The organism is Wenxinia marina DSM 24838 (assembly GCF_000379485.1).
In the GTDB taxonomy this organism is placed as follows: domain Bacteria; phylum Pseudomonadota; class Alphaproteobacteria; order Rhodobacterales; family Rhodobacteraceae; genus Wenxinia; species Wenxinia marina.
Map to the genome: position 1 here is coordinate 56,444 of NZ_KB902316.1, position 53,237 is coordinate 109,680.

Below are 53,237 nucleotides of genomic sequence, written 5' to 3' on the forward strand. Positions count from 1 at the left end.
CCAACCTTCAATCTACTCAATTCTCCGGCTCCAGCGTCTGACCTAATTCGTCCAGCGAGGATACAAATTTCGGCGAAGCGCTTTGGCGTTAGAGAGGGCCGCTTGCCCCTTCGTGATCTCGGAGCAATTGATCGAGTGCTGGAAAACAACAGTGCATTTACTCTCTCTCCTGTTTCACGCTCAAGAATGCTCTGGATTTCTGCAATCGCCTTCGGAGAAATGCGATCTCGAAAAGAGTCGAGCATAGCCAGCAGCGGAGGGCAAGAAGAGTCACGACCCGAATGCAATCGGTGAGAATCTGAGAACTCAGCTAGCTTCCGAAGTTCATGAGCATCTTCACCTGAGCAGCTAAGTACTCTGATGTAGGCACCTACTATGTCATCGTTTATCGATGTTCGCCCGCACTCGAGATTACACACGCGGGATGGAGAAACTGAGATGGAGTCAGCGAACTCACTCAGGCTCAGCGCGCGCCTCGCCCTCAACTCTTGAGCAAATCGGCCAAACCCGGTGCGCATGAGCTACCTCCTGGCGTCTCTTTACCACATTTCGGTAAAACGTCAAGATCGTGGGGCGGCAGATCGAGCTTGCACAAAACCTAGGGCAGGATCTCTCCCAGCGTCTGCTGCGTCGCGCCAACCCCGCATTCGTCCGCCACGGCCTCGTCCGCGCCGTCCAGGCTGAACGTCGCCGTGCGGCCGTCATCGAACGTCACCGTCACCGTCACCGCGTCGCCGTCCCGCAGGCGCTGGGCGATCTCGATCAGGTAGCCGGCCTCCACCGCCGTGTCGCTGCCCAGGAAGCCGCCGAGGTCGAGGGGGACCGCGACGGGCTGCGCGTCGTTGAAGGCGAAGATGACGGGGCCGGCGGCGTTCGGCGGGGCGCCGGCCAGCTCGACGAAGAGCGTGGAGCCGAAGGCGGCGCCGAGCGAGCAGCCCCAGACCATGCGGTTCCCCTCCCCGGCCGAGACCGAGCTTTCGAGGAAGCCCTGCCCGAATCCGTCGTCGGTCCAGAGCCCCTCGCCCGCCGCGGCGGCACTGCCGGTGGCGGCGAGGAGGGCGGCTGCCCGGGCGCCTCTCAGGACGGTTGTCATCCGGCGTTGCATCGGTCCACCCTTCCCCTGCCTGTCCGCGCGAAAGGAAACGCCATGCGCCCCCTCCCGTTCCTCGTCCTCGCCGCCCCGCTCGTCGCCGCCTGCGCGGCCGAGCCCGAGGGCCTGCCCTTCTTCGGCGACGGCTACCGCGCGCCCGGCGATCCCTGCCTGCGGGTCGGCGAGAACGAGTTCACCAACCAGTTCCTCGACGATTCGTCCGACCTCGTCGGCTGTCCCCGGGACATGGAGAATCTCGGCGTCTTCGTGACCGAGACCGGCGCGGTGCTGGTCGCCCAGACCGAGGACGCGAACCTCTATTCCGTGCCGCTGCGCTGACTTGCCCCCTGCCCCGTTGCGGGGCAAACCGCCGCCATGGCCAAGCTCTACTTCAACTACTCGACGATGAACGCCGGCAAGTCGACGCTGCTGCTGCAGGCGTCGCACAACTACCTCGAGCGGGGGATGGCGACGTACCTCCTGACGGCGCGCTTCGACGACCGCGCGGGCCCCGGCCGGATTGCCAGCCGGATCGGCATCGCCCAGCCGGCGGACACCTACGGGCCCGGCGACGACCTCTTCGAGATGCTGCAGACGCGGCTGCGGTCCGGGCCGTGTCATTGCGTCTTCCTCGACGAGGCGCAGTTCCTGACCGAGGCGCAGGTCTGGCAGCTCGCCCGTGCGGTGGACGACCTGCGCGTGCCGGTCATGTGCTACGGCCTGCGGACGGATTTCCGGGGCGCGCTGTTCCCCGGCTCCGCCGCGCTGCTGGCGCTGGCCGACGAGATGCGGGAGGTGCGGACGATCTGCCATTGCGGCCGCAAGGCGACGATGGTGATCCGCCGCGCCGCCGACGGCACGGTCGTCACCGCCGGCGCCCAGGTCGAGATCGGCGGCAACGACCGCTACGTCGCGCTCTGCCGCGTGCACTGGCGGGAGGCGGTGGGGGATCGGTAGACGGACGGCCAGAGATCGCCCCGCCCCGGCCCCGAGCCGGGGCCCCGACGAACCCTGGCACCTTCCCCAGCGAGGTCCCGGGTCAAGCCCGGGACGGATCGGTTCTGAGGGCGACGGAGGGCGGCGTCTGGCCGCGGTCAGACGCTCCGACGCTCCGGTAGAGGAGATTTATGGCGCGGCCCCGCACGACCCTCAGCGTCTCGCTGGTGGCGAGGAAGCGTCTGGCCGGGGGGCGGCCAGACGCTGCCCGGGCCGCTTACGCGGCTGAGTCCGGGCGGGCTGCTCCCACGTGAGCCTCCGCGGGACAATCGCAGTCGGTTGCACCCGCCCTACACGCCCTCTTTCAGCACATCCGCGCGCCGTCCGGCACCGCGCCGTCCGGGCCGATCAGTACCACCGCCCCGTCCTCATCGTGGACGCCGAGCACCAGCACCTCCGACCGCACCGGGCCGATCTGGCGCGGCGGGAAGTTCGTGACCGCCAGCACACGGCGCCCGACCAGCGCCTCGGGCGTGTAATGAACCGTGATCTGGGCCGAGCTCTTCTTCTCGCCGATCTCCGGCCCGAAATCGATCCACAGCCGGTAGGCGGGCTTGCGCGCCTCCGGGAACGGCTCGGCCCGCACCACGGTCCCGACCCGGATGTCGACCCTGTCGAAGTCGTCCCAGGTGATCTCAGCCATTCGCCAGCTCCCGCCCTCGCCGCGCCGCCGCCGCGACCGCACGCCGCATCAGCGGCGGCAGGCCGGCCTCGTCGTCCATCAGCACCTCCAGCGCCGCCTGCGTCGTGCCGTTCGGCGAGGTCACGTTGACCCGCAGCTGCCCCGGCGCCTCGTCCGACGCCTCGGCCAGGGCGCCCGCGCCCGCCACCGTCGCCTTCGCCAGCGCCAGCGCGAGATCCGGGGCCAGCCCCTCGGCCTCGCCCGCTGCGGCCATCGTCTCGATCAGGTGGAACACGTAGGCGGGGCCCGAGCCGGATACCGCGGTCACCGCGTCCATCTGCGCCTCGTCCTCCAGCCGCACCACCTGGCCCACGGCCGAAAGCAGCGCCTCGGCCAGATCCAGATGCGCCGCCGTCGCCGCCGCGTTGCCGACGATCGCCGTGATCCCGCGGCCGACCGCCGCCGGCGTGTTCGGCATCGCCCGGACGATCGGCGCCGCGTCCCCGAAGGCCCGTCCGAACGTCGCCAGCGTGGTCCCCGCCGCCACCGAGATGTAGAGCGTCCCGCCCCCGCCCAGCGCCTGCAGCGCCGGCAGCGCCTCGCCCATCATCTGGGGCTTCACGGCGATCAGCGCGACCGCCGGGTCGTCCGGCAGCGCCTCGTTCAGCCGCACGCCGCGGGAGGACAGCCAGTCCGACGGCCCCGGGTCGATCACCGTGACGGAGGACGGAGGCAGCCCCCGCTCCAGCCAGCCGGCCAGCATCGCCGAGCCCATCCTGCCGCAGCCGAGCAGCACCAGCCCGCGCCGCGCCACCTCGTCCATGCCCATTGTCGCCTCCTGTCCCCGGATCGGGCGCGACCCTAGGGGGCGCGTTCCGCCCCCGCAAGCGGCCGGACGCGGCACGTGCCATGCGAAACGGCCGGGGAGGTCCCCGGCCGTCCTTCGGTCACCCATGTCGGTCGTGCGGAGGCGTTCGCCGGCGGACCGGCAGGCTCCCCCGCCACCCTGCCCGACTCGTCAGGCCGTCCCGTAGGTGTGGCCGATCGCCACCTGCACGGCGTCGGAGGGCGCGCGGTTGCCCCAGGTGACCAGCTGGAACGCCGGGTAGTACCTCTCGCAGGACATCACCGCCGCGCCGATCATCGTGTCGATCTGCTCGGGCCCCGCCATCTGCTCGCCCGCCAGGACGAGGCCGTAGCGGTAGACCATCATCTTCTGCTGCCCCCACCAGGTGAAGCCGCCGGCCCAGCACTGGTCGTTCACCTCGTTCAGCGCCTCGAAGAGTTCCGGCATCCGCTCCTCCGGCGGCTCCATCTCGAAGGTGCAGATGAGGCGCAGCGTCTCGTCATAGGCCGACCAGGCGAGCGTGATGGAGTAGGTGCGCCACTGGCCCTCGACCGCCATCGCGATCTGGTCGTCCGCGATGCGGTCGAACTCCCACGCATGGTGCTCGGCGATGTGCTCCACCACGTCGATCGGGTGGATGTCGCCATGGTCGTCGAACTGTTCGGACAATGCCATCTGCTCGGCCTCTTCTGCTCTGCGCCGAGACGTTGGACCGCCCCTAGCGCTGGGTGCCTGCTCAAGGGACGGTGGGGTTTTCCATCCGCCCCTACGAGATATGGTGAGGGCCGTATGGGGGTCTGTAAAGCACTTTCTTGGGGATAAGGCGGGCCGCCGGGCACAAATGCCGCCCCTTGCCTCCACGGCGGGCGGGCCTAGGCTCGCGCCGACCCGAACGGAGCCAACGCCATGAACATCGACCTCCTCCAGCGCCTGTGCGAGACCCCCGGCGTGCCCGGCCGCGAAGAGCGCGTGCGCGCCCTGATCGAGGCAGAGGTGGCGGACCTCTTCGACCATGTCGAGACGGACGCGATGGGCACGCTGCTGTGCCGCCGCGACGGCAAGGACAAGCACGCGCCGAAGGTCATGCTTCTGTGCCACATGGACGAGATCGGCTTTCTCGTCAGCCACGTCAGCGACAAGGGCTGGCTGTACCTGCAGCCGGTCGGCGGGTTCGATCCGCGCAACCTGTTCTCGCGCCGGGTGCTCGTCTGCACCGAGGACGGCGACCTCAAGGGCGTGATGAACCCCGGCGGCAAGCCGGTCCACATCTCGTCCCCCGAAGACCGCAAGAAGGTGCCGGAGGTGGGCGAGTTCTACGTCGATACCGGCCTCGGCGAGGCGGTGAAGGAGCGGGTGCGCGTCGGCGACTACGTGGTGATGGACGAGCCGTTCCTCGAGATGGGCGACAAGGTGGTGTCCAAGGCGCTCGACAACCGCATCGCCTGCTGGCTGGGGATCGAGGCGATCCGCGGCCTGAAGAAGAAGGAAGGCCGAGGGGCCGAGATCCACGTCGCCTTCACCGTGCAGGAGGAGGTCGGCCTGCGCGGCGCCAGGACCGCCGCCTACAAGGTGCGCCCGGACATCGGCCTCGGCATCGACGTCACGCTCGCCTGCGACACGCCCGGCGTGCCGGACCAGCTGCGCACGACCGAGCAGGGCAAGGGCTTCGGCCTGCATGTGCGGGATTCGTCCTTCATCGCCGACAAGCGGCTGGTGGCCGAGATCGAGGCGCTCTCGAAGGACAGGGGCATCCCCTACCAGCGCACCATGCTCGCCGCCGGCGGGCAGGACGGCGCGGCGGCGCAGCAGGCCGCGGCCGGGGCGCGGGCCGTGGGGATCGTGGTCGGCACGCGGTACATCCACACGGTGACCGAGATGGCCGACAAGACCGACCTCAAGGCCGCCCGCGACATCCTGACGGCGTACCTGGCGTCGATGTAGGGTGGGTGAAACCCACCTGGTGCGGGGCTAAAAGGACCCGCGGCGTCAAAGCCCGATGGGGTTCCCCTTCGCGGAACCACAGCGAAGTGCCCCGCCCGGACTCAGCCGCGCAAGCGGCCCGGGCAGCGTCTGGCCGCCCCCCGGCCAGACGCTTCCTGGCCACCTGCGAGACGACAGGTCATGCGGGAGCGGCGAGATAAAGCGCCTGTACCGGAATGTCGGAGCGTCTGCCCGCGGCCGGACACTGCCCTCACGTAGCTCAATCTCCGTTCTCACGCTGCCCACGCCTCCCGCCGCTCGCGCACCGCCCCGCCCTCGACCGGCAGGACGAACCGGAAGCCCCGGCCCCGCTCGGTCGCCAGCCAGTCTCGGCTGCCTCCCGCCGCCGCGAGCTTGGTGCGGATGTGGTAGGTATAGACGTCGATCGCCCGCCGCGCCGGCGCGTCGCCGAAGCCGTAGACCCGGTCCATCAGCTCGTCCCGGCCCACCACGTCGCCGCGGCGCAGGACCAGCGATTCGAGGATCTCGTATTCCAGCCGCGCGAAGGGGATCCGCAGCCCCTCCACCCGCACCGACCGCGCCACCGGGTCCAGCGTCACCGGCCCGGCGACGACGGCGGGCGGCGCAAGTCCGGCGCCGCGCAGACCCAGCGCCACCAGCCGCGACGTCAGAGCGCCCTCCCCGCCGAGCAGGAGATCGGCCCCCGCCTCCCATAGCGCCCCCCGCTCCGCCGGCCCCGCGTCGAGGACGGCGACCGGCAGCCGCGGCGCCGCCGCCCGGACGCGCCGGAGCGCCTCGCCCGCGGCCGCGTCGGGCAGGTCGGCGTCCATGAGCGCCGCGTCCGCGCGCCCGTGCCGGGCCGCGTAGACAAGCTCCTCCGCGTCAGCGACGCGGGTCAGCGGGAAGCCGCGCCGCTCCAGATGGTTGGCGAGCGACTCGGCGCCCCAGGTGCAATCGGTGATCAGAAAGTGCATGTCGTCCGACCCTCGGCCAGGGAAAGGCGTCGGCCCCGCTTCGGGGGCGGCGGGCCGCGCCACCCAGGGGCGCCGGTTCCCGGCGTCGCGCTTCCGGCGACGGAGACAGACTAGCCTGCGGGATCGGGGTCCCGTCAAAGCCGGTCAAGGTTAACGCGCGGGGCCATTTCAGGGCAGCCGCCACGGTTTCGCCGTGATTCATGGGAGCGGAGATGGCGAGGTCAGCGCGATGCGGGGCCGGTCCTCATCGATGCGCTCGCCCCGGCCCGAGCCGGGGCCCTGACGAGATGGAGCACCTCGTCGTGCGAGGCCCCGGCTCGAGGCCGGGGCGGGCAGTCGCGGGGGCTCTCGACAACTCGATGGAGCCGCAAGACCGCGCGCTCCCTGGCGGGCGGCCTACCGCTGGATGGGTCTTCGACCCATCCCCGCCACGTCAATTCGCGTGCTTCGCCTCGAGCACCGCGATGCGCGCCTTCAGCGCCTCGTTCTCCTCGCGGGCCTTCTGGGCCATGCCGCGCACCGCCTCGAACTCCTCGCGGGTGACGAGGTCGCGGTCGGCGAGCCAGCGGTCCATCATGCCCTTGAAGGCGTTGTTCGCCTCGTCGCGGGCGCCCTGCGCCACGCCCATGGCGTTGGTCATCAGCTGCGACAGGTCGTCGAAGATGCGGTTGCGGCTCTGCATCGGTTCCTCCGGGGTCAGGTCGACACTGGATATGGGTCGCAGGGCCCGTTGCCGCAAGCCGGATCGACCGCCGGCAGCGCCCGCAGGCCGGACGCGGCGCCCCCCGAGCCGCGTTGACACTCCGCCCCGCCCCCGCGATGGAGGAGGCGCGATGCAGACCGGCCTGCCCTTCCCCGACATCTCGCCCGAGGTGTTCAGCGTCACCCTCTGGGGCATGACCTTCGCCCTGCGCTGGTACGCGCTGGCCTACATCGCCGGCATCCTGATCGGCTGGCGCTTCGCGGTCGCCGCCCTCCGCCGGCCGCGGCTCTGGCGGAACGAGACGCCGCCGATGAGCACCGAGGCGTTCGAGAGCCTGCTGACCTGGATCATCGTCGGCATCATCGCCGGCGGCCGCCTCGGCTACGTGCTGTTCTACCAGCCCGGCTACTACCTCACCCACCCGGTCGAGATCCTGTATCTCTGGCAGGGCGGCATGTCGTTCCACGGCGGCTTCCTCGGCGTGCTGGCGGCCTTCACCATCTGGACCCGCGCGAACGGCGTGGCGTGGGGGCCGACAGCGGATCTCTGCGCCCTCGGCACGCCACCGGGTCTGCTGCTCGGGCGGCTCGCCAACTTCGTGAACGGCGAATTGTGGGGGCGGCCGACCGATCTGCCCTGGGGCGTGATCTTTCCCGGCGAGGCCGCGCAATCCTGCGCCACGCTGACGACCCTGTGCGCCCGGCACCCCAGCCAGCTGTACGAGAGCCTGCTGGAGGGCCTGATCCTCGGCGGCATCCTGCTCTACCTCGCCTTCCGCACCAGCGCCTTCAAGCGGCCCTGGCTGATCAGCGGCACCTTCCTCCTCGGCTACGGCCTCGCCCGCTTCGCGGTAGAGTTCGCCCGCCAGCCCGACGCGCAGTTCGTCTCGCTCGGCAACCCGCTCGGCCTCGCCCTGCAGGTGGGGGGCTGGGGGCTGACGATGGGACAGCTGCTGTCGCTGCCGATGATCGCGTTCGGCGTCTGGATGATCGTCAGGGCGCGCCGGCGGGCGGCATGACGGCGCTCGGCGAGAGGATCGCCGCGCGGATCGCGGCCGGGGGGCCGATCCCGCTGGCCGACTACATGACGGCCTGCCTGCACGACCCTCGGGACGGCTACTACGCGACGCGCGATCCGCTCGGCGCCGCGGGCGATTTCGTGACCGCGCCCGAGATCAGCCAGATGTTCGGCGAACTTCTCGGCCTCGCCCTCGCGCAGGCCTGGCTGGATCAGGGCGCGCCGGGGCGCATCCTGCTGGCCGAGCTGGGGCCGGGCCGGGGCACGATGATGCAGGACGTGCTGCGGGCGACGAGGGGCGTGCCCGGCTTCGCGGACGCTGCCGCCCTCAACCTCGTCGAGACCTCGCCCGCGCTCCGCCGCCAGCAGGCGGAACGACTGCCCGGCGCGACCTTCCACGACCGGATCGACACCCTGCCCGAGGCGCCGCTGTTCCTGCTGGCGAACGAGTTCTTCGACGCCCTGCCCGTCCGCCAGTTCGTCCGCGACGGCGCCGGCTGGCGCGAGCGGATGGTGGGGCTGGAGGAGGGCCGCCTCGCCTTCGGCCTCGGCCCCGCCGCGCCGCTGGAGGCGCTGGCGTACCGGCTGGACGACACCGCCGACGGCGACCTCGTCGAGGTGGCGCAGGGCCTCCCCGCGATTGCGGGCGAGATCGGCAGGCGGCTCGACGCCCATGGCGGCGCGGCGCTGATCGTCGATTACGGCGACTGGCGCAGCCTCGGCGACACGTTGCAGGCGCTGGCGGGCCACCAGCGCACCGACCCGCTCGCCGCCCCCGGTGCGGCCGACCTCACCGCGCATGTCGACTTCGAGGCTATCGCCCGCGCCGCCGCGCCGGCGGTCCCCACCCGCCTCGTCCCGCAGGGCACGTTTTTGCGCCGCCTCGGCATCGCGCAGAGGGCGGAGGCGCTGGGCGCCCGTCTGGACGGTGCCGCGAGGGAGGCGCACGAGGCGGCCCATCGGCGCTTGACCCTCCCCGGGGAGATGGGTCTCCTCTTCAAGGCGATGGGACTCACACGGCACGATGCACCACCTCCGCCGGGGTTCACGCGATGAGCCTCGACGTCATCACCTCGGACGTCCTGTCCGGCGTCCGGCACGGTTTCTTCGGCCGCGCCGGCGGCGCGTCGTCGGGCGTCTTCGCGGGGCTCAACTGCGGCTACGGCAGCTCGGACCAGTCCGAGGCGGTCACGATCAACCGCGCCCGCGTCGCCGGGGCGATGGGCGTCCCGCCCGAGGGGCTGGTCGGCGTGCACCAGGTCCATTCCGCCGACGTCGTGACGGTCGCCGCGCCCGGCGACGGCGGCACGAAGGCCGACGCGCTGGTCACCGACCGCACCGGCGTCGCGCTGTCGGTTCTCAGCGCGGACTGCGCGCCGGTCCTGTTCGCCGATCCCGAGGCGCAGGTGATCGGCGCCGCCCATGCCGGCTGGAAGGGCGCGCTCGGCGGGGTGCTGGAGGCGACGCTCGAGGCGATGGTCCTGCTGGGGGCCGAGCGGTCGCGGGTCCGTGCCGTCGTCGGCCCGACGATCAGCCAGCGCGCCTACGAGGTCGGCCCCGAGTTCCGCGAGACCTTCGGCGCCGAGGATTCCGACTCCGCGCGCTTCTTCGCCGCAGGAGAGGGCGACCGGCTGCACTTCGACCTGCCGGGCTACGCGCTGGCGCGGCTTCGCGCGGCGGGCGTGGCCGAGGCGGCCTGGACGCAGCACTGCACCTACGCGGACCCGGCGCGATTCTTCTCCTACCGCCGTTCGGTCCATGCCCGCGAGGCCGATTACGGCCGCCTGATCGCCGCTATCGCGCTCTGACCCTCACACCGGTTTCGCGCGCTACGGGAAGTTCACCATATCGCGTGAAGCTCCTCCGGAGGACGGCCCCACCCCCTGTCCCGATCTTTCCCCGGCCCGGCCCCCGCGGCGCCCAACTTCCGCCCCGCCGCGGCGGAAGGCTGACGGGGAGGATGCGGCCGGGGAGGGCCGCCGAGACGAGGGAGACGCCCATGTCCCGCAGGGAAAAACGCTGGATCGCGCCCGCCGCGCACTGTGCCGCGACGCTTCGGACCCGCCTGCCGTGGCAGCGCGGCCTGCGGCGCGAGGCGTTCGTCGTGCGCCGCCGCGCCGCCGAGATCGCCGCCCGCCGGCTGGCCCTGCGCGCCATCCCCGCCGCCTGAGCGGCGGGGCGGCGCCGGCGATCAGTCCGCGACGACCTCCTGCCGCTGGCTGCCGAGGCCCTCGATCCCCAGCTCCATCACGTCGCCGGCCTTCAGGAAGCGCTGCGGCTTCATCCCGCTGCCGACGCCCGGCGGCGTGCCGGTGGAGATGACGTCCCCCGGCTGCAGCGACATGAACTGGCTGAGATAGCTCACGAGGTAGCGCACGCCGTAGACCATCGTCTGCGTCGAGCCGTCCTGCATCGTGTCGCCGTTCACCTTGAGCCACATGCCCAGCGCCTGCGGATCCGCGACCTCGTCCCGCGTCACCAGCCACGGCCCGAGCGGGCCGAAGCCGTCCGCGCTCTTGCCCTTGGTCCACTGGCCCGACCGCTCCTGCTGGAAGGCCCGCTCCGACACGTCGTTCGCCACGCAGTAGCCGGCGACGTGGTCCATCGCCTCGTCCTCGGAGACATACTTGGCGCGCTTGCCGATCACGACGGCCAGCTCGACCTCCCAGTCGGTCTTCTGCGAGCCGCGCGGGATCGGCACCGGGTCGTTCGGGCCGCAGACCGCGCTCGTCGCCTTCATGAAGATGATCGGCTCCGGCGGGACCTGCATCCCGCTCTCGGCGGCGTGGTCGGCGAAGTTGAGGCCGATGCAGATGACCTTGCCGATGCCGCCGACGCAGGGGCCGAGGCGCGTGCCCTCGGGCACCTGCGGCAGCACGGACGGATCGACCGCCCGCAGCATGGCGAGGCCGTGGTCCGACAGGACCGCGCCGCCGATGTCGGGCACCAGCCCCGTGAGATCCCGGATCGTCCCGTCCGGCGCCACCATCCCGGGCCGCTCGCGCCCCGTCTCTCCGTGCCGCACCAGTTTCATCGCCGCCCTCCTTCGCGTCCGCTGCCCGAGGGGTAGACCGCGACAAGCCGGCTTTGGCAAGCACCGGCGGCCGCCCGAATCAGACGCGGGCCGTCTGTCGTCGGACCCGGGACAATCCCGGCGGCGCACCCCCTGATTGCATCCGCGCTGCCGAACGATCGACGCCGTTCTTTGACAGATCGCATCGCCGCATGTACTTTGTCCTCTCGCGAAATCCATCTCCGGTTCTTCGGTGGGGGCCGAGCCGGAGCGCAACCGAAAGGTGCGCTGCCATGCCGTTGCCCCCGTCCGCCGCGTCCCCCGCGGCGCCCCCGGTCAATTCCGCGACCGGCCAGAGACATCGTCACGTCCCAGCCATGCGCCGGGTGGAGATTCTCTCCCTCGCCCAGAACGGCGACGTGAACGAGGCGATGCGCCTCGTCCCCGCCCTACCCGCCTTCGACGACGCCTTCGCGGCGCTCGCCCGCGGCACGATCCTGCCGACCGAGCGGGGGCACGTGGCGGTCGAGGATCTGCTTCCGGGCGACCGCGTCCGCTGTGGCCGCGACGGGTTCGAGACGCTGGTCTGGCGCGGCTCAACGATGGTCGTCCCCGGCGCCGCCGGCCAGGACCCGGCGATGGGCCGGCTGACCCGGATCGCCGCCGACTCGATGGGGATCGCCCGGCCGATGCCGGATCTCGTCCTCGGGCCGAAGGCGCGGCTCGTCCACCGGGCGCCGGGCATCCGCGTGCTGACGGGGCAGGAGGCGGCGCTGATCCCCGCCGCGGACTTCATCGACGGGATCCAGGTGGTCGCGCTGACGCCGGCGACCCCCGTCCAGGTCTTTCAACTCGGATTCCGCCAGCATGTCCGTCTCACCGCCAACGGCGTCGAGATCGAGAGTCATCATCCCGGGCCGGCCCACCTCACGGGGCTCAGGGCCGAGATGCTGCAGCTCTACCTGTCGTGCTTTCCCCACGTCGAGCGGCTGGAGGATTTCGGCGCGCCGATGCTGCCGCGCCTGCGGCGTGCGGATCTGGACCTGTTCGACGTCGCCTGAGCGGCCTCAGGCCTGCCGGGCGAGGCGCTCTTCGAGCACGTCGAACGGCACGCCCGGCGCGTCCTTGGCCTGCCGGATCACCAGCGACGTCTTGACCGAGGCGACGTTGGGCGCCGCCGTCAGCTGTTCGGTCAGGAAGGTCTGGAAGGTGCGCAGGTCGGGCGAGACGCACTTGAGGATGAAGTCCACCTCGCCGTTCAGCATGTGGCACTCGCGGACCAGCGACCAGTCGCGGCAGCGCGCCTCGAACGCCGAAAGGTCCGCCTCGGACTGCTTGGCGAGGCCGACCATCGCGAACACCTGCACCTCGAAGCCGAGGGTCCGGGGGTCGACGTCGGCGTGGTAGCCGCGGATGTAGCCCTGCTCCTCCAGCGCGCGGACCCGGCGCAGGCAGGGCGGGGCCGAGATGCCGACCCGGCTGGCGAGTTCGACGTTCGTCATGCGCCCGTCGTCTTGCAGTTCGGACAGGATCTTGCGGTCGATGTCGTCCAGACGCTGTCCCGGCATACGAGAGGTTCCTTGCTCAGATTCAGATGAATTTCTTACGCCGCCGCGGCGGATTGCGCAATAAAGTTTCCCTGTTGCGCAACATTGTTCCAGCGATTTCGCCCCGCCGGGCGGCGCCGGCCGCCCCTTTCGCGTCCGCCGCCGCCGGCCTATATCAATCGCCCTGACGCCAGCCGCAAGATGCCGAGAAGGAATCCCATGAGCCGCAAGCACACGAAGGTCCTCATCATCGGCTCCGGCCCCGCCGGCTACACCGCGGCCGTCTACGCCAGCCGGGCGATGCTGGAGCCGCTGCTGATCCAGGGGATCGAGCCGGGCGGCCAGCTGACCACCACGACCGAGGTCGAGAACTGGCCCGGCGACACCGAGGTGCAGGGCCCCGACCTGATGGTCCGGATGGAAAGCCACGCCCGCGCCATGGGCGCCGAGATCGTGATGGACATCGTCTCAAGCCTCGACCTGTCGAAGCGGCCCTTCACCGCGACCTGCGACAGCGGCGCGGTGGTCACGGCCGACGCCGTGATCCTCGCCACCGGCGCCCGCGCCAAGTGGCTCGGCCTTCCGTCCGAGGAGAAGTTCAAGGGCTTCGGCGTGTCGGCCTGCGCGACCTGCGACGGTTTCTTCTACCGCGGGCAGGAGATCGTCGTGATCGGCGGCGGCAACACCGCCGTGGAAGAGGCGCTGTTTCTCACCAACTTCGCGTCCAAGGTCACGCTGGTCCACCGCCGCGACGAGCTGCGGGCCGAGAAGATCCTGCAGGACCGGCTGTTCAAGCACCCCAAGATCGAGACGCTCTGGCACCACACGCTGGACGAGGTGATCGGCGCGGACAGCCCTCTCGGCGTCGAAGGCGTGAAGCTGCGGCACGTGGACACCGGCGAGATCACTGAACTGCCGGCCAAGGGCGTCTTCATCGCCATCGGCCACGCCCCGGCGTCCGAACTGGTGAAGGACCAGCTGGAGCTGCACAACGGCGGCTACGTGAAGGTGGAGCCGGGCAGCACCCGCACCTCCATCCCCGGCGTCTTCGCCGCCGGCGACCTGACCGACCACGTCTACCGGCAGGCCGTGACGTCGGCCGGCATGGGCTGCATGGCCGCGCTGGATGCCGAGCGGTATCTGGCGGAGAGCGGCGCGCAGGAGGGCAAGGACGAGACCCTGCCCCTCGGCTACGGCGCTCCGGAGACGGAAGGCGCGGCCGCGGCGGAGTGACAGGGAGCGCGGAGCCGCGTTCGGGGTCGGGACGCCACGCCCGGGTACGGAGCGCCCGCCCCGGCCCTGAGCCGGCCCCCGCTCCATGATGCGACCGCCGCCCCGGCGGCGCGAGGTCCCGGGTCAGGCCCGGGACGCGTCGTCAACTTGAAATCACCCGCCCCGGCCGTGAGCCGGGGCCTCGCTCCGCGGGGCGATACCCGGTCCGCACTGCCGCGCGGGGTCCCGGGTCAGGCCAGGGACGCGTCGTCAACTTGAAACCACCCGCCCCGGCCGTGAGCCGGGGCCTCGCTCNGCGGGGCGATACCCGGTCCGCACTGCCGCGCGGGGTCCCGGGTCAGGCCAGGGACGCGTCGGCTGTTTTCGAGCGCGCCCGCCCCGGCCCCGAGCCGGGGCCTCGCGCCGCGGGGCGCCACCGTCGCGCGTGCCGCGCGAGGTCCCGGGTCAGGCCCGGTACGGGTCTCCGAAGACAAACCGGTCCGCCCCTTTGACGGCCGCCTAGACCGGCGCCAGCGTCCCCAGCGCGAGCACCTCGCCCGTCGGCTGGCCGGTGGGCGAGCCGCCGGGCGGCTCCTCGGACACCGCCAGCGTCAGGCCGGCCGCGGCGAATTCGCGCGGGTAGTCGGGGATGAAGAAATCCCTCTCCTCGATCACGCCCAGCGACACCGGCGGCTGTCCTTCGGCGATCGCCCACAGCTCCAGCACCCGGCCCGGCGGGGCGGAGCCCTCGTCGAGGATCACGTGCATCGCGCTGAGGTCGCCGAGGATGCCGACGCGCAGCTGAAGCGCCTGATCCTCGGACGCGACGGAGGCGAGCAGGACCGGCGGCGGCAGGCCGGGCGGCTGGACCGTGAAGAACAGCGCGACCGCGACCGACGCCGCGAAGGCGACGCCGCTCAGCCAGCGCCACCTGGACGGGCGGGACGAGGACGAGGCCGGCGCGCCCGGGAACAGCCGCTCCTCGATAGCCGCAAGGACGCGGGGCGGCGGCGCCACCTCGGCCGTCTCGGCGTCGAGCTCGGCGAACGCCTCGCGCCAGGTCCGCACCTCGCGGGCGAACAGGGCGTCGGCGGCGAGGCGGGTGCGCACGGCGGCGGCCTCGGCCGCGGACAGCAGTCCGAGGACGTATTCGCCGGCGAGCGCCCTGTCGTCGTCCCCGTATCCGCCGTCCGTCATCGTCATCGCGCCATGCACTCCTTGAGGGCGATCAGCGCCCGGCGCAGCCAGCTGCGCATCGTGTTCAGCGGCACGCCATGGGTGCGCGCCAGATCGTCGTAGCTCTGCCCGCCGAGGTAGGCGCCGCGCACGGCGGCGCGGCGGTCCTCGGGCAGTTCGCCCATGCAGGCGACGATGCGCGTCGCCTCGCCGCGCACGATCGCCGCCTCTTCCGGCCCGCCACCCGGCGCGGCCATGTCGGCCGCCGCGTCGTCGGCGCCCGCGGTCTCCTCGCGGCGCCGGCGGGCGGCGTCGATCGCCGCGTTGCGGGCGATCGTGATCAGCCAGGTCATCGGCCGGGCCCGTCCCTTGCGGTAGCGCCCGGCATTGGCCCAGACCTTGACGAACGCCTCCTGCAGCGCGTCCTCGGCCCGTCCCCTGTCACGCAAGACACGCAGGCAAACGCCGAATAGTTTCCCGCTGGTGCGGCCGTAGAGATCGCGGAAGGCCGCGCGGTCGCCGAGGGCCACACGCGCGATGCACGCTTCCAGGTCGTCGCCGCTCGCGTCCATCAAGCCTCCTCCGGAATCGGCTCATATGGGCATGGCGGCGGCGGATTGCCAAGCCGTGGGGCTCGTCGGCCGCGATACCGGGGCCGCGGGGACCGCCGCTCTTGAAACCGCGACACGAGGGGGCTAGGCCCCGCATCGATTCCCGTCCGGCTTCGGCCGAAAACCCTTTGAAACCGAGAAGCCACGCCCATGACGCCGAACCTCGCCCCGATCCCCGAGCTGTATGTCTCGTACGACAGCGCGCAGAAGCTGAAGGGCGAAGCCGCGTCCCTGCCGAGCTGGGATCTCTCGCCGCGGCAGATCTGCGACCTCGAGCTCCTGATGAACGGCGGCTTCAGCCCGCTGAAGGGGTTCCTGTCCGAGGAGGACTACGACAGCGTCGTCGATACCATGCGCCTCGCGAACGGCGCGCTGTGGCCGATCCCGGTCACGCTCGACGTCAGCGAGAAGTTCGCCGAAGGCATCGAGGTGGGCAGCGACATCGCGCTCCGCGACCAGGAGGGCGTGATCCTCGCCACGATGACTGTCACCGACCGCTGGACGCCCGACAAGGCGCGCGAGGCCGAGAAGGTGTTCGGCGCCGACGACGCGGCGCACCCGGCGGTCAACTACCTGCACCACACCGCGGGCAAGGTCTATCTCGGCGGCCCCGTCACCGGTCTGCAGCCGCCGGTGCACTACGACTTCAAGTCGCGCCGCGACACGCCGAACGAACTGCGCTCGTTCTTCCGCAAGATGGGCTGGCGCAAGGTCGTGGCCTTCCAGACCCGCAACCCGCTGCACCGCGCGCACCAGGAGCTGACGTTCCGTGCAGCCCGAGAGGCGCAGGCGAACCTGCTGATCCACCCCGTCGTCGGCCTGACCAAGCCGGGTGACGTCGATCACTTCACCCGCGTGCGCTGCTACGAGGCGGTGCTGGACAAGTATCCGTCCTCGACCACCCACCTGTCGCTGCTGAACCTCGCCATGCGGATGGCCGGCCCGCGCGAGGCGCTGTGGCACGCGATCATCCGCAAGAACCACGGCCTGACGCACTTTATCGTCGGCCGCGACCATGCCGGCCCCGGCAAGAACTCCGCCGGCGAGGATTTCTACGATCCCTACGCCGCGCAGGATCTGGTGCGCCAGCACCAGGAGGAGGTCGGCATCGAGATGGTCGACTTCAAGATGATGGTCTACGTCGAGGACAAGGCCCAGTATTATCCCGTCGACGAGGTGCCGGAAGGATCCACTGTCCTCAACATCTCGGGCACCGAGCTGCGCCGCCGCCTGCGCGAGGGACTGGAGATCCCCGACTGGTTCTCGTTCCCCGAGGTGGAGGCCGAGCTGCGCCGTACCTCGCCGCCGCGCTCGCAGCAGGGCTTCACGGTGTTCTTCACCGGCTTCTCCGGCTCGGGCAAGTCGACGATCGCGAACGCGCTGATGGTCAAGCTGATGGAGATGGGCGGCCGTCCGGTGACGCTGCTCGACGGCGACATCGTGCGCAAGAACCTGTCGTCCGAGCTCGGCTTCTCCAAGGAGCACCGGGACCTCAACATCCGCCGCATCGGCTATGTCGCGAGCGAGATCACCAAGAACGGCGGCATCGCGATCTGTGCGCCGATCGCGCCCTACGCGACGACCCGGCGGGCGGTGCGCGAGGACGTGGAGCAGTATGGCGCCTTCGTCGAGGTCCACGTCGCGACCTCGCTGGAAGAGTGCGAGCGGCGCGACCGCAAGGGCCTGTACAAGCTGGCGCGCGAAGGGAAGATCAAGGAGTTCACCGGCATCTCCGACCCCTACGACGTGCCGAAGGATCCCGAGCTTCGGGTCGAGACCGAAGGCACCGACGTGGACAATTGCGCCCACCAGGTGATCCTGAAGCTGGAAAGCATGGGCCTGATCCGGGCCCAGTGAGGGAGAGGGGCGCTCCGTCGGGGGCGCCCTTTCTCGACCTTAGCGGGATAACTGGGCTGACGCGGTCCTGTCCGGCCGTGTGAAAGTCCGCCGCATCAGAAGATTACCCGTCCCGGGCCTGACCCGGGACCTCGCTCCGTTCCGCGTGAGGCCTCGGGTCAGGCCCGGGGCGGTCTCGCTTTCAGCGCTCCTTGGCGCTCGTCCGCCCCCTACCGCACCACCGGCTCCAGCGGGTCGTAGAGGGGGGCATCCGACTCCCCCCACGCCACCGCGGCCAGGCTGTCCGGCTTCACCGCCAGCGCCGCCATCTCGTCCCGCGTGATCCAGCGGCGGAGGGTCACCACGCCTTCGGGATCGGTCCAGTCGCCGTCCGGATCGCCGGCCACAACCGTGCAGCGGAAGTAGATGTCGACCTGGTGCATCGGGCCGTCCGGGTCGTGGAACTCGTTCACGAGACAGGGCGCGCCGACCTCCACCGTCAGTCCCGTCTCCTCGAACACCTCGCGGGCCAGGTTGTCGGGCAGCGAGGCGTGCGCCTCGACCCCGCCGCCGGGGGCGCACCAGAGGCGGGCGCTGCCGGGATAGGCGTTCACGAGGAGGAGCCGCCCCTGACGCATCAGGATGCCCCGCACCGCCAGCCGTGGTCCCCTGCCCGCCATGGCGCCGACCCTGCGCCGCGACCGATCGGGACGCAAGGTAACAGGGCGGACGGCGGGCGGCTGCGTGCTATCTCCCTCCCATGCGCGGCCTTGCCCCCCTCCTCGCCTGTCTCGCCGCAGCCCCGGGCGCCGCCGCCGAGGGCGACTGCGTCGTGCTGCTGCACGGCCTCGCCCGGTCCGAGCTGTCGCTGGCGCCGATGGCCGAGGTGCTGCAGGCGAACGGCTACGTGACCGTGAATACCGGCTACGCCTCGACCGAGGAGACGATCGAGACGCTGGTCGACGACAATGTCGGCCGCGACGTCGCCGAATGCGGCGACCGGGTGGTCCATTTCGTCACCCACTCGTTGGGGGGCATCCTGGTCCGGGCCTGGCTGACCCAGAACCGTCCGGCGCGGATGGGCCGGGTCGTCATGCTCGCCCCGCCCAACGGCGGCTCGCAGCTGGTGGACGTGTTCGGCGACTTCGAGCCGTTCGAGTGGGTCAACGGACCCGCGGGCCTCGAGCTGGGGACCGGGTCGGGCAGCGTGCCGAACGAGCTGCCGGCGATGGCGACCTACGAGGTGGGGATCATTGCCGGGACGGCGTCGCTGAACCCGATCTACTCGGCCCTGATCGAGGGGCCGGACGACGGCAAGGTCGCGGTTTCCTCGACAATCCTGCCCGGCATGGCGGACCATATCGAATTGCCGGTGAGCCACACGTTCATGATGAACAACCCCCTCGTCATCGCCGAGGTGCTGGAGTTCCTGGAGCACGGCCGGTTCGACCACGAGCTGACGATGGCGGACGCGATCTTCGGGGAGTGACGTCGGCGCCGAGCCGCCGGAGTCGGCTCCGGCCGTTCCGGCCGGACCCGCCGGGGGCGCTGCCCCCGGACCCCCGGAGGTATTTCCAGCAAGATAGGGGAGCGGGGCCGGTCAGCGGGCGGGTCCGGTGATCCGGTTGACGTGGCCCGTCTTGCGGCCGGGGCGGACCTCGGCCTTGCCGTAGAGGTGCAGCGCGGCGCCGGAGGCGGCGAGCGGCGGGACGCGGGCCATGTCCTCGCCGATGAGGTTCTCCATCACCACGTCCGAGTGCCGCGACCCGTCGCCGAGCGGCCAGCCGGCGACGGCGCGAATGTGCTGCTCGAACTGGTCGATGATGCAGCCGGTCTGCGTCCAGTGGCCGGAATTGTGCACCCGCGGCGCGATCTCGTTCACGACGAGGCCGCGCGGGGTGACGAAGAGCTCGACGCCGAGGACGCCGACGTAGTCCAGCGCGTTCAGGATGCGGCCCGCGAGGAGGACCGCGTCGGCGGCGAGCGAGAGGGACAGCGTGGCGGGGACGGTGGTGGTGCGCAGGATGCCGTCCTCGTGCACGTTCTCGCCCGGGTCGTAGGCGGCGACCGCGCCGTCGATGCCGCGAGCGGCGATCACGGAAACCTCGGTGGTGAATTCGACGAAGCCTTCGAGGATCGCATCGGCGCCGGCCATCGCCTGCCAGGCCGCGTCCGCGTCGGCGGCAGAGGCGAGGCGCGCCTGCCCCTTGCCGTCGTAGCCGAGGCGGCGGGTCTTCAGGATCGCCGGCGCGCCCACAGTGGCGAGCGCGGCGTCGAGGCCGTGACGCGACGACACGGGCGCGAAGGGCGCGACCGTGAGGCCGATCCCTTGAAGGAACTCCTTCTCCGACAGGCGGTCCTGGCTGGTGGCGAGGGCGCGGCGGTTCGGGCGGATCGGGCGCAGGCTCTCGATCAGGTCGAGGGCGGCGGCGGGGACGTTCTCGAACTCGAAGGTGACCACGTCGACGCTCTCGGCGAAGGCGCGCAGCGCCGCCTCGTCGTCGTAGGACGCCGTCGTCAGGCGCCACGCCACGTCACCGGCCGGCGCGGCGGCGGGCTCGTAGATGTGGACCTTCAGGCCGAGGCGGGCGGCGGCTAGCGCCAGCATCCGGCCGAGCTGGCCGCCGCCGAGGATGCCGATCGCCGATCCGGGGGGCAGCGCGTCAGACATCCTGCGGCGCCTCGGGGATGGAGGCGGAGAGCGCCGCGCGCCAGGCATCCAGGCGGCCGGCCAGCGCCTCGTCCGAGACGGCGAGGATCGCCGCCGCCATCAGGCCGCCATTCACCGCGCCGGCCGCGCCGATCGCCATCGTCGCCACGGGAAAGCCGCGGGGCATCTGGACGATGGAATAGAGCGAGTCGAGGCCGCCGAGCGCCCTGGTCTCGATCGGCACGCCGATCACCGGCATCCGCGTCTTGGACGCCATCATCCCCGGCAGGTGCGCCGCGCCGCCGGCGCCGGCGACAATGACCCTGACGCCCCGCGCCGCCGCCTCGGGGGCGTAGGACCAGAGGCGGTCGGGCGTGCGGTGGGCGGAGACGATGCGCGCCTCCCACGGGACCTGCAGCTCGTCCAGGACGTCGGCCGCGCCCTTGAGCGTCGGCCAGTCCGACTGGCTGCCCATGATGATGCCGACCGCCGCCTCAGCCATTCCGACCCCCGTCCTGCGGAAGCGCGGACTATAGCCGCCGGGCGTCTGCCTTCAAGCGGGGGAGCGGGGCCCCGGCAGGGCGAGCGGGCCGCGGTCAACTCAACCGTTTCGCCCCGGCGCCGCATGTGGTCTAAGCGGCCTCGGGGCAATTGCCGGAAGTTTCATGTCCGCCGACCACCGCACGGAATCGGATAGCCGCAAGCTGCTCGGCCGTCTTCGCGACACGATGGCGGAGGATGCGGCCGGCCAGGCGCGGCTGGACAAGATCGTGCAGCTGATCGCCAGCTCGATGCAGACCGAGGTCTGCTCGATCTACCTGTTCCGCGACGCCGACACGCTGGAACTCTGCGCCACCGAAGGCCTGCAGCCCGAGGCGGTGCACCAGACGCGGATGCGCCTCGGCGAGGGCCTCGTCGGCCGCGTCGCCCGCACGCGGCGTGTCATCAACACGGCCGACGCGCCCTCGGCCCGCGGCTTCCGCTACATGCCCGAGACCGGGGAGGAGCGGTATTCCAGCTTCTGCGGGGTGCCGGTGCAGCGCCTGGGCGAGACGCTGGGCGTCCTCGTCGTCCAGTCCAAGGAGGCGCGCGAGTTCGTCGCCGACGAGGTCTACGGCCTCGAGGTGGTGGCGATGGTGCTGGCCGAGATGGCCGAGCTCGGCGCCTTCGTCGGCGAGGGCGCGGCCCTGTCGGCGCGGCACAGCCGGGCGGCGATGTTCCGCGGGACGCAGGCGCAGGAAGGCGCGGCGATGGGCCGGGTCTGGCTACACGACCCGCGGGTCGTGGTCACCAACCCCGTCTCGGACGATCCCGAGGCCGAGACACAGCGCCTGCGCGCCGCGATCGACCAGCTGCGCCTGTCGGTGGACGGGATGCTGTCCTCGGCCATGACCGTCGATCCCGACCAGGTGCAGGTCCTCGAGACCTATCGCCTGTTCGCCAACTCCCGCTCGTGGCTGCGGCGGATGGAGGAGGACATCGAGAGCGGCCTCTCCGCCGAGGCCGCCGTCGAGAAGGAGCAGAGCCTCGCGCGGGTGCGGATGGCGCAGTCGGGGGACGCGTACCTGCGCGAGCGGCTGAGCGACCTCGACGACCTGTCGCACCGCCTGCTGCGCATCCTCACCGGCCAGGGCCGCGACACCGGCGCCGAGATGCCGGACAATCCGGTCCTCGTCGCCCGCAACATCGGCCCCGGCGAGCTGCTGGAGTACGGCAAGCGGCTGAAGGGCATCGTGCTGGAGGAAGGCTCCGTCGGCAGCCACGCGGCGATCGTCGCCCGCGCCTGGGCGATCCCCCTCGTCATCCGGGCCGAGCGGATCACCACCGAGGCGCTGAACGGCGACACGATTCTCGTCGATGGCGATCAGGGCATCGTGCACCTGCGGCCCGACGAGCAGGTCAGGAAGGCGTTCCAGGACAAGATCGCGATGCAGGCCCGCGCGATGGAGCGCTACGCCTCGATCCGCGACCTGCCGGCCGAGGCGACGTGCGGCACCGTGATCGGGCTGCACATGAACGCCGGCCTGATCGCCGACCTGCCCTCCCTGCCCTCCTCGGGCGCCGAGGGGGTGGGCCTGTTCCGCACCGAGCTGCAGTTCCTCGTGCGCAACCAGATGCCGCAACGGGGAGAGCTGGCGGCGATCTATTCCCACGTCATGGACAGCGCCCACGGCAAGCGCGTGGCGTTCCGCACCCTCGACATCGGCTCGGACAAGGTCCTGTCCTACATGAAGCCGACCGAGGAGCCGAACCCGGCGATGGGCTGGCGGGCGATCCGCGTCGGCCTCGACAAGCCCGGCGTGCTGCGGATGCAGCTGCAGGCGCTGATCCGCGCCGCCAAGGGGCGTCCGCTGACGGTGATGTTCCCGTTCATCGCCCACCCCGACGAGTTCCGCGCGGCGCGCTGCGAGTTCGACAAGGCGATGGACCGCGAGCGAATCCTGGGCCACGCGCTGCCCCAGAGCGTCGAGGTGGGCGCGATGCTCGAGACGCCGTCGCTGGCCTTCGCGCCCGACGGCTTCTTCCGCGAGGTCGACTTCATCTCGGTCGGCGGCAACGACCTCAAGCAGTTCTTCTTCGCCGCCGACCGCGAGAACGAGAGCGTGCGCCGGCGCTACGACACGCTCGACGTGTCGTACCTCGCGCTGCTCGAGACGATCATCCGCCGCTGCGACGACGCCGGCACCCCGGTCTCGTTCTGCGGCGAGGATGCGGGGAGGCCGGTGGAGGCGCTGGCCCTGTCGGCCCTCGGCTTCCGGTCGCTGTCGATGCGGCCGGCCTCGATCGGGCCGGTAAAGCACCTGCTGCGGCGGTTCAGCCTTCAGGAGGCGCGGGCGGTCATCGACAAGGCGCGCGCCGCGGGGGCGAGTTCGGTCCGCGACGCGGTAACCGAATGGATCTCGACGCAGGGGTGAGACCAGCGGAGAAGGCCGCCGCCACGCCGGGGCCATATTGCTGCCCCGCCCGCGCGGCAGGGTGCGGCCGACCCTGATGCCGCAGCGCCATATGCCGATCGCCACCGACCCGTCCGACCGCCGGTTCCTGTTCCTGCAGGGACCCCACGGCCCCTTCTTTCACCGCCTGGCCAAGGGCCTGCGGGCGGCGGGGGCCGACGTGCTGCGCGTCGGCTTCAACGCCGGGGACCGCGCCTTCTGGTTCGGCGCGCCCGGCTACATCCCCTACCGCGGCGCTCCGGACGACTGGCCGGCCGAGATCGCCCGCCTCGTCATGTCGGAAGGGATCACCGACCTCGTCCTCTACGGCGACACCCGCCCCATCCACGCCGCCGCGGTGGCCGAGGCGAAGCGCCGCGGCCTGACCGTCCACGTGTTCGAGGAGGGGTACATGCGCCCCTACTGGATCACGTATGAGCGCGGGGGCACCAACGGGCATTCACGGCTGATGCACCTGTCCGTGGCCGACATGCGCAACGCGCTGGCGCAGTCCGACATGGACGTGCCCGAGCCGCCTGCACGCTGGGGCGACATGCGCCACCACGTCTTTTACGGCGCCCTCTACCACTGGTTCGTGCTGTTCCGGAACCGCGACTACCGCGGCTTCCGCCCGCACCGCGAGCTGCCGCTGATGACCGAGACGCTGCTCTACACGCGGCGCCTCCTGCTGATGCCGTGGCTCGCGCTCGACCGGGCCGTGGCGCAGGCGCGCATCCGCTTCGGCGGGTTTCCCTACCACCTCGTCCTGATGCAGCTGGAGCACGACGCCTCGTTCCGCGAGCACTCGCCCTTCACCCGCATGGAGGAGTTCCTGCGGCTGGTGGTCGAGGGCTTCGCCAAGGGCGCCCCGCGGCACCATCACCTCGTCTTCAAGGCGCATCCGCTGGAGAACGGCCGCTCGCCGCTGACCCGGATCATCCGGCGCCTCGGCGAGGAGCACGGCATCGCCGACCGGCTGCACTACGTCCGCGGCGGCAAGATAGCGCGGCTGCTGGACCACGCGCGGACCGCGCTCACCGTCAATTCCACCGCCGCGCAGCAGGTGCTGTGGCGCGGCATCCCGCTGAAGGTGTTCGGCCGCGCCGTCTACGCCAAGCCGGAATTCTGCGCCGGCGAGCCGCTGGCCGAATTCTTCGCCGTGCCCAAGCGGCCCGACACCCGCGCCTACAAGGACTATCGCAAGTTCCTGCTGGAGACGTCGCAGGTCCCCGGCGGCTTCTACTCCGCCCGGGGCCGGCGGCAGCTGATGCGGCAGGTGGTGGACATGATGCTGGCCGCCGAGGACCCCTACGACGCCCTGAAATCGGGCAAGGCGGCGCCGCGGCAGCCGCTGCGCGTAGTCACCTGAACGTCGGTCCGGCGCGCCGGACGACTCTCCCTAGCGGTTTTTCGGCCGCCCTCCGCAAGGACTGGGGCTGCGCGGCGCCGGAGCAACACCTTCGGCAACCGGATCCGCCGCCCGGCCGGGACTGTCGCTTTTGCGCGGCGATTCCGGTAGGTTGAAAAGAAAACCTGAGGCAGACAAGAACAGGTCGAGGAGACCGGGCAGTGACCATCCTTACCAGACGCCGCCTTTTGGCCGGCGCGACCGCGACGCTTGCGTCCGGCGCCCTGGCCGGCTGCGGCCTTCCCCGCTCCGGCCCGAACCGCAGCGAGATCTTCGCCGGCTCCGTCCTGCGCGAGGGCGACAGCTTCATCCTCGTCGTGGACGACCGCGTGAACGCCATCGCCGGCGTCACCCCGGCGCTGGCCTTCAGCCAGGGCTTCGCGGGGGCGGGCGTGCTCGGCTCGGACACGATCAACCCCGGCGACGTCCTGTCGATCACGGTGTTCGAGAACGTGGACGACGGTCTTCTCGTCCCCACCGGTCAGAACGCGACGATCCTCGACGAGGTGCAGGTCGACGGGTCGGGCTTCATCTTCGTGCCCTATGCGGGGCGCATCCGCGCCGGCGGCAACACGCCCGAGACGATCCGCCGGCTGATCGCCGAACGCCTCGGCGACCAGACGCCCGACCCGCAGGTGCAGGTCGCCCGGATCGCCGGCGACGGCTCCACCGTGTCGGTCGTGGGCGGCGTCGGCGCCCAGGGCGTCTACCCGATCGAGCGGCCGACGCGCACCCTGTCGGCGATGATCGCCCGCGCCGGCGGCATCGCGATCGAGCCGGACATCGCGCAGGTCACGCTGGTGCGCGGCAGCCATCGCGGCACGATCTGGTTCGAGGACCTGTTCCAGAACCCCGCCGCCGACGTCGCCCTGCGCGGCGGTGACCGGATCTTCGTCGAGGAGGATTCGCGCTCCTTCACCGCACTCGGCGCCACCGGCGCACAGAGCCTCGTCCCGTTCGAGAGCCAGACCATCAGCGCCATCGAGGCGATCGCCCAGGTCGGCGGCCTGTCGACCACCAGCGCCGATCCGACCGGGGTCTTCGTGTTCCGCAACGAACCCGAGGCGATCGCCCGGGCGCTCACCGGGATCCCCGACCTCGTCGGCACCCAGCGGGTCGTCTACGTCCTCGACCTCACCCGTCCGAACGGCATGTTCTATGCCCGCGACTTCGCGATCCGCGACGAGGACACGGTCTACGTGACCGAGGCGCCGTTCGTGCAGTTCGACAAGCTGATCTCGGCGATCACCGGCACTCTCGCCACCGTCGACACGGCCGCCTCCATCGGCAGCGGCTAGGGCCCGCCGACATGGACCGGAGACGCAGCGCCGCGGAGGGACCTCCGCGGCGTCTCTACGTCTACAACGGCGGGTTCCTGACGCAGGGGCGCGTGCGCCGCATTCTCGACCTCGCCGGCTGGGACGTGCGCATCGGCGCGCCGTGCGACGGCGACACCGTCGGCGTCTGGGGGCAGAGCCCGACCGCCCCGCGGGGCGAGTGGGTCGCCGGCCGCACCGGCGCGCCGGTCCTGCGGGTCGAGGACGCCTTCCTGCGCTCGGTCCTGCCCGGACGCGCCGGGGGCGGGCCGCCGATCGGCCTGTCGCTGGACGCGGGCGGCGTGCACTTCGATCCCGCCACGCGGTCCGACTTCGAGACGCTGTTGGCGACGCACCCCCTCGACGACGCCGCCCTCCTCGCCCGCGCCCGTGACGGCATCGCGTTCCTGCGCCGGCACCACCTGTCGAAGTACTGCGCCTTTGATCCGGACGCGTCGGTGCCGGAGCCCGGCTACGTCCTCGTGATCGACCAGACCGAGGGCGACGCCTCGGTCGCCGCCAGCCGCGCCAACCGGAATACCTTCCTCGAGGCGCTGTTCCTGGCCCGCGAGGAGCACCCCGCCGCCCGGATCGTGGTGAAGACCCACCCCGAGACGGCGGGCGGCCACCGGCCCGGCCACCTCGGGCCGGACGACCTGTCGGAGAACATCGACCTGCTGACCTCCCCGGTCTCGCCGTGGGCGCTGATGGAGGGGGCGACGGCGGTCTATACCGTCTCCTCCCAGCTCGGCTTCGAGGCGATCCTCGCCGGCCACCGCCCCGTCGTCCTCGGCCAGCCCTTCTACGCCGGCTGGGGCCTGACCGACGACCGGATGCCGCTGGACCGGAGGCAGCGGCGGCTGACGCGGGCACAGCTCTTTGCGGCGGCGATGATCCTCTACCCGGTCTGGTACGATCCCTACCGCGACCGCCTCGCCACGTTCGAGGAGGCCGCCGCCGCGCTCGCCGCCGAGGCGCGGGCCTGGCGCGAGGACCGGCGCGGCTGGGTGGCGTCGGGCATGCGGCTGTGGAAGCGCAAGCCGCTGCAGCAGGTCTTCGGGCACGTGGAGCCGGTGATCCACCGCGACCCGCCGGAGCGCGCGATCGCCGCGGCCGCCGCGGCCGCCGCGTCCGGCCGGCGGCTGATGGTCTGGGCGTCCAGGGAGACGCCGGCGCTGGACGCGGCGGGCGCGGTGCGGGTGGAGGACGGGTTCCTGCGCTCCCGCGGGCTCGGCGCCGACCTCGTGCCGCCGCTCTCCCTCGTCCTCGACGACCTCGGCATCTACTACGATCCCACCCGCGAGAGCCGGCTGGAGCGGCTGATCGCCGCCTCGGTCGATCTGGACGAGGGCGCGCGCGACCGGGCGCGCGCCCTGGTGCGTCGGCTGACGGCCGAACGGGTGACGAAATACAACCTCGGCGGCGCCGCGCTGCCGCCGGGCCTGCCGGCCGGGCGCCGCCTCCTGGTGCCCGGGCAGGTGGAGGACGACGCGTCGATCCGCCTCGGGACCGGGGCGGTTTCCACCAATCTCGCGCTGCTTCAGGCGGCGCGCGACGCGCACCCGGCGGCCGTGATCCTCTACAAGCCGCATCCCGACGTCGAGGCGGGCCTGCGCCCCGGCGACGTGCCCGGGGCGGCGGAGATCGCCGACGCGGTGCTGGCGCGGACCGACCCGGTCGCGGCACTGGACGCCATCGACGAGGTCTGGACGATGACCTCGGCGCTGGGGTTCGAAGCGCTGTTGCGGGGCAAGCGGGTCGTTTGCCTCGGCCGGCCCTTCTACGCCGGCTGGGGCCTGACCGACGACCGGGGCGAGGCGCTGCCACGGCGGACGGCGCGTCCCGACCTCCTCGGCCTAGTCCATGCCGCGCTGATCGACTACCCGCGCTACTTCGATCCGGTCACCCGCCGCCCCTGCCCCGTCGAGGTGGTGGTGGAGCGGCTGGCGAAGGGACAGGTGCCGCGGCCGTCCCGCGCCAACCGGGCGCTGGCGAAGGCGCAGGGGGCCCTCAGCTCCTGGCCGTGGCTCTGGCGGTAGCGCGCCCGCCGGCGCTCAGCCCCGGGCGCGGTGCCAGACCTGCATGGCGTCGGGTCCGACGGGACGGGTCTCCGCCAGGTCGTAGCGGGGGGCCTCGCCCAGCCGGTCCAGCCCCATGGCGGCGACCGCAGGGGTACCTTCGGCGCCGATGACGAGGCCAGCGGAAAAGGTCACGAGCCGGTCGGCGAGGCCGTGGGCGAGGAGCGAGGCGGCGAGCGCCCCTCCGCCCTCGCAGAAGATGCGGGTCAGGCCGGCGGCGCCGAGTGCGCTCAGCGCGGCGCCGGTATCGAGCTGGCCGCCGGCCACCGGCACCTCGATCAGGACGGCACCGAGTGCGTCCCAGCGGTCGCGGCGCGCGGGCTCCAGGCCGGGGCCGTGGCACAGCCAGAGGGGAACCTCCGCCGCCGTCCGGGCAAGCGCGCCGTCGGCCGGCAGGTCGACGTGGCGCGACAGGACGACGCGCACCGGCTGGCGATCCACGCCGAGGTCGCGCACGGTCAGCGACGGGTCGTCCGCTCGTACGGTGCCGGCGCCGACCATGACCGCATCGTGGCTCGCCCGCATCGCGTGGACGGCGCGGCGCGCGGCCGGGCCGGTGATCCAGCGGCTCTCTCCCGTCGCCGTCGCGATCCGCCCGTCCAGCGAGGTGGCAAGCTTCAGCGTCACAAGCGGCCGGCCCGTGGTCACGCGGGCGAGGAACCCCTCCTGCAGTTCCTCGGCCTCGGCGCGCAGGACGCCCTCGGTCACCTCGATCCCCGCCGCGCGCAGGATCGCGACCCCCCGCCCGGACACCCGCGGGTCCGAGTCCGCCGCCCCGATCGCCACCCGCGCGACGCCCGCGGCGACCAGCGCCTCGGCGCAGGGCGGCGTGCGGCCGTGATGGGCGCAGGGCTCCAGGGTGACGTAGGCGGTGGCGCCGCGCGCGTCGCCGGCCATCGCCAGCGCCTGCGTCTCGGCATGGGGCCGTCCGCCGTCGGCGGTGCGCGCGCGGCCGATCACCCGGCCGTCCCGGACGATCACGCAGCCCACCGCGGGGTTCGGCCAGACCCGCCCCAGCCCGCGCCGCGCCAGCGCGAGCGCGTGGCCCATGTGGCGCCGGTCGTCGGCGGCGGTCACGCCTCGGGCTTCTGGCCCGGCCGCAGCTCGTCGATGAAGCGGTCGAAGTCGTCGGCGGCCTGGAAGTTCTTGTAGACGCTGGCGAACCGCACGTAGGCGACGGTGTCGATGCGCGCCAGGCTCTCCATCACGATCTCGCCGATGGTCGAGGAAGGGATGTCCGTCTCGCCGAGGGATTCCAGTCGGCGGACGATGCCGCTGATCATCTGGTCCATCCGCTCCGGCTCCACCGGGCGCTTCTGCAGGGCGATCCGGATCGAGCGTTCCAGCTTGTCGCGGTCGAAATCCTCGCGCCGGCCGCTGGTCTTGATGACGACGAGGTCGCGCAGCTGCACCCTCTCGTAGGTGGTGAAGCGTCCGCCGCAGGCGGGGCAGAAGCGGCGGCGGCGGATCGCGACGTGATCCTCGGCCGGCCGGCTATCCTTCACCTGCGTGTCGACGTTTCCGCAGAAGGGGCAACGCATGTCCTGTCCTCGTCTCCCGCTTGGGTGTTCGCCCCCAAGTCGCGCGACAAGTATAGGGGTGCCGCTAGGATTTGGGTAGAGGCGAGTTTCCAGCCAAGATGTGGTGGTGTTGCCCTGCCCCGACGCCGCTCCATCTGGTGGGGCCCCAGCCCCGAAAGGACCGAGCCATGAGCGTCGCCCGAGTTACGGAAATCTCCTCGACCTCCACCAAGAGCTTCGAGGACGCCATCCAGTCCGGAATCGCCCGCGCCACCCAGACCCTGCGCAACGTCACCGGCGCCTGGATCAAGGAGCAGAAGGTCGTGATCGAGAACGGCGCGATCAGCCACTATCGCGTTCACATGTCGGTCACGTTCATCCTCGACGGACAGGACGACTGATCAGCGGCCAGCCGTCGTCACCACCGCGACCTCGCGGCGGTGCGGACGGCGGCGATGTTCGAAAAGGTAGACTCCCTGCCAGCGTCCGAGCGCGAGGCGCCCGTCGAGGACGGGAATGGACAGGCTCGTCGGCAGGAGCGCGGCCTTGATATGGGCCGGCATGTCGTCCGGCCCCTCGTAGGTATGCTGCAGGTAGGACATCGACGGGTGGTCCGACGGCGGTACCAACGTTTCGAAGAAGGCGGCGAGGTCGCTCTGGACCTCGGGGTCCGCATTCTCCTGAATCACCAGCGAGCAGGACGTATGCCGAACGAACAGCGTGAGGAGGCCGTCGCCCGGCGGCACGTCGATCCGCCCCGTGATCTCGTAGAGGCCGGGGCCGTCGGTCTCGATGACGAGCGTGCGGGTCACGCGGGCCGGATCACTCGGCGATGCACACCACGGGCGCGGGGGCAATCGTGGCGGGCGTGACCACCTCGGCCTCGCCGACGGGGGCGGTGCCCACCAGCTGCGAAACCAGCGCATTGCAGGCCTCGACCTCGGCGGCCGCGACGGTGATGACGACCGTCTCGGCCACGGGAGCGGACGCGGGGACGACCTCGGCTGCGGCATCGGCCTCGCCGACATAGGCCACGGCGGGCATCGGCAGCAGAAGCAGCGCGATCAGGGCGTGTTTCATGGGGCGTTCTCCCGGTGTTCCATCGCGGGAACGCGGGGAGGCGCGGATTGTTCCGCCTATTCGGCCGCGGTGGCGTGGTAGTCCGGCAGGCGCGGTTCGTCGTCGTCCGCTTCGTCGAACGCCACACCGATGGATTTGGACGCGTTCGCCCCCATCGCTTTCAGCTTCTCCACCTGCCCCAGCACGTTGCCGTTGCCGGTAGACAGCCGCCCCATCGCCTCGTCGTGCGAGCGCACGGCGCGGGAGAGGTGGTCGCCGACCGACTTCATGCTGTCCACGAAGCCCGCGACCTTGTCGTAGAGGAGGCCGGCCCGCTTGGCGATCTCCTCGGCGTTCGATTCCCGCCGCTCCACCGTCCAGAGGTGGTCCACCGTCCGCAGCGCCATCATCAGCGTGGTCGGCGTGGCGATCCCGATCCGGCGCGCGGCGGCGTAGGAGGTGAGGTCGCCCTGCGTCTGCAGGGCGGCGGCGAGCGCACCCTCGATCGGGACGAACATCAGGACGAAGTCGACGGACCCCTGCTCCAGCCGGTCGTAGCCCTTGGCGGCGAGTTGGTCGATGTGGCGCTTCATGGCGGCCACCAGCTCCGTCAGCGCGGGGCGGCGATCCTCGTCGCACTCGGCTTGGACGGCGCGGTCGTAGGCGACGAGGCTGACCTTGCTGTCGACCACCAGAACCTTGTCGCGCGGCATCTTCACCACGACGTCCGGGCGGTAGCGCGACCCGTCCTCGCCCACCCGGTGCGCCTGGACCTCGTAGTGGATGTCGCGCTGCAGGCCTGAATCCTCGAGGATGCGCTCCAGCAGCATCTCGCCCCAAGCGCCCTGCTTCTGCTTCTCGCCCTTCAGCGCCCGCGCGAGGCTGGCGGCTTCGGACTGGACCGCCTCGGACTGCGTGGTCAGGGCGCGGATCTGTTCGGACAGGCGCGTCCTCTCCTCGTCGGCAGCCTTGTGGACCTGCCGCAGCTCGGTCTCGAAGCGGCCGACATGTTCCCGGAACGGGGTCAGCAGCTCGGTCAGCTTGGCGGTGTGGGCCTGGCTGAACTCGGCGCCGGTGCGGCGGAGCGTGGCGTTCGCCAGCTCCTCGAAGCGGCGGGACATCTCCTCGCGCAACTCGGTCAGGCGCTGCCGCTCCTCGGCGGCGGCGGCGAGTTTGCCGTCCCGGTCGGCGCGGAAGGCGGCATGCTCGGACTGCAGGCTCGCATGGGCCGCCTGCAGCTCGCGCAGCGCGTCGGCCATGGTGCGCCGCTCTTCGGCCAGCCGCTCCCGGTCGGCCTCGAGCCGTGTGACCGCTTCCTGAAGGCCCGCGCGCGCGCTCTCGGCGGCCTGCAGGCCCTGCCGCAGGCCGGCGGCGTCGGCGTCGAGACGGGCCAGGGCGCCATCGCGCACCTCCACCCGCTCGGCCAGGCGATCCCGCTCGCTGCGGAGATCGGCGGCCTGCCGGCTTGCCTCCGCGCCTGCCGCGCGAGCCGATCGGCCGCGGCGCGCGGCCGACAGCCACAACAGCGTGGTCAGGAGAAAGAGCCCCATCAGGACCAGGGCGGCCAGGCGCAGGTGGTCCGGCAGCGCCTGCCAGTCGGCGATCAGGGTCTCGGCCAGGGGAATCGGGGGCATCGACGTGTCTTTCTGCTCGGGCCCCGATGTTCTCTTTTCGGTCCCGCCCGGTCAACCCCGAACCACAAAACAGCGCGGTGCGACGGACGGCGACCACATCATCTGGAACCACCGCGCGACACCGGATCGGTGTTCGAAAGGGGACCGGAACGGACGGGCCACCTCGCAGGTTCGTTACCGGAAGGGAGCGACCATGAGCGAAGACCGCAGCCTCGGCGCCTTCACCGTCCGCGTGGCCATCGCGGCGGCGGCTCTCGCGGCCGTCGGCCTGCTGTGGGTCCTGCGCCACCCCATCGCGCTGATCTTCCTGGCCGTGGTCATCGCCGTCGCCCTCGACGGGCTGAGCCGGCCGTTCCGCAAGGTCGGCCTGTCCCGCGGCTGGAGCGTCTCCGTCGCGCTGGTGCTGATCGTCGCTCTCCTCGTCACCGGCGGCTGGCTCGCGATGCCGACGCTGCGCGAGCAGGCCTCCGACCTGATGGAGATGCTGCCGATGTCCCTCGACACGCTGGCGCGGCGGATGGACGACCGCCTCGCCTCGGCCCTCGGGCAGGTGGCCGAGATGGCGGGGCGGCTGCTGTCCTGGTCGATGACGCTGTTCGGCGGACTGACGACCGCGCTGCTTGTCACGATGACCGGCGCCTTCCTCGCGATCTCGCCCGGCCGCTACCGCGACGGCCTCGTCCGGCTCTTTCCCACGGACGCCCAGCCGCGGCTGCGGGACACGTTCGACGCGATCGGACGGCGGCTCGGACTGTGGCTCCGGGCCAAGCTGATGACAATGGCCATCGTGGGCGTCGGCACCGGCCTCGGCGTCTGGTGGATCGGCCTGCCGGCGCCGCTGATCCTCGGCACGATCGCGGCGCTGTTCGAGTTCGTGCCCGTGATCGGCCCCATCGCCGCGGCGCTGCCGGCGCTGGTGATGGCGCTGTCGCAGGGGACCGGGCCGTTCCTTTGGACCCTCGCCCTCTATGTTGGGGTGCAGCAGGTGGAATCGAACATGATCCTGCCCGCGCTCGAGGGGCGGGTCGCGGAGATTCCCCCGGCGCTGCTCATCGTCGCCTTCGCGTTGACCGGTTCGGTGCTCGGCCTCGTCGGGGTGGTGATCACCGCCCCGCTGACCATCGCGCTGATGACGATGGTGCAGCGGCTGTGGCTGCACGAGGACGCGGGCTGAGCCGTCAGCCGAAGATGCCGTCGCCCATCTGGTCGATCATCTGCTTGGCCTTGGCCAACGACGTCTCGCGGGCGACGTCCTCGCTCTCCATCGTATCGGCACGGATGAGGTGGTGCGTCCGCTCGCCCTTCTCGATGCGCGCCGCCACGCGCCAGTGGGTCCCCTCGCGGATCGGCTGGGGGAAGATGGCGAAGTCGTTGTACATCTCCGGCTCGGCCTCCGGGGCGGACGAGCCGCCGGCACCGCCGCGGCCGAACAGGCGGGAGAGGATCGACATGGAAGCTCCTTCGAGGTGGACTGGGGTCAGAATGCCATGGTCGGGCGCGGAGCCCAAGTCGTCAGGCGGGCGCGAGCCAGCCGCGGTAGCGGATCAACGCCCGCCCGCCCGGCAGGGTTGCGGCGATGTCGAAGAGGTAGCGGTCCCCGCTCGCGCCGACCTCGATCGCGCTCGCCGGCGTCAGCGCGGCCGGCAGTGGCAGGGCCCGGACGGCCCATGCGCGGACCACTTCCATCGTCAGCCGTCCGTCTTTCACCCGTGGCGCGAGGACGCAGGTGACGGCGCCGAACCGCTCGCGAAGGCCCTGCCGCGCGTCCCACGCGAGGACCGAGATCGTCTCGTGCGCCCCGAACCGGCGGCGCCAGACCTCGCCCCCCTGCCCCGGCGCGATGTGCAGCGTGAACCCGATGTCGTTCGTCGCCGGGGGGAAACCGCCGACGCGCAGGGCGGCCCCGGCGAGGGCGCCGGGCGCACGGATCACCTCGGCCCGGCCGGCGAAGCGACGCTCCGGCGCCCCGCCATGCACCGCCCGCACCGGCGCCGGCAGGTCGCCCCACGCCGCGCCGAGGGCCGCCCGGAACGGCGGGATCACTCCGCCGCCCGCGGCAGGTCGAGAAAGCGGGCGCGGATGTCCGGTGTCGGCAGCAGGCACGTGTCGTAGCGCCCGAACAGGCGGTACCTGTTGCGGGCGACCAGCCGGTAGGCCGGGTCGCCCAGCGGCGCAGGGATCAGGCGCAGCGCCGACAGCGCCCGCCACGGCCAGCCGAGCGCCCCCATCGCCGCCGCGAACGCGCCGAGCTTGCCGTGGATGCGCCCGTCCACGATCACGAGGTTCGTCTCGAACTCGTCCGTCGGCAGGCCGAGCGCGCGGTACAGCGCCTGCCCCAGCGGCGACTGCGCCGTGGCGAACGAGAACCGGCCGGCGCGGTCGTGGCGCAGCATGAAGCGGAAGAAGCCCGAGCAGAGGACGCACTCGCCGTCGAAGACGATCAGGTCGCGGGCGCCGAGCGCGGCGCGGAGGTCGGGGGGAAGGTCGGCGGTACGGGCGAGTGGGCGCGGCATGCCGGGAAGGCTAACGCGACGGGGCCCGTCCGTCGATGCGGCGCCTTGGCGTCACGGGGGCGGTTCCGGGGAGGTCCGTCGAAGACCGGTCTGACCGACCCCCGCGGGGTCGGGAGCCGTGCAGCTTCCGGTGCCGATCCTCGACCCGGAGGCCCCCACGAACGCCGGTCCCGGGCCTGACCCGGGACCTCGCTTCTCGTCACGCGAGGCCCCCGGGTCGGGCCCGGGGCGGGTGTCCCCGGAAGGGGCCGTCAGCTCACTGATCCAGGAACGACCGCAGCTTCCGGCTCCGCGACGGGTGCTTCAGCTTGCGCAGCGCCTTGGCCTCGATCTGCCGGATCCGTTCGCGGGTGACGCTGAACTGCTGACCGACCTCCTCGAGCGTGTGGTCGGTGTTCATGCCGATGCCGAAGCGCATGCGCAGCACCCGCTCCTCGCGGGGCGTGAGCGACGCCAGCACGCGGGTCGTCGTCTCCTTGAGGTTCTCCTGAATGGCGCTGTCGAGCGGCAGGACCGCGTTCTTGTCCTCGATGAAGTCGCCGAGCTGCGAATCCTCCTCGTCGCCGATGGGCGTCTCGAGGCTGATCGGCTCCTTGGCGATCTTCATCACCTTGCGGACCTTCTCGAGCGGCATCTGCAGCTTCTCGGCCAGCTCCTCGGGCGTGGGCTCGCGCCCGATCTCGTGCAGCATCTGGCGCCCGGTGCGGACCAGCTTGTTGATCGTCTCGATCATGTGGACGGGGATGCGGATCGTCCGCGCCTGATCGGCGATGGACCGGGTGATCGCCTGGCGGATCCACCACGTCGCGTAGGTCGAGAACTTGTAGCCGCGGCGGTACTCGAACTTGTCCACGGCCTTCATCAGGCCGATGTTCCCTTCCTGAATGAGATCAAGGAACTGCAGGCCGCGGTTCGTGTATTTCTTGGCGATGGAGATGACGAGCCGCAGGTTCGCCTCGACCATCTCCTTCTTGGCCTGCCGGGCTTCCTTCTCGCCCTTCTGGACCTGGGCGACGATGCGGCGGAACTCCTGGATGTCGACACCGACATACTGGCCGACCTGCGCCATCTCGGCGCGCAGCTCCTCGATCTTGCCGGTGGAGCGCTCCAGCAGCATCTGCCAGCCGCGGCCCGCCTTCTCGGCCATCCGGTCGAGCCAGGTGGGGTCGAGCTCCGCCCCGCGATACTCGTCGATGAACTCGCGGCGGTTGATGCGGGCCTGGTCGGCCAGCTTCACCATGGAGCTGTCGATCGACATGATCCGGCGGTTGATGCCGTAGAGCTGGTCGATCAGCGCCTCGATGCGGTTGTTGTGCAGGTGCAGGGAGTTCACCCGCTCCACCAGCTCGCCGCGGAGCTTCTGGTAGCTGGCCTCGTCGCCTTCCGAGAACGAGGAATCCTCGTTCAGGGTCGCCGACATCCGGGCGTCCTGCATGTCGCTGAGGCGCGAGAACTCGTCGGCGATCCGCTCCAGCGTCTCCAGCACGCGGGGCTTCAGCGCCGACTCCATCGCGGCGAGCGACATGTTCGCCTGCTCGTCGTCGTCCTCGTCGTCGTCGGACTGGATCGGGTTGCCGTCGGCGTCGAGCTCGGGCCCGCCGCTGTCGGCCTTCTGACCCTCGGGCTGGCCCTCGCCTTCGGTGACGACCGCCTCGTCCTCCTCGCCGTCGAGCTGGTTGCCGAAGGTCGCCTCGAGGTCGATCACGTCGCGAAGGAGAATGTCCTCGGACAGCAGCTCCTCGCGCCAGATGGTGATCGCCTGGAATGTCAGCGGGCTCTCGCACAGGCCCGCGATCATGGTGTTGCGGCCGGCCTCGATCCGCTTGGCGATCGCGATCTCGCCCTCGCGGGACAGCAGCTCGACGCTGCCCATCTCGCGCAGGTACATACGGACCGGATCGTCGGTGCGGTCCAGCTTCTCGGTGTCGCCGCTGCCGACGGCCACCTCGCGCCCGCCGGTCGTGGCGACCTCGCGGCTGCCGGAGGCCTGGGCGTCGTCCTCGACCTCCTCGGATTCCTCTTCTTCCGTGACCTGGATGCCCATCTCGGAGAGCATCGACATCACGTCCTCGATCTGATCGGAGGACACCTGGTCGGGCGGAAGGACGGAGTTCAGCTGGTCGTAGGTGATGTAGCCGCGCTCGCGCGCCTCGGCGATCATCTTCTTGACCGCGGCCTGGCTCATGTCGAGCGAGATGTCGTTGTCGTCGCCGTCGTCCTTGCGCTGGTCGTCGGTGTCCTTCGCCATCTCGGCTCCTTCGGATGTGAGTGGGGAAACGCCCCTCCCTCGCGGGACGGTTCCAACCGAATCAGGTAGGCCCGTTGGCGGACGAATCAACCTCTGGTCGGGGTGATTCGCAACCGCGCGGGACCGGTTTTTTCGTCGCAGCGGCGGCGAATCAACTCCGCCGTCCACCCTTGCCGTAATCGATCTGCCCGAGGAGCGCGGCGAACGCGTCGATCTCCTGGCGCTTCATGCGGGCCCCGTTGGGCCCGGTCCGGAATTCCGAGCGGTCCTCGTCCTCGCCGCCCCGGCCGGCCCGTTCGACCGCGCGGGCCGCCTCGGCCAGCCGCCATGTCAGGCCCTCGTCGGCGACTCCGGTCAGATCCTCGGCCGCCTCGGCCACCTCGCGGGCGCGGCCGCGACGCGCGGCCAGCTTGGCGAGGTCCCCGGCGAGGGCGAGCCGGGCGACGTCCTCGTCCCCCGGCCGGCGCACTGCCGGAGCGATGGCGACATGGCCCTCGCCGAAGAGCTTTTCAAGAGGCTCGGCACCCAGGCGCTCGGCGAGGCGGGCGCGAAGGTCCGGGACCGGACCGAGGGCGAGGACCGCATCGCGGATCGCTCCGTGACCGGGCGCGGCGCAGTCCATCCGCTCGATCGCGCCCTCGAAATCCGGGATCACGGCGGGCGTCGAGATCAGCGTGGCGAGAATCGCGGCCTCGCACAGGTGGTCCTCCGCCCCGTCGGTGGCGGCCAGCAGAGACGAGCGCGTCGTGTCTCGCACCGGCTCCGGCGCACCCTTCCTGCGGAAGCCGCCGGGGCCGCCGGACGGCGCCCGGCGCGGCGGGCGGAACAGCTCCCACTTCAGCTGGCGGAAGGCTTCGTCGTAGTGCCGGCGGATGCCCTGGTCGGCGATCCGCGCCGTCGCCTCGCCGAGCGCCCGGTCGAGCGCGGCCTTGCGCTCGGGGCTGTCGAACCGCTTGCCGTCGGTCTCGCGCCGCCAGAGGAGCCGCACCATCGGCTCCGCCCGCTCCAGCACCTCGGTCACCGCGGCGGCGCCGCGGGCGCGGATCAGGTCGTCGGGGTCCATCCCCTCGGGCATCATGGCGAAGCGCAGCGACTTGCCCGCCGCCAGCATCGGCAGCGCGATGTCGATGACGCGGAGCGCCGCGCGCAGGCCTGCGGCGTCGCCGTCGAGGGCGATGATCGGCTCGTCCGCGATCCGCCAGAGGTGGGTTAGGTGTTGCTCGGTCACCGCCGTGCCGAGCGCCGCCACCGTCGCCGGAAAGCCCGCCTCGGCCAGCGCGATCACGTCCATGTAGCCCTCGGCTACGAGGAGCGGCGCGCCCTTGCCCGCCGCCTCGCGGGCGGGGCCGTGGTTGTAGAGGGTGCGGCCCTTGTCGAAGAGGACCGTCTCGGGGGAGTTCAGGTACTTGGCGCTCTCGTTCGGGTCGAGAGCGCGGCCGCCGAACGCGATGGTCCGCCCGCGCGGGTCGCGGATCGGGAACATGATCCGTCCCCGGAACGTGTCGTAGGGCTGGCGGCCCTTGTCGGAGGGCTTCACGAGGCCGGTGTCGAGGAGCATCTGCAGCTCGACGCCCTTGCCCGTCAGCGCGGTCCGCAGCCCCTCCCACCCCGGCGGGGCGTAGCCAATCTGCCAGCGTTCCTGCGCCGCCTCGTCGAGGCCGCGCTTCGCCAGGTAGGCGCGGGCGTCGGCGGCGGCCGCTGTGCGCAGCTGCAGGCGGAACCAGCGGGCGGCCTCGTCCATCACCTCGGTCAGCTTCGTGCGCCGGTCGGCCTGCTTCTGCGCCTGCGGGTCGCGGGCCGGCATCTGCAGACCGGCCTCGCGGGCGAGGATCTCCACCGCCTCCATGAAGGCGACGTTCTCGGTCTCCATGACGAAGCCGATCATGTCGCCCTTCGCCTGGCAGCCGAAGCAGTAGTAGTAGCCCTTGCGGTCGTCGACGTGGAAGCTGGCGGTCTTCTCCTGGTGGAACGGGCACGGCGCCCACCAGTCGCCCTTGCCGCGGTTCGACTTCTTCTGGTCCCACATGACCTTGCGCCCCGCGACCTCGGCCATGCTGAGGCGGCCGCGCAGCTCGTCGAGGAATCCGGAGGGGAGACTCATGGACGGAGTATCGGGTCGCGCGCGAGGGCCTTCAAGGGGCGGTGGGCGGCGTCAGCCCCGTCCCGCGTCGCCCGCCCCGGGCTTGACCCGGGGCCTGGACGGAGAGTCGCGCAAGATGCGGGTCGGGGTCCCGGGTCAAGCCCGGGACGGGAGTAATGTGAACGAGACCGCCGGGAACAGCCGCGCAAGCCTGCCCGCGGCTGGCCGTGCGCTGTAGGGTGGGTGGAACCCACCACGCCCGGTATCGGTGGGTTCACCCACCCTACGGTCCGCCCTATGCGATGAGCGTCTGCCGTCCCCCGGCCGGACGCTGTCCTCCGTCCCGCACCGTCGATCGCCCCGGCTTACCGCCGCCCCGCGAAGAACCGCCGCAGCAGCGCCCCCGCTGCCTCGGCCCCCACCCCGTCGTAGACCTCCGGCGCGTGGTGGCACTGCGGATGCGCGAAGATCCGCGCGCCGTGGGCGACGCCGCCCGTCTTGGGGTCGTCCGCGCCGTAGTAGAGCCGCCGCACGCGGGCCAGCGAGATCGCGCCGGCGCACATCGGGCAGGGTTCGAGCGTGACGTAGAGGTCGGTGCCGGCCAGCCGCTCGGACCCCAGCGCCGCCGCCCCCGCCCGCAGCACAAGCATCTCGGCGTGGGCGGTCGGGTCGGCGAGCTCGCGCACCCGGTTGCCGGCGGCGGCGATCACGCCTCCCCGCCCCACCAGCACCGCCCCCACCGGCACCTCGCCGCGGGCGGCCGCCGCCTCCGCCTCGGCCAGCGCGGTATCCATGTGCGAGGTGAAGACCATCGCCCTTCCCTGCCCCGCCGCCCTTCCAAGGGCAAGCGTCCCGCGCTAGAGGGCGTCATGGCCCACACCCCCACCCCGCCCCCCACCGCGCCCGGCGAGCGCATCGCCAAGGTCCTGTCCCGCCGCGGCGTCGCCTCGCGCCGCGACGCCGAGCGGATGATCGCGGAGGGCCGCGTCGCCGTGAACGGCAAGGTCATCGACAGCCCGGCGCTGAACGTCGGCCCGTCCGATCGCATCGCCGTCGACGGCAAGCCGCTGGCCGAGGCGGAGCAGGCGCGGTTGTGGCTGTACCACAAGCCGGTCGGTCTCGTGACCACCGCGAAGGACGAGAAGGGCCGTCGGACCGTCTTCGACGCGCTGCCCGAGGGGATGCCGCGGGTGATGAGCGTCGGCCGGCTGGACCTCACGTCCGAGGGCCTGCTGCTGCTGACCAACGACGGCGCCCTGAAGCGGCGGCTGGAGCTGCCCTCTACCGGCTGGCTGCGCCGCTACCGCGTGCGCCTGCACGGTGCGCCCGAGGAGGCGGCGCTGGAGCGGCTGCGCACCGGGATCGAGGTGGAGGGCGTTCGTTATCAGCCGATGCAGGTGGTGCTGGACCGGACCAAGGGCGCGAACGCCTGGCTCACGGTCGGCCTGCGAGAGGGCAAGAATCGCGAGATCCGGCGCGCGCTGGCGGCGCTGGGACTGACGGTGAACCGGCTGATCCGGATCAGCTACGGTCCGTTCCAGCTGGGCAACCTCAAGGAAGGCGATGTCGAGGAGGTCCGGCAGAGGGTCCTGCGCGACCAGCTGGGCGAGCGCGAGGCGGGCAAGGCGCCGCCGGGCAAGGCGCAGGTGCGCCGCAAGCGGCCGGCGCCCCGGCGGAACTGAGCGATCCGAAGGCGCGCCTTGCGGCGCATCGGTCTTGCGTTCGGGGGGCGTCCCGCCCCCGTCCGGCCCTCGCGGGCCGGACTCCCCCTGGGGATATTTATGGCTCGATGAGAGGGAGAAGGGGCGGCGCGGGAGCCGTCCCCGACCGCTCAGTACCGCACGTCGTCGGTCCGCTCGCCCAGCAGCCCGTCCGGCTTGCCGGCGAACGCGCCGCCCAGCGCCGCGGCCAGGCCGAGAAGCGAGGCGATGGTGAGCCAGGTGGCGGTCGTGGCGAGCGCCGAGGTCGCCGCCTGCGCGGCCTCCAGCGCCTGCTGCTGGACCTGATCCAGGGTCCGGCGCATCTCGTCCACCGCTCCCTCGATCCGCGTCTCGATCGCCTGCAGCAGACCTTCGGCGTCCTCCGCGTCGATGCCGAGCCGGCGCTCGAGCACCGCCAGCACCTGCTGCCGGTCCTCCTCGCCGAAGACGGCGTCGGGTCCGGTGACGAGGCTGTCGATGGCGTCGTTCACCTCCTCGCCGATGTCGCTAGGGTTGCGCAGCGCGTCGGCCAGCGCGCCCCGGACGATGTTGAGGGCGCGCTGCTGCTCCTGCGCGCTGACCACCGAGCGGAACGCGTCTCCGGCCTCACGGCGCAGCTGCGGCAGCGTCACGCCGGCATCGGACAGCGCCTGCTGCACCTCGGGCGGCAGATCCTCGACCGACAGCTGAGAGGCGACCTCCGAGACGTCCGGAAACGAGACGTCGTCCGGCGCCAGCGCCTCGACCGCGTTCGCGGCGCCGCGGGCGGTGTTGCCGATCATCGTCGAGGCGGCGCCGAACATCGCGCCGCCGCCCGCCACGGCCGCCCAGGCGAGGAGGAGCGTCGTCAGCGCCCAGACCGCCGCGCCGTGGAGGAGCGAGGCGACCGTCCGCGGCACGCCGGCGAGCCGCGCCGCGGCATAGCCGCCGACGACGAGCGCGACGATCTGCGAGACGATGATCCAGATGCCCGATCCGGTGCCGAGGCCCTCCAGCGGGTTCTGCTCGTAGAGCGGATCGACCGCCGCCGCGCCGATGGCGAGGCCGAGGGTCGCGAAAAGGATCATCAGCGCCAGCGCCACGACGGTGCCGGCGAAGATGGCTCCCCAGGATACGCGTCGCGCCGTGCCGAAGCTGCCGTGTGCCGGTTCCATCGTCGCCATGGGTCATCCTTTCCGTTTGTCCCTGATCATCAACCGGCCGGAGCGCGAATTGTTTCGTCCTGCCGCGGCGTACCGCCATGGCGGTACGGTGCCGCACGCCCGCGGCGTCGCGGAACCCCGCCCGTCCGGTCCGGATTTCCCCACCCGGCGGCTGTCCGCCCCTCGCAATCGAGGCGCCGCTTTCCTATTGTTCAGGGCGCAGGCTTTCGGAAAGGATGCCATGGCACGGCTGGTCATCTTCGCGTTCGCGCTTCTCGCCGTCGCCCTCGGCGCCTTCGCCGTGGCGTCGATCGCGGGCGGCCCCGCGCGGGCCCGCGCCGCCGCCCGACCGAAGGAGGACCGGATGCCCGACACGCTGCGAACCGTCGCCTACGTCGCCCTTCTGCTGTTGATGCTGGGCATCGTCACCGGCTGGCTGGGAGGCGCGTGATGGCCCGGCGATTCGGCGGGCGGCACTCGCCCGGCGGCGCCACGCCGCAGGAGGAGGCGATCCGCGAGGACGCGCTGGCCGAACTGCGGGTGGATGCGGCGGGCGCGAAGGCGAACCTCCTGTTCGTGCCGCCCGCGATCCTCGTCTTCACCTCGCTGGGGGAGCCGGTGGGCCTGGTCCTCGGCCTGATCGCCGCGGGCCTTCTGTTCCTCGCCGCCTGGCTGCTGCGCGAGGGGCTGCGGGCGCATGCCGCCTACGACGCCCGCCCCATCGCCCGGCGGCCGGCGCTGCCGCGCAAGGTTCTCGCGTCCGTCCTGACGGGCGTCGGTGTCGGCATCGCCGCCGTCACCTCGACCGCCGGCCTGCTCGGCCCCGTGCTCTACGGCGTCGCCGCCGGGGCGCTGCACGTCGCCGCGTTCGGGGTCGATCCGTTGCGCGACAAGCGGGTGGAGGGGATCGACCTGCACCAGCAGGACCGCGTCGCCCGCGTGACCGAGGAGGCGGAGGCCTACCTCGCGCAGATGAAGGACCGCATCGCGGCCCTGGGCGAGCGCAAGCTGGACCTTCGCGTCGCCGGCTTCCAGGCGATGGCGCGGCGGATGATCCGCACGGTGGAGGAGGATCCGCGGGATCTCACCAGCGCGCGCAAGTACCTTGGCGTGTACCTGATGGGCGCGCGCGACGCGTCGGTGAAGTTCGCCGAGCACTACGCCCGGACCAAGGACGCCGAGGCGCGGGCGCAGTACGAGAGCCTGCTGACCGACCTCGAGCACAATTTCGCGGCGCGCACGACGCAGATGCTGCGGGGCGACCGCACGGACATGGACATCGAGATCAAGGTGCTGCGCGACCGCCTCGCCCGAGAGGGCGTCGGGCAGGTCTGACGGGAACAACGGGGAGACAGCCATGACCGACGACACGATCCAGAACCGGGCCGAGGCCGCCCTGCGCGAGGCCGAGAAGGTGACGGCGGTGGTCCTGCCCGAGCCGAAGGCGGCGACCGAGGTGGTCGCGCTGGAGCAGGCGGACCCTGCCGTCAGCGCCGAGATCCGCAAGCGGATGGAGCAGCTGGATCTCTCCAACACCAACTCCATCGTGAATTTCGGCTCCACCGCGCAGGCGCAGTTGCAGGAGATCAGCCAGTCGATGCTGGCCGGCGTGCGCAACAAGGACACCGGCCCTGCCGGCGATTCCCTGCGCCAGATCGTCACCACGATCCGAGGCTTCTCGGTCTCCGAGCTGGACGTGCGGCGCGAGCGGTCGTTCCTGGAGAAACTGCTGGGCCGCGCCGCCCCGATGGCCCGCTTCGCGGCGAAGTTCGAGGACGTGCAGGACCAGATCGACAACATCACCGACGACCTCTTGAAGCACGAGCACCTGCTGCTGAAGGACATCGAGAGCCTCGACATCCTCTACGACCGGACGCTGGCCTTCTACGACGAACTCGCCCTTTACATCGCCGCCGGCGAGGCCAAGCTGCAGGAGCTGGACACCCGGACCATTCCGGCCAAGGAGGCCGAGGTGCAGGCCGCGTCCGAGGAGCAGGGCGTGATGAAGGCGCAGGAGCTGCGCGACATCCGCGCCGCCCGCGACGACCTCGAGCGGCGGGTCCACGACCTGAAACTCACGCGGCAGGTGACGATGCAGTCGCTGCCCTCGATCCGTCTGGTGCAGGAGAACGACAAGAGCCTGGTCACCAAGATCAACTCCACCCTCGTCAACACCGTGCCGCTGTGGGAGACGCAGCTGGCGCAGGCGGTGACGATCCAGCGCAGCTCCGAGGCGGCCGGGGCGGTGAAGGAGGCGAACGACCTGACGAACGAACTCCTCACCCGCAACGCCGAGAACCTGCGTGCGGCCAACAGGACCATCCGCGAGGAGATGGAGCGGGGCGTGTTCGACATCGAGGCGGTGAAGTCCGCGAACGAGAACCTGATCGCGACGATTAACGAGTCGCTTCAGATCGCCGATGAGGGCAAGGCACGGCGGGCCCGGGCCGAGGAGGATCTGCAGAAGATGGAGGCGGACCTCAAGCAGACGCTGGCGTCCGCGAAGTCCCGCTCGACCGGCCTCGGCGACACCGTCGGCGGCGCCTCCGGCGCGGCGCCGGTCTGAGGAAAGGGGCGCGGTCATGGCACCGGGGCGGATCGCGGCCGCGTTGACGGCGCTGGCGATGATCGCCGCCTGCGAGCCTGTGGATACGCCGGTCGCCCCGCTTCCGGTCGAGACTCCTCAGCCGCCGCCGCCCCGCCCCGAGCCGCCGGTCGTCGAGCCGTCCGAGGCGAGCCGCGACCTCGGCCTGTTCTACCGGCGCCTGCAAGACGACCTGCTGGCGCAGGGCCTGCTCCGGACCGACGGCGGCGGCATCGACACGCCCTACACGGCGACCCACCTGTCGCGGAACTTCATCCGCATCGCCCTCTTCGACGAATACGCGCCCTCCACCGACGGGGTCCTCGTGCCGCGGCAGACGCCGAGCGTGCTGCGCCGGTGGGAGGTGCCGATCCGCGTGGGCGTGGAGTTCGGCGCCGCGGTGCCCGAGGCGCGGCGCGCCGAGGATCGCGGCGCGATCGCCCGCTACGTCTCGCGCCTGTCTCGGATCACCGGGCACGCGATGGCCACGATGCCGGAGGACGCGAACTTCCACGTCCTGATCCTGAACGAGGACGACCGGCTGGGATACGAGGCCCGGCTGCGGCAGCTGGTGCCGGGGATCGCCGACAGCTCCGTCCGCACCTTCCTCAATCCCGGCCGCTCCACCCTGTGCCTCGTCATCGCCTTCTCGGACGGGTCCTCGCCCGGCTATACGCGGGCCGTCGCGCTGATCCGGGCCGAGCATCCGGACGGCCTGCGCCTGGCCTGCATCCACGAGGAGATCGCGCAGGGCCTGGGCCTGCCCAACGACTCGCCGCAGGCGCGGCCGTCGATCTTCAACGACGACGACGAGTTCGCCCTGCTGACCGGCCACGACGAGAACCTGTTGCGCATCCTCTACGACCCGCGGATGCGGGCCGGCATGCCGGCGGACGAGGCGGCGCCGCTGGCGCGGACCATCGCCGAGGAGCTGGTCGGCGGCGAAAGCTGAGGCTTCAACGGTTTCTTCATGCCCTGCGGCAAAGGTGCGGGCGAAGGACCCGCCCCATGCTCGACCCCGCACATCAGGACCTGATCCGATCCAGCTTCCAGCGGCTGCGCTGCCGGCCGGAGGCGCTCGCCCTCGATTTCTACGGCATCCTGTTCCGGGACCAGCCGTCGCTGCGGCGCCTGTTCCCCACGGACATGGACGCCCAGGCGGCGAAGCTGTCGAAGATGCTGGTCCGCCTCGTCCGCTCGGTCGACGACCTCTCGCGGATGGAGGCGCAGCTGCGCGACCTCGGCCGCTACCATGTCCGACGCGGCACCGAGGACGGGCAGTACGCCATGGTCGGCGCCGCGCTTCTCGAGGCGCTGGAGCGTCAGACCCGCGGCTGGACCGACGATCACCGCGCCGCCTGGACCGAGGTGTTCCGCGCCGTCGCGGCCACGATGATCGCGGGCGCGCGCGACATGCCCGCCATGCCCCGCGCCCGCAGCGCCTGACACGGAGAGTCCCCGACGTCCTTCAAGGTCAGCAGAACCCGACCCGCCGCACCGGCGCTTTTTCTGGCCGCGCCGCGGCGAAGTTGCTAGACCTTCGGCAGCACGATCCGGAGGCACCCATGGGCATTCTCGACTTCCTGTCCGGCCAGTTCATCGACGTCATCGAATGGACCGACGACACCCGCGACACGATGGTCTGGCGGTTCGAACGCTACGGCCACGAGATCAAGTACGGCGCCAAGCTGACGGTGCGCGAGGGGCAGGCGGCGGTCTTCGTCCACGAGGGCCAGCTCGCCGACGTGTTCAATCCCGGGCTCTATATGCTCGAGACGAACAACATGCCGATCATGACGAACCTGCAGCACTGGGACCACGGCTTCCGCTCGCCGTTCAAGTCCGAGATCTACTTCGTCAACACGACCCGCTTCAACGGCCAGAAGTGGGGCACCAAGAATCCGATCATGTGCCGCGACCCCGAATTCGGGCCGGTCCGCCTGCGCGCCTTCGGCACCTATTCGATGCGGGTGGCCGAGCCCGGCAGGTTCATGCAGGAGATCGTCGGCACCGACGGCGAGTTCACGGCGGACGAGATCAACTTCCAGATCCGGAACGTCGTGGTGCAGGAGGTGAGCCGCGCGCTGGCCGGCTCCGGCATCGCGGTCCTCGACATGGCGGCCAACACCGCCGACCTCGGCCGCGTCATCACCCAGGCGATCCAGCCGATCATCGCCAACTACGGCCTGTCGATCCCAGAATTCTACATCGAGAACATCTCGCTGCCGCAGGAGGTGGAGGCCGTCCTCGACAAGCGCACCTCGATGGGGATCGTGGGCGACCTGCACAAGTACGCCCAGTTCAACGCGGCCGAGGCGATGGGCAAGGCGGCGGAGAATCCGGGCGCCGCCGGCGGCGGCATGGGCGCAGGGCTGGGCGCCGGGCTCGGCATGGCGATGGGCAACATGATGATGGGCGGCCAGGCCGGACCCTGGGGTCAGGCCCCCGCGCAGGCGGCGCCGCAGCCCGCCGCGCCGCCGCCCCCGCCGGTGGAGCATGTCTGGCACATCGCCGAGAACGGCGCGACGCACGGGCCCTATTCGAAGGCGCGGCTCGGCCGGATGGTCGCCGAAGGCGGGCTGACGCGGCAGACGCTGGTCTGGACGCAAGGTCAGGACGGCTGGAAGCCGGCCGGCGACGTGGCCGAGCTGGCGCAGCTCTTCACCGTCATGCCGCCGCCCCCGCCGCCCCCGCCCCCGGCCCCGCCGGGCTGAGTGATCCAACGGTCATCCCGGCCGGAGTTCAGATGACAGTCGCCACCTACTCCCGCGCCCAGATCGCGCTGCACTGGACCGTGGCGATCCTCGTCGTCGCCACCTGGCTGCTCCACGACCGGATGGAGGAGGCGTTCGACGCCCGCATGGACGGCGATGGCGTCGGCGCCCTGCCGCTCCACGCCTGGCTCGGCCTGACGGTGCTGGCGCTGACGCTGATCCGCCTCGCGCTGCGCCTGACCCGCGGCGTGCCCCCGCCGCCCGCGGACGATCCACCCGCAATGCAGGCCGCCGCGAACTGGACCCACCGCCTGATCTACCTCCTGCTCATCGCGATTCCCGCCGGCGGCGCCGTCGCATGGTTCGGGCAGGTGGAGGATGCGGGCGACGTCCACGGCACCATCGCCAACATCCTGATGATCATCGCGCTTGGCCACGCCCTCGTCGCGCTGTGGCATCAGTACGTGAAGAAGGACGGCCTGCTGCGACGGATGATGCGCGCCGGCTGACGCCCGGCAAAACTCCGCCCTGCCGGTTCCGTGTCTGAGGGCAGGAGGACCGCGCGGCCCCGCCTTTCCCCCGCCCTGCCGCACCGGCGCACGGTTCTGCACTGGCTGCTCGCGCCCCTGGCGCCGTGGTTCGCCTTCCTCGACCCGGGCGAGCCGCTGCCGGACACCCGGTTCTGGCGCCTCTTCCAGTCGAACCTGGCGCCGACCTTCGTCTCCGGCGCCCTCCTCCGGATCGGCCTCTACGCCGCCACGGCCTGACCGGCCGCCCGGGCACCCAAGCTGCCGCCCCCGGGGGCGCCGGCTGCACCGCGTCCTGCATCACGCGCTGGTCTGGGGCCTGATCGGCGTCGCCCTCAGCGGCCTCGGCCTCGGCCTCACCGCCTCGCGCCAGTTGATGGCGGGCGGCTTCGTCCCGGTCCGCGTGCCACTCTCGATGCCCCAGCTGAACGCCTGGATCGGCTGGGTCCACGGTCGGGAGTTCTGCGCCCTCTCCGCCCTGACCGCCGTCCACGCCGCCTTCCACGTCTGGCGCCATGTCCGCCTGCGGGACAACGCGCTCCGGATCATGGCGCCCCGCTGGGACTGGCGCTGGCTCTGAGGGACTTGCGGCAGCCGCGCCGATTTCGCACCCTCCGCCCCGGGACGGCCGGGGGCACGACATGACCGACACGACGACCGAGACCGACGGCGATTTCGACGGCGACGGCCTGCCGCCCCCGCCCGACGAGGAGCATCGCTTCCCGTGCGAGCAGTGCGGCGCCCAGCTGACCTATCGCCCCGGCGAGACAGTTCTCACCTGCCCCTATTGCGGCCACGAACAGCACATCTCCCCCGGCTCCGAGGACGCGGCCGAGGCGGCCTTCCGCGAGCACGATTTCGAGCGCGCCCTCGGCGGCGCCATGGCCGGCGCGGAGTACGAGGAGAGCCGCGTCGTCGCCTGCCCGAACTGCGGCGCGCGGGTCGAGATCGCCGAGGTCACCCAGGCCACCCGCTGCCCGTTCTGCGACACGCCCGTCATCACCGACACCGGCACCCACCGCCACATCAAGCCGCAGGGCGTCGTCCCCTTCGCGCTGACCGAGGACAGGGCGCGGGACGAGCTGAAGGTCTGGCTCCGTTCCCTGTGGTTCGCGCCGAACGCGCTCAAGGACTACGCCCGCCACGGCCGGGCGATGAACGGCGTCTACGTGCCCTACTGGACCTTCGACGCCGATACGCGGTCTCAGTACACCGGCATGCGCGGGGACCACTACTACGTCACCCGCACCGTGATGCGCGACGGCAAGCGCCAGACGGTGCGCGAGCGCCGGACCCGCTGGCGCGCCGCCCGCGGCCGCGTCTCCCGCTTCTTCGACGACGTGATCGTCCTCGCCTCGCGCTCGCTACCCAAGAAGTACGCCGACGCGCTGGAGCCCTGGAACCTCTCCGAGATGAAGCCCTATGCTCCCGAGTGGCTCGCCGGCTTCTCGGCCGAGGGCTATCAGGTGGAGCTGCCGGACGGCTATTCCGAGGCGCGGCAGATCATGGACGGCGTGATCCGGCAGGACGTCCGGGCCGACATCGGCGGCGACGTGCAGCGGATCAGCTCGCTCCATACGGACGTGAACGACGTCACCTTCAAGCACGTCCTGCTGCCGATCTGGATCGCCGCCTACAAGTTCCGGGGCCAGACCTACCGCTTCGTCGTGAACGGTCAGTCCGGCGAGGTGCAGGGCGAGCGGCCCTACAGCCCCTGGAAGATCGCCTTCGCCGTGATCCTCGGCCTGATCGCCGCGGGCATCGCGTTCTACGTCTATGGGCAGACGCAGTAGCCTGCGCCTGCTGCTGCGCTTCGAATGGGGCGGCGGGGCTCTCTGGCCCGCCGATCGCGCCACCGCCGACCGCCTCGGCCCGGCGCGGCCGAGGTGGCGCTGCCTCTCCCGGCGGACCTGCGGGCGGAGCTCGCGCGGCTCGAGGCGCGGCACAACACCGCGCTCGACTGGGACGACCCCGCCGCCCCCTCGCCCTGGACCGACGACGAGCGTCGCGCCTTCGACGCGGAGGCGTGCGCCCTCGCCGCCCGCCTCTCCACGGCCCTCGGCGCGACGGTTGACTATCTCCCCTGACCCCCTCCCTCTCATCGAGCCACAAATATCCCCGGGGGAGTCCGGCGACAGCCGGACGGGGGCGGGCAGCCCCCTCTACTCAAAAGAATGCGCCGCAAGGCGCTCCTTCGGATCGCCCCGTTGACGCCGCACCCCCCGCCGGGCAAGCAGGATGGACGACCAGAGGAGGCGAGCCGATGATCCTGTCCTGCGGCGAGGCGCTGATCGACATGCTGCCGCGCACCACCGCGGCGGGCGAGGCGGCGTTCGCCCCCTACGCCGGCGGAGCGGTCTTCAACACTGCCATCGCGCTCGGCCGGCTGGGCGTGCCCGCGGGGTTCTTCTCGGGCCTCTCCTCGGACCTCTTCGGCGACGTCCTGCGGGACACTCTGGCGGCCAGCCGCGTCGACGCCTCACCATCCCACGTCAGCGCCCGGCCGACGACGCTCGCCTTCGTGCGGCTCACCGACGGCCACGCCACCTACACCTTCTACGACGAGAACACCGCCGGGCGGATGCTGACCGAGGCCGATCTGCCCGATACGGACGCCGAGGCGCTGTTCTTCGGCGGCATCTCCCTGGTGGGAGAGCCCTGCGGCACCGCCTACGAGGCGCTGCAGGCGCGCGAGGCGGGCGCGCGCGTCACCATGATCGACCCCAACATCCGCCCCTCCTTCATCACCGACGAGGCCGCCTACCGCGACCGGATCGCGCGCATGTGCGCCCGCGCCGACATCGTGAAGCTGTCGGACGAGGACCTGCACTGGCTGCGCGGCTCGGGCACGACCGAGGGGCTCGCCCGGGACCTCCTCGACGCGGGGGCCAGGCTGGTCTGCATCACCGAAGGCGCGAAGGGCGCGACCGGCTACAGCGCCGCCCACACCGTGACCGTCCCCGCGACGCGGGTCGAGGTGGTCGACACCGTCGGCGCCGGGGACACCTTCAACGCCGGCGTTCTCGCCAGCCTCTACAAGGCCGGCGCCCTGACCAAGGACCGCGTCGCCGCGCTGACCGAGGACGAGATCGCCGCCGCCCTGTCGCTCGGCGCCCGCGCCGCCGCGATCACGGTCAGCCGCGCCGGCGCCAACCCGCCCTGGGACCACGAGGTGTGAGGGCGCTGGTCCAGCGCGTCTCCGAAGCCGCGGTGCGGGTGGAGGGCGAGACGGTCGGCGCGATCGGTCCCGGCCTCCTGATCCTGGTCTGCGCGATGGAGGGCGATCCCGACGACGCGCCCGCGCGCATGGCCGCCAGGATCGCGAAGCTGCGCATCTTCCGCGACGACGCGGGGCGGATGAACCGCTCGCTCCTCGACACCGGCGGCGCCGCACTCGTCGTCTCGCAGTTCACGCTCGCCGCCGACACCTCCCGCGGCAACCGCCCCGGCTTCTCCACCGCCGCGGCGCCGGATCGCGGCGAGGCACTGTACGAGGCGTTCGCCGCGGCGATGGTGGCGCAGGGGGTGGAGACCGACCGCGGCCGGTTCGGCGCCGACATGCAGGTCTCGCTGGTCAACGACGGGCCGGTGACGATCTGGCTGGACGCCTGAGGGCGGCCGGTCAGCAGGGATTGGCGTAGATCATCACCCAGACCGGCCCCTGCGCACCCTGCGCGAGGCCGACGCCGAACTGCCGCGCCCTGGGATGCAGCATGTTGCGGCTGTGCCCCGAGGAGGAGAGCCAGCCGTTCACGATCTGGCCGGGCTGAGGATAGCCCCAGGCGAGGTTTTCGGCCACGAGGCAGGCGCGGTAGCCCGCTGAGGCGACACGGTCGGCCGAGTTCTGCCCCGCCCGGGTCCGGTGCCCGACATTCCCGGTGGCCGCGATGTCGCAGGCCAGCATCTGCGCCGCCCGCGACAGGCGCTGGTCGTGGGAGAGCGCAGGCACGCCGCTGCGCTGCCGGGCGACGTTCGACAGCTGCCCCAGCTGGCCGGCGATGTCGTTCGCCGAAGCGGGAAGCGCGCAGGCTTGCGCGTGCGCGGCGCCGGCCGCGCCGATCAGGAGACCCACCGCCAGGACAACCCTTCTCATCATGTCCGTTCAACCTTTCCGTGCAGAACCCAACGGGTCGTGGAGTGGGCGCAGGAAGAACGCAAGCGGTTGGTCGAAGCAGGATGCGAATGTGGCGGAAAGACGATCTTTCGGCCGGATCCGTGCGGCATTGCGCCGCTCGATCGGGATTGATGCCGCGCGAGCCCGGGTCCGGCAGCGTCGCCGAAACGAAACGGGGCCGCCCGAAGGCGGCCCCGTCCGTTGTCCGGTCAGGCCGTCGGTCAGCCTGCCTGGCCGGCAGGGAGGAGCACGGTGTCGATCACGTGGACCACGCCGTTGGACTGGTCGACGTCCGCCGTGGTCACGGTGGCGACGCGGCCGTTCTCGTCCTCGAGCTTCAGCATGTCGCCGTCCATGTACGCGGTCAGCGTGCAGCCGCCGACCGTCGGGACCGGGTGCCGGCCGCCGTCATCGGCGATCATGCCGGCAATGTCGGTCGAGAAGGCTTCGGTCGCGACGACGTGGCAGCCGAGGATCTGCTGCAACTGCTCGACGTTTTCGGGCATCATCAGCATCTCGAGCGAGGCCGCATCGACGCCGGCGAAGGCGTCGTTGGTGGGCGCGAACACGGTGAACGGACCTTCGCCCATCAGCGTCTCGGCCATGCCGGCGGACGTCACGGCGGCGACCAGCGTCGTCAGGTTCGGCGCGTTCGACGCATTCTCGGCGATCGTCATGTCGGCCATCATGGCGGCGCCGCCGACGGTCGGGTTGTCCTGCGCGATCAGCGCGGTGGAGGTCAGCGCGAACGCCGCGGCGGTGAGCGTGGTCTTGAGCATGGGATACCTCTTGCTGTTGTCCGTGGCCGGAAGGGCCGGCCTGTCCTCGTGGAGTGTGAGGAGCTACGGAGGCTCCCGAACCAGAGTTGAGGAGGGACGATCACGCTTGCGTGACACGTCTTGCGAGGCTCAGAAGTCCGTCGGCGCCCCGCCCTCCGCCTTGCGGCGGGCGACGAAGTCCGCCAGCGCCTCGCGGTGGCCCGGGTCCATCGGCGGCGGCTCGAAGCTGTCGACGATGCGGCGATAGATGCCGTGCGCCCGCTCCGCGCTCCACATCCCGCCGGCGGTCTGCCACGCCTCGAAGTTGCGCCAGTCGCTGGCGATCGGCTGGTAGAAGGCGGTCTCGTAGCGGTCCTGCGTGTGCTGGATCCCGAAATAGTGCCCGCTCGACCCGACCTCGCGGATCGCATCCAGCGCGATGTCCCCGGGCCCCGTCGCGGTCAGGGCGGGGTCGAAGTAGCGCTGGATCATCTGCAGCACCTCGCAGTCCATCACGAACTTCTCGGGCGAGGCGATGAGCCCGCCCTCAAGCCAGCCGGCCGCGTGGTAGACGAAGCTCGTCCCGGCCTGCACCGCGGACCAGAGCGCGTTCGACGTCTCCCACATCGCCTGCCCGTCGGGGACGTTCGCGGCGCACGAGCCCGAGGCGCGCA

At 71.5% G+C, this 53,237-nt stretch carries 60 protein-coding genes (2 of these 60 running past the window's edge); 31 read left to right on the top strand and 29 right to left on the bottom strand.

The annotated features are described in order from the left end of the window. Together A37W_RS24465 and A37W_RS0120075 are read right to left on the bottom strand one after the other, a co-directional pair. Positions 1-20, bottom strand: partial view of an ImmA/IrrE family metallo-endopeptidase gene (locus A37W_RS24465; protein WP_229666001.1) — the beginning only. The gene continues 550 nt to the left of window position 1, outside the view; 20 of the gene's 570 nt are visible here — the first part of the coding sequence; the start codon lies at positions 18-20; its stop codon lies off the left edge, out of view. A 578-nt stretch (positions 21-598) separates the two neighbouring features. Next, a complete protein-coding gene (locus A37W_RS0120075; RefSeq protein WP_026198635.1) occupies positions 599-1,093 on the bottom strand; it encodes a YfjT/YkfB family phage-associated protein in 495 nt (164 codons plus the stop codon). 54 nt (positions 1,094-1,147) lie between these two features. Here A37W_RS0120075 and A37W_RS0120080 point away from each other — a divergent pair, with 54 nt between their 5' ends. Then, positions 1,148-1,429 (top strand): hypothetical protein, encoded by a 282-nt coding sequence (locus A37W_RS0120080; protein WP_018304849.1) that lies wholly within the window; start codon positions 1,148-1,150, stop codon positions 1,427-1,429. A 36-nt stretch (positions 1,430-1,465) separates the two neighbouring features. Beyond that, a complete protein-coding gene (locus A37W_RS0120085) occupies positions 1,466-2,047 on the top strand; it encodes a thymidine kinase (protein WP_018304850.1) in 582 nt (193 codons plus the stop codon). A 343-nt stretch (positions 2,048-2,390) separates the two neighbouring features. Here A37W_RS0120085 and A37W_RS0120090 read toward each other — a convergent pair whose 3' ends face one another. From A37W_RS0120090 to A37W_RS0120100, 3 genes are all read right to left on the bottom strand, one after another. Then, positions 2,391-2,729: a tRNA-binding protein gene (locus tag A37W_RS0120090; protein WP_018304851.1), complete on the bottom strand. Its 339-nt coding sequence runs from the start codon at positions 2,727-2,729 to the stop codon at positions 2,391-2,393. Then, the gene (proC, locus tag A37W_RS0120095) at positions 2,722-3,537 is read right to left on the bottom strand and encodes a pyrroline-5-carboxylate reductase (protein ID WP_018304852.1); all 816 of its coding nucleotides are present in this window, start codon (positions 3,535-3,537) and stop codon (positions 2,722-2,724) included. Before proC ends, A37W_RS0120090 begins: the two co-directional genes overlap by 8 nt. 189 nt (positions 3,538-3,726) lie before the next feature. Then, positions 3,727-4,230, bottom strand: a complete 504-nt coding sequence (locus tag A37W_RS0120100; protein WP_018304853.1) for a type III secretion system chaperone family protein — start codon at positions 4,228-4,230, stop codon at positions 3,727-3,729. A gap of 231 nt (positions 4,231-4,461) precedes the next feature. Here A37W_RS0120100 and A37W_RS0120105 point away from each other — a divergent pair, with 231 nt between their 5' ends. After that, complete coding sequence (locus tag A37W_RS0120105) at positions 4,462-5,496, top strand: M42 family metallopeptidase (protein WP_018304854.1); 1,035 nt, start codon at positions 4,462-4,464, stop codon at positions 5,494-5,496. A gap of 272 nt (positions 5,497-5,768) precedes the next feature. Here the strand turns inward: A37W_RS0120105 and A37W_RS23060 are convergent, their stop codons facing one another. Beyond that, positions 5,769-6,470, bottom strand: coding sequence for a response regulator transcription factor (locus A37W_RS23060; RefSeq protein WP_018304855.1), 702 nt, complete (start codon positions 6,468-6,470; stop codon positions 5,769-5,771). 433 nt (positions 6,471-6,903) lie between these two features. Beyond that, a complete protein-coding gene (locus A37W_RS0120115) occupies positions 6,904-7,152 on the bottom strand; it encodes an accessory factor UbiK family protein (RefSeq protein ID WP_018304856.1) in 249 nt (82 codons plus the stop codon). A 151-nt stretch (positions 7,153-7,303) separates the two neighbouring features. Between A37W_RS0120115 and lgt the strand changes: the two genes are divergently transcribed. The 4 genes from lgt to A37W_RS23960 all read left to right on the top strand — a co-directional run bounded on the left by lgt (position 7,304) and on the right by A37W_RS23960 (position 10,360). Next, entirely contained in the window at positions 7,304-8,191 is an 888-nt protein-coding gene (gene lgt / locus A37W_RS0120120) for a prolipoprotein diacylglyceryl transferase (protein WP_018304857.1), read from the top strand. Continuing rightward, on the top strand, positions 8,188-9,246 hold the full coding sequence (locus A37W_RS0120125; protein ID WP_018304858.1) for a class I SAM-dependent methyltransferase: 1,059 nt from the start codon (positions 8,188-8,190) through the stop codon (positions 9,244-9,246). The genes lgt and A37W_RS0120125 overlap by 4 nt, the downstream gene beginning before the upstream one ends. Next, entirely contained in the window at positions 9,243-9,998 is a 756-nt protein-coding gene (gene pgeF, locus A37W_RS0120130) for a peptidoglycan editing factor PgeF (protein ID WP_018304859.1), read from the top strand. The genes A37W_RS0120125 and pgeF overlap by 4 nt, the downstream gene beginning before the upstream one ends. A 191-nt stretch (positions 9,999-10,189) precedes the next feature. Further along, complete coding sequence (locus A37W_RS23960; protein WP_018304860.1) at positions 10,190-10,360, top strand: hypothetical protein; 171 nt, start codon at positions 10,190-10,192, stop codon at positions 10,358-10,360. A 21-nt stretch (positions 10,361-10,381) separates the two neighbouring features. Here the strand turns inward: A37W_RS23960 and A37W_RS0120140 are convergent, their stop codons facing one another. After that, on the bottom strand, positions 10,382-11,224 hold the full coding sequence (locus tag A37W_RS0120140; RefSeq protein WP_018304861.1) for a fumarylacetoacetate hydrolase family protein: 843 nt from the start codon (positions 11,222-11,224) through the stop codon (positions 10,382-10,384). A 356-nt stretch (positions 11,225-11,580) separates the two neighbouring features. Here A37W_RS0120140 and A37W_RS0120145 point away from each other — a divergent pair, with 356 nt between their 5' ends. Continuing rightward, positions 11,581-12,264 (top strand): Hint domain-containing protein, encoded by a 684-nt coding sequence (locus tag A37W_RS0120145; protein ID WP_018304862.1) that lies wholly within the window; start codon positions 11,581-11,583, stop codon positions 12,262-12,264. Between the two features lie 6 nt (positions 12,265-12,270). Here A37W_RS0120145 and A37W_RS0120150 read toward each other — a convergent pair whose 3' ends face one another. Beyond that, positions 12,271-12,771 (bottom strand): Lrp/AsnC family transcriptional regulator, encoded by a 501-nt coding sequence (locus A37W_RS0120150; RefSeq protein WP_018304863.1) that lies wholly within the window; start codon positions 12,769-12,771, stop codon positions 12,271-12,273. A 198-nt stretch (positions 12,772-12,969) separates the two neighbouring features. Here A37W_RS0120150 and trxB point away from each other — a divergent pair, with 198 nt between their 5' ends. Further along, positions 12,970-13,983, top strand: a complete 1,014-nt coding sequence (gene trxB / locus A37W_RS0120155; protein ID WP_018304864.1) for a thioredoxin-disulfide reductase — start codon at positions 12,970-12,972, stop codon at positions 13,981-13,983. A 498-nt stretch (positions 13,984-14,481) separates the two neighbouring features. On the opposite strand, the gene A37W_RS22555 is transcribed toward trxB, so the two are convergent. Together A37W_RS22555 and A37W_RS0120165 are read right to left on the bottom strand one after the other, a co-directional pair. Next, complete coding sequence (locus A37W_RS22555) at positions 14,482-15,165, bottom strand: anti-sigma factor (RefSeq protein WP_018304865.1); 684 nt, start codon at positions 15,163-15,165, stop codon at positions 14,482-14,484. Continuing rightward, on the bottom strand, positions 15,162-15,710 hold the full coding sequence (locus A37W_RS0120165; RefSeq protein ID WP_018304866.1) for a sigma-70 family RNA polymerase sigma factor: 549 nt from the start codon (positions 15,708-15,710) through the stop codon (positions 15,162-15,164). The genes A37W_RS22555 and A37W_RS0120165 overlap by 4 nt, the downstream gene beginning before the upstream one ends. A 189-nt stretch (positions 15,711-15,899) precedes the next feature. Here A37W_RS0120165 and A37W_RS0120170 point away from each other — a divergent pair, with 189 nt between their 5' ends. Further along, positions 15,900-17,606 (top strand): bifunctional sulfate adenylyltransferase/adenylylsulfate kinase, encoded by a 1,707-nt coding sequence (locus A37W_RS0120170; RefSeq protein WP_018304867.1) that lies wholly within the window; start codon positions 15,900-15,902, stop codon positions 17,604-17,606. 209 nt (positions 17,607-17,815) lie between these two features. Here the strand turns inward: A37W_RS0120170 and A37W_RS0120175 are convergent, their stop codons facing one another. Continuing rightward, positions 17,816-18,265: an NUDIX domain-containing protein gene (locus A37W_RS0120175; protein WP_026198638.1), complete on the bottom strand. Its 450-nt coding sequence runs from the start codon at positions 18,263-18,265 to the stop codon at positions 17,816-17,818. Positions 18,266-18,345: 80 nt separating this feature from the next. Between A37W_RS0120175 and A37W_RS0120180 the strand changes: the two genes are divergently transcribed. Then, a complete protein-coding gene (locus A37W_RS0120180) occupies positions 18,346-19,074 on the top strand; it encodes an alpha/beta hydrolase (RefSeq protein ID WP_018304869.1) in 729 nt (242 codons plus the stop codon). Between the two features lie 111 nt (positions 19,075-19,185). On the opposite strand, the gene A37W_RS0120185 is transcribed toward A37W_RS0120180, so the two are convergent. Beyond that, positions 19,186-20,256: a 5-(carboxyamino)imidazole ribonucleotide synthase gene (locus A37W_RS0120185; protein ID WP_018304870.1), complete on the bottom strand. Its 1,071-nt coding sequence runs from the start codon at positions 20,254-20,256 to the stop codon at positions 19,186-19,188. Next, a complete protein-coding gene (purE, locus tag A37W_RS0120190) occupies positions 20,249-20,737 on the bottom strand; it encodes a 5-(carboxyamino)imidazole ribonucleotide mutase (RefSeq protein WP_018304871.1) in 489 nt (162 codons plus the stop codon). Before purE ends, A37W_RS0120185 begins: the two co-directional genes overlap by 8 nt. A 163-nt stretch (positions 20,738-20,900) precedes the next feature. Here purE and ptsP point away from each other — a divergent pair, with 163 nt between their 5' ends. The 4 genes from ptsP (at position 20,901) to A37W_RS0120210 (ending at position 27,931) form a co-directional block, all read left to right on the top strand. Then, positions 20,901-23,150 (top strand): phosphoenolpyruvate--protein phosphotransferase, encoded by a 2,250-nt coding sequence (gene ptsP, locus A37W_RS0120195; protein ID WP_018304872.1) that lies wholly within the window; start codon positions 20,901-20,903, stop codon positions 23,148-23,150. Between the two features lie 76 nt (positions 23,151-23,226). After that, entirely contained in the window at positions 23,227-24,537 is a 1,311-nt protein-coding gene (locus tag A37W_RS0120200) for a capsule polysaccharide biogenesis protein (protein WP_018304873.1), read from the top strand. 206 nt (positions 24,538-24,743) lie between these two features. Continuing rightward, on the top strand, positions 24,744-25,874 hold the full coding sequence (locus A37W_RS0120205; protein WP_156169375.1) for a polysaccharide biosynthesis/export family protein: 1,131 nt from the start codon (positions 24,744-24,746) through the stop codon (positions 25,872-25,874). 11 nt (positions 25,875-25,885) lie between these two features. Then, a complete protein-coding gene (locus A37W_RS0120210) occupies positions 25,886-27,931 on the top strand; it encodes a capsule polysaccharide biogenesis protein (RefSeq protein ID WP_018304875.1) in 2,046 nt (681 codons plus the stop codon). A 15-nt stretch (positions 27,932-27,946) separates the two neighbouring features. Here the strand turns inward: A37W_RS0120210 and ribD are convergent, their stop codons facing one another. Next, the gene (gene ribD / locus A37W_RS0120215) at positions 27,947-29,047 is read right to left on the bottom strand and encodes a bifunctional diaminohydroxyphosphoribosylaminopyrimidine deaminase/5-amino-6-(5-phosphoribosylamino)uracil reductase RibD (protein ID WP_018304876.1); all 1,101 of its coding nucleotides are present in this window, start codon (positions 29,045-29,047) and stop codon (positions 27,947-27,949) included. Next, a complete protein-coding gene (gene nrdR, locus A37W_RS0120220) occupies positions 29,044-29,511 on the bottom strand; it encodes a transcriptional regulator NrdR (RefSeq protein ID WP_018304877.1) in 468 nt (155 codons plus the stop codon). The genes ribD and nrdR overlap by 4 nt, the downstream gene beginning before the upstream one ends. Positions 29,512-29,678: 167 nt before the next feature. Here nrdR and A37W_RS0120225 point away from each other — a divergent pair, with 167 nt between their 5' ends. Then, positions 29,679-29,891, top strand: a complete 213-nt coding sequence (locus A37W_RS0120225; protein ID WP_018304878.1) for a dodecin family protein — start codon at positions 29,679-29,681, stop codon at positions 29,889-29,891. On the opposite strand, the gene A37W_RS0120230 is transcribed toward A37W_RS0120225, so the two are convergent. From A37W_RS0120230 to A37W_RS0120240, 3 genes are read right to left on the bottom strand one after another with little or no spacing between them, the layout of a single operon-like run. Then, entirely contained in the window at positions 29,892-30,302 is a 411-nt protein-coding gene (locus tag A37W_RS0120230; RefSeq protein WP_018304879.1) for a secondary thiamine-phosphate synthase enzyme YjbQ, read from the bottom strand. It lies immediately after the preceding gene. Positions 30,303-30,312: 10 nt separating this feature from the next. After that, entirely contained in the window at positions 30,313-30,570 is a 258-nt protein-coding gene (locus A37W_RS0120235) for a hypothetical protein (protein ID WP_018304880.1), read from the bottom strand. A 56-nt stretch (positions 30,571-30,626) separates the two neighbouring features. After that, complete coding sequence (locus A37W_RS0120240; RefSeq protein WP_018304881.1) at positions 30,627-32,183, bottom strand: DNA recombination protein RmuC; 1,557 nt, start codon at positions 32,181-32,183, stop codon at positions 30,627-30,629. Positions 32,184-32,376: 193 nt separating this feature from the next. Here A37W_RS0120240 and A37W_RS0120245 point away from each other — a divergent pair, with 193 nt between their 5' ends. Next, positions 32,377-33,357, top strand: a complete 981-nt coding sequence (locus A37W_RS0120245) for an AI-2E family transporter (protein WP_018304882.1) — start codon at positions 32,377-32,379, stop codon at positions 33,355-33,357. Positions 33,358-33,361: 4 nt separating this feature from the next. Here A37W_RS0120245 and A37W_RS0120250 read toward each other — a convergent pair whose 3' ends face one another. The 6 genes from A37W_RS0120250 to A37W_RS0120275 all read right to left on the bottom strand — a co-directional run bounded on the left by A37W_RS0120250 (position 33,362) and on the right by A37W_RS0120275 (position 39,836). Beyond that, the gene (locus tag A37W_RS0120250; protein ID WP_018304883.1) at positions 33,362-33,634 is read right to left on the bottom strand and encodes an HlyU family transcriptional regulator; all 273 of its coding nucleotides are present in this window, start codon (positions 33,632-33,634) and stop codon (positions 33,362-33,364) included. Positions 33,635-33,695: 61 nt separating this feature from the next. Beyond that, positions 33,696-34,226, bottom strand: coding sequence for a DUF4166 domain-containing protein (locus tag A37W_RS22560; RefSeq protein WP_018304884.1), 531 nt, complete (start codon positions 34,224-34,226; stop codon positions 33,696-33,698). Beyond that, positions 34,223-34,696 carry a thiol-disulfide oxidoreductase DCC family protein gene (locus A37W_RS0120260; RefSeq protein WP_018304885.1) on the bottom strand — a complete coding sequence of 158 codons (474 nt, stop codon included), beginning with the start codon at positions 34,694-34,696 and terminating at the stop codon, positions 34,223-34,225. The genes A37W_RS22560 and A37W_RS0120260 overlap by 4 nt, the downstream gene beginning before the upstream one ends. A gap of 256 nt (positions 34,697-34,952) precedes the next feature. Next, on the bottom strand, positions 34,953-36,944 hold the full coding sequence (rpoD, locus tag A37W_RS0120265; RefSeq protein ID WP_018304886.1) for an RNA polymerase sigma factor RpoD: 1,992 nt from the start codon (positions 36,942-36,944) through the stop codon (positions 34,953-34,955). Between the two features lie 151 nt (positions 36,945-37,095). Next, entirely contained in the window at positions 37,096-39,045 is a 1,950-nt protein-coding gene (gene dnaG / locus A37W_RS0120270; protein WP_018304887.1) for a DNA primase, read from the bottom strand. 344 nt (positions 39,046-39,389) lie between these two features. Further along, positions 39,390-39,836, bottom strand: coding sequence for a nucleoside deaminase (locus A37W_RS0120275; RefSeq protein ID WP_018304888.1), 447 nt, complete (start codon positions 39,834-39,836; stop codon positions 39,390-39,392). A gap of 57 nt (positions 39,837-39,893) precedes the next feature. Between A37W_RS0120275 and A37W_RS0120280 the strand changes: the two genes are divergently transcribed. After that, positions 39,894-40,706, top strand: a complete 813-nt coding sequence (locus A37W_RS0120280; RefSeq protein ID WP_018304889.1) for a pseudouridine synthase — start codon at positions 39,894-39,896, stop codon at positions 40,704-40,706. Positions 40,707-40,855: 149 nt separating this feature from the next. Here A37W_RS0120280 and A37W_RS0120285 read toward each other — a convergent pair whose 3' ends face one another. Continuing rightward, a complete protein-coding gene (locus A37W_RS0120285) occupies positions 40,856-41,887 on the bottom strand; it encodes a hypothetical protein (RefSeq protein WP_018304890.1) in 1,032 nt (343 codons plus the stop codon). 220 nt (positions 41,888-42,107) lie between these two features. Here A37W_RS0120285 and A37W_RS0120290 point away from each other — a divergent pair, with 220 nt between their 5' ends. From A37W_RS0120290 to dtd, 13 genes are all read left to right on the top strand, one after another. Continuing rightward, entirely contained in the window at positions 42,108-42,317 is a 210-nt protein-coding gene (locus A37W_RS0120290) for a hypothetical protein (protein WP_018304891.1), read from the top strand. Continuing rightward, entirely contained in the window at positions 42,317-43,201 is an 885-nt protein-coding gene (locus A37W_RS0120295; RefSeq protein ID WP_018304892.1) for a 5-bromo-4-chloroindolyl phosphate hydrolysis family protein, read from the top strand. Before A37W_RS0120290 ends, A37W_RS0120295 begins: the two co-directional genes overlap by 1 nt. A gap of 22 nt (positions 43,202-43,223) precedes the next feature. Further along, the gene (locus tag A37W_RS0120300; protein ID WP_018304893.1) at positions 43,224-44,432 is read left to right on the top strand and encodes a toxic anion resistance protein; all 1,209 of its coding nucleotides are present in this window, start codon (positions 43,224-43,226) and stop codon (positions 44,430-44,432) included. A gap of 16 nt (positions 44,433-44,448) precedes the next feature. Next, on the top strand, positions 44,449-45,402 hold the full coding sequence (locus tag A37W_RS0120305) for a DUF2927 domain-containing protein (RefSeq protein ID WP_018304894.1): 954 nt from the start codon (positions 44,449-44,451) through the stop codon (positions 45,400-45,402). A 56-nt stretch (positions 45,403-45,458) separates the two neighbouring features. Next, positions 45,459-45,896, top strand: coding sequence for a globin domain-containing protein (locus tag A37W_RS22565; RefSeq protein WP_018304895.1), 438 nt, complete (start codon positions 45,459-45,461; stop codon positions 45,894-45,896). A gap of 119 nt (positions 45,897-46,015) precedes the next feature. Continuing rightward, positions 46,016-47,164 carry an SPFH domain-containing protein gene (locus A37W_RS0120315; RefSeq protein WP_018304896.1) on the top strand — a complete coding sequence of 383 codons (1,149 nt, stop codon included), beginning with the start codon at positions 46,016-46,018 and terminating at the stop codon, positions 47,162-47,164. A gap of 32 nt (positions 47,165-47,196) precedes the next feature. Beyond that, entirely contained in the window at positions 47,197-47,673 is a 477-nt protein-coding gene (locus tag A37W_RS0120320; RefSeq protein WP_018304897.1) for a cytochrome b, read from the top strand. A 30-nt stretch (positions 47,674-47,703) separates the two neighbouring features. Continuing rightward, positions 47,704-47,931 carry a hypothetical protein gene (locus A37W_RS24470; RefSeq protein ID WP_018304898.1) on the top strand — a complete coding sequence of 76 codons (228 nt, stop codon included), beginning with the start codon at positions 47,704-47,706 and terminating at the stop codon, positions 47,929-47,931. A gap of 55 nt (positions 47,932-47,986) precedes the next feature. Then, complete coding sequence (locus tag A37W_RS24475) at positions 47,987-48,271, top strand: hypothetical protein (protein ID WP_496543875.1); 285 nt, start codon at positions 47,987-47,989, stop codon at positions 48,269-48,271. A gap of 61 nt (positions 48,272-48,332) precedes the next feature. Beyond that, on the top strand, positions 48,333-49,484 hold the full coding sequence (locus A37W_RS0120330; protein WP_018304900.1) for a TFIIB-type zinc ribbon-containing protein: 1,152 nt from the start codon (positions 48,333-48,335) through the stop codon (positions 49,482-49,484). 93 nt (positions 49,485-49,577) lie between these two features. Next, positions 49,578-49,778: an immunity protein CdiI family protein gene (locus A37W_RS23075; RefSeq protein WP_018304901.1), complete on the top strand. Its 201-nt coding sequence runs from the start codon at positions 49,578-49,580 to the stop codon at positions 49,776-49,778. A 176-nt stretch (positions 49,779-49,954) separates the two neighbouring features. Then, a complete protein-coding gene (locus tag A37W_RS0120340; protein ID WP_018304902.1) occupies positions 49,955-50,869 on the top strand; it encodes a carbohydrate kinase family protein in 915 nt (304 codons plus the stop codon). After that, positions 50,866-51,303 carry a D-aminoacyl-tRNA deacylase gene (dtd, locus tag A37W_RS0120345; RefSeq protein ID WP_018304903.1) on the top strand — a complete coding sequence of 146 codons (438 nt, stop codon included), beginning with the start codon at positions 50,866-50,868 and terminating at the stop codon, positions 51,301-51,303. The genes A37W_RS0120340 and dtd overlap by 4 nt, the downstream gene beginning before the upstream one ends. Positions 51,304-51,313: 10 nt before the next feature. On the opposite strand, the gene A37W_RS0120350 is transcribed toward dtd, so the two are convergent. The 3 genes from A37W_RS0120350 to A37W_RS0120360 form a co-directional block, all read right to left on the bottom strand. Further along, positions 51,314-51,787 (bottom strand): CAP domain-containing protein, encoded by a 474-nt coding sequence (locus tag A37W_RS0120350; protein WP_156169320.1) that lies wholly within the window; start codon positions 51,785-51,787, stop codon positions 51,314-51,316. 239 nt (positions 51,788-52,026) lie between these two features. Next, positions 52,027-52,584 (bottom strand): fasciclin domain-containing protein, encoded by a 558-nt coding sequence (locus tag A37W_RS0120355; protein ID WP_018304905.1) that lies wholly within the window; start codon positions 52,582-52,584, stop codon positions 52,027-52,029. Between the two features lie 129 nt (positions 52,585-52,713). Continuing rightward, a protein-coding gene (locus A37W_RS0120360) for a trimethylamine methyltransferase family protein (protein WP_026198642.1) crosses the window boundary here: on the bottom strand, positions 52,714-53,237 show its 3' portion. Its footprint extends 1,033 nt past the window's final position; 524 of the gene's 1,557 nt are visible here — the last part of the coding sequence; its start codon lies beyond the right edge, outside the window; the stop codon is at positions 52,714-52,716.

Excerpts from the sequence above, each read along its gene's own strand:
- A37W_RS0120245 (WP_018304882.1), top strand. The coding sequence starts at position 32,377 with ATGAGCGAAGACCGCAGCCTCGGCGCCTTCACCGTCCGCGTGGCCATC.
- A37W_RS0120100 (WP_018304853.1), bottom strand. The coding sequence starts at position 4,230 with ATGGCATTGTCCGAACAGTTCGACGACCATGGCGACATCCACCCGATC.
- pgeF (WP_018304859.1), top strand. The coding sequence starts at position 9,243 with ATGAGCCTCGACGTCATCACCTCGGACGTCCTGTCCGGCGTCCGGCAC.
- A37W_RS0120320 (WP_018304897.1), top strand. The coding sequence starts at position 47,197 with ATGACAGTCGCCACCTACTCCCGCGCCCAGATCGCGCTGCACTGGACC.
- A37W_RS22555 (WP_018304865.1), bottom strand. The coding sequence starts at position 15,165 with ATGACGATGACGGACGGCGGATACGGGGACGACGACAGGGCGCTCGCC.
- A37W_RS0120165 (WP_018304866.1), bottom strand. The coding sequence starts at position 15,710 with ATGGACGCGAGCGGCGACGACCTGGAAGCGTGCATCGCGCGTGTGGCC.
- rpoD (WP_018304886.1), bottom strand. The coding sequence starts at position 36,944 with ATGGCGAAGGACACCGACGACCAGCGCAAGGACGACGGCGACGACAAC.
- lgt (WP_018304857.1), top strand. The coding sequence starts at position 7,304 with ATGCAGACCGGCCTGCCCTTCCCCGACATCTCGCCCGAGGTGTTCAGC.
- A37W_RS22565 (WP_018304895.1), top strand. The coding sequence starts at position 45,459 with ATGCTCGACCCCGCACATCAGGACCTGATCCGATCCAGCTTCCAGCGG.
- A37W_RS0120295 (WP_018304892.1), top strand. The coding sequence starts at position 42,317 with ATGGCCCGGCGATTCGGCGGGCGGCACTCGCCCGGCGGCGCCACGCCG.
- A37W_RS0120330 (WP_018304900.1), top strand. The coding sequence starts at position 48,333 with ATGACCGACACGACGACCGAGACCGACGGCGATTTCGACGGCGACGGC.
- A37W_RS0120080 (WP_018304849.1), top strand. The coding sequence starts at position 1,148 with ATGCGCCCCCTCCCGTTCCTCGTCCTCGCCGCCCCGCTCGTCGCCGCC.
- trxB (WP_018304864.1), top strand. The coding sequence starts at position 12,970 with ATGAGCCGCAAGCACACGAAGGTCCTCATCATCGGCTCCGGCCCCGCC.
- A37W_RS0120140 (WP_018304861.1), bottom strand. The coding sequence starts at position 11,224 with ATGAAACTGGTGCGGCACGGAGAGACGGGGCGCGAGCGGCCCGGGATG.
- A37W_RS0120240 (WP_018304881.1), bottom strand. The coding sequence starts at position 32,183 with ATGCCCCCGATTCCCCTGGCCGAGACCCTGATCGCCGACTGGCAGGCG.
- A37W_RS0120280 (WP_018304889.1), top strand. The coding sequence starts at position 39,894 with ATGGCCCACACCCCCACCCCGCCCCCCACCGCGCCCGGCGAGCGCATC.
- A37W_RS0120170 (WP_018304867.1), top strand. The coding sequence starts at position 15,900 with ATGACGCCGAACCTCGCCCCGATCCCCGAGCTGTATGTCTCGTACGAC.
- A37W_RS0120145 (WP_018304862.1), top strand. The coding sequence starts at position 11,581 with ATGCGCCGGGTGGAGATTCTCTCCCTCGCCCAGAACGGCGACGTGAAC.
- dnaG (WP_018304887.1), bottom strand. The coding sequence starts at position 39,045 with ATGAGTCTCCCCTCCGGATTCCTCGACGAGCTGCGCGGCCGCCTCAGC.
- A37W_RS0120305 (WP_018304894.1), top strand. The coding sequence starts at position 44,449 with ATGGCACCGGGGCGGATCGCGGCCGCGTTGACGGCGCTGGCGATGATC.
- purE (WP_018304871.1), bottom strand. The coding sequence starts at position 20,737 with ATGGCTGAGGCGGCGGTCGGCATCATCATGGGCAGCCAGTCGGACTGG.
- A37W_RS0120275 (WP_018304888.1), bottom strand. The coding sequence starts at position 39,836 with ATGGTCTTCACCTCGCACATGGATACCGCGCTGGCCGAGGCGGAGGCG.
- A37W_RS0120235 (WP_018304880.1), bottom strand. The coding sequence starts at position 30,570 with ATGAAACACGCCCTGATCGCGCTGCTTCTGCTGCCGATGCCCGCCGTG.
- A37W_RS0120285 (WP_018304890.1), bottom strand. The coding sequence starts at position 41,887 with ATGGCGACGATGGAACCGGCACACGGCAGCTTCGGCACGGCGCGACGC.
- A37W_RS23960 (WP_018304860.1), top strand. The coding sequence starts at position 10,190 with ATGTCCCGCAGGGAAAAACGCTGGATCGCGCCCGCCGCGCACTGTGCC.
- A37W_RS0120150 (WP_018304863.1), bottom strand. The coding sequence starts at position 12,771 with ATGCCGGGACAGCGTCTGGACGACATCGACCGCAAGATCCTGTCCGAA.
- A37W_RS0120175 (WP_026198638.1), bottom strand. The coding sequence starts at position 18,265 with ATGGCGGGCAGGGGACCACGGCTGGCGGTGCGGGGCATCCTGATGCGT.
- A37W_RS0120125 (WP_018304858.1), top strand. The coding sequence starts at position 8,188 with ATGACGGCGCTCGGCGAGAGGATCGCCGCGCGGATCGCGGCCGGGGGG.
- nrdR (WP_018304877.1), bottom strand. The coding sequence starts at position 29,511 with ATGCGTTGCCCCTTCTGCGGAAACGTCGACACGCAGGTGAAGGATAGC.
- A37W_RS0120090 (WP_018304851.1), bottom strand. The coding sequence starts at position 2,729 with ATGGCTGAGATCACCTGGGACGACTTCGACAGGGTCGACATCCGGGTC.
- A37W_RS0120075 (WP_026198635.1), bottom strand. The coding sequence starts at position 1,093 with ATGACAACCGTCCTGAGAGGCGCCCGGGCAGCCGCCCTCCTCGCCGCC.
- A37W_RS0120260 (WP_018304885.1), bottom strand. The coding sequence starts at position 34,696 with ATGCCGCGCCCACTCGCCCGTACCGCCGACCTTCCCCCCGACCTCCGC.
- A37W_RS0120225 (WP_018304878.1), top strand. The coding sequence starts at position 29,679 with ATGAGCGTCGCCCGAGTTACGGAAATCTCCTCGACCTCCACCAAGAGC.
- ptsP (WP_018304872.1), top strand. The coding sequence starts at position 20,901 with ATGTCCGCCGACCACCGCACGGAATCGGATAGCCGCAAGCTGCTCGGC.
- A37W_RS0120300 (WP_018304893.1), top strand. The coding sequence starts at position 43,224 with ATGACCGACGACACGATCCAGAACCGGGCCGAGGCCGCCCTGCGCGAG.
- A37W_RS0120105 (WP_018304854.1), top strand. The coding sequence starts at position 4,462 with ATGAACATCGACCTCCTCCAGCGCCTGTGCGAGACCCCCGGCGTGCCC.
- A37W_RS0120290 (WP_018304891.1), top strand. The coding sequence starts at position 42,108 with ATGGCACGGCTGGTCATCTTCGCGTTCGCGCTTCTCGCCGTCGCCCTC.
- A37W_RS0120340 (WP_018304902.1), top strand. The coding sequence starts at position 49,955 with ATGATCCTGTCCTGCGGCGAGGCGCTGATCGACATGCTGCCGCGCACC.
- A37W_RS23060 (WP_018304855.1), bottom strand. The coding sequence starts at position 6,470 with ATGCACTTTCTGATCACCGATTGCACCTGGGGCGCCGAGTCGCTCGCC.
- A37W_RS0120115 (WP_018304856.1), bottom strand. The coding sequence starts at position 7,152 with ATGCAGAGCCGCAACCGCATCTTCGACGACCTGTCGCAGCTGATGACC.
- A37W_RS0120085 (WP_018304850.1), top strand. The coding sequence starts at position 1,466 with ATGGCCAAGCTCTACTTCAACTACTCGACGATGAACGCCGGCAAGTCG.
- A37W_RS0120200 (WP_018304873.1), top strand. The coding sequence starts at position 23,227 with ATGCCGCAGCGCCATATGCCGATCGCCACCGACCCGTCCGACCGCCGG.
- A37W_RS0120355 (WP_018304905.1), bottom strand. The coding sequence starts at position 52,584 with ATGCTCAAGACCACGCTCACCGCCGCGGCGTTCGCGCTGACCTCCACC.
- A37W_RS0120315 (WP_018304896.1), top strand. The coding sequence starts at position 46,016 with ATGGGCATTCTCGACTTCCTGTCCGGCCAGTTCATCGACGTCATCGAA.
- proC (WP_018304852.1), bottom strand. The coding sequence starts at position 3,537 with ATGGGCATGGACGAGGTGGCGCGGCGCGGGCTGGTGCTGCTCGGCTGC.
- A37W_RS0120350 (WP_156169320.1), bottom strand. The coding sequence starts at position 51,787 with ATGATGAGAAGGGTTGTCCTGGCGGTGGGTCTCCTGATCGGCGCGGCC.
- A37W_RS0120185 (WP_018304870.1), bottom strand. The coding sequence starts at position 20,256 with ATGTCTGACGCGCTGCCCCCCGGATCGGCGATCGGCATCCTCGGCGGC.
- A37W_RS0120210 (WP_018304875.1), top strand. The coding sequence starts at position 25,886 with ATGGACCGGAGACGCAGCGCCGCGGAGGGACCTCCGCGGCGTCTCTAC.
- A37W_RS0120250 (WP_018304883.1), bottom strand. The coding sequence starts at position 33,634 with ATGTCGATCCTCTCCCGCCTGTTCGGCCGCGGCGGTGCCGGCGGCTCG.
- A37W_RS0120180 (WP_018304869.1), top strand. The coding sequence starts at position 18,346 with ATGCGCGGCCTTGCCCCCCTCCTCGCCTGTCTCGCCGCAGCCCCGGGC.